Consider the following 57,671-nt stretch of genomic DNA (forward strand, 5'->3'; position numbering starts at 1 on the left):
AATATGGATTTTGTCTGTCAGTGGTTGTGGGCGGTGCCGATGACAGCGCTTGGTGCGATTATATTTGATTGGCCATTCACCATTGTACTGTTGATGATGGTGTCTGAAGAGATGGTGAAAGTCTTTCCTGCGGCGTGGCGAGTATTTGGTAACAAATGGGCAAATAACCTAACAGAGCAGAAAGGATAACAGGACGTCACCGTCCATCCAAAGCCTGCCGCTTCCAATGCGCCGCTTGGCTTGGCTTGGCTGAACGAAGTATTATGATATTAATATCTACTATTTAAGGTTTTAGTATCTATGTTTTTGTATCTAAGGTTATTGAACCCAAATCGTCGTAAGAAGTGCGATCACAGCGGTCGTCGCCAAATACATTAAAGCGATTGTCGCGATGTCTGCTTTTGTTGAGGTTGATGATTTTGACGCTTTCGCTTGCGCCTTGTCTGTATTGAGCATAGAAAGAAGTGCTGAGTTCATGAGATCACCTTACGTCGGTAGTAGTATTGCAGCTGAAGCGAATTCTACTCAAAGTGTGATTCACGTCAAACAATTTTGCAAGAAAACCGTAAAATAAAATGCCGACTCTGGCATATCAGCAGTTCCTGTCTTAATAAGCCTTTTGGTGACATGAAAATTAGTCTAAAAAAACCGCTCATTAAGAGCGGTTAGTTGTCTCATTGGATTTAGAGTGTCTTAAGCAGACTGAGTTTCACGCTCTTTAATCACATTTTTTACTGGATTCGCGTAACTATCCATTAAGTAAGTGTGAGCACCTTCTGGCAATGCATCCAATTTATTTTGTAGCGTCTCTCGCGTTTTGTGAGTGATCGACTCATCATCACATCCAGCCGCCAACATGTTGATTGGGAACAGGGTGTAGTTTTCATGAATTTGACGGTCAATCTCAGCCGCTAATGCATCTGGCGTCTCAAAGTTTTGGTCAATGACATCGCCAAATACAACCTGAATGCGACCTTTGCGTCCAATGATGCCCTGAACAATACTTTCAATATCTTCAAATTCACCTTTTTCGTAGCTGCCATGCTCTGCTTTCTCGAACAACTCATTCGCCTTCGCGGTATCACACGGATCATTCTCATAAGAAATGGACACTGGTACAATTCGTAGCGAGCGAATGTATTCAGCAAAAGGCGTTTTCTGTTTACGCCCTTCAACGTGGAACATTTTAAGAATTGCTGGGTCAGTAAAATCATTCCCGTCTTTAGCTCGACCTTCTTTTTGTGCGATCCAGATTGAGTTCTCGGTATCTAAAGAATGTTTAATGTATGACGATAGCGTTCCGAGTGCCTTCATCATCTCACGCGGCCCTTTCACGGATCGCTTAACAATAAAGCTCTTATTTAAGCGCATAAGTTCAGTCGCACATGGCTTCTTAAGCAGATTATCACCAATAGCAATACGCACTGTTCTGTGTTTACTTTGATGCAAACCATAGTTCACTAGAGCCGGATCCATCGCAATATCACGGTGGTTAGACACAAACAGATAAGCGGTATTTTTATCTAGTTTATCCAAGCCTTTGAACGTGACACCATCGGTGGTCGCCTTCAAGGTTTTCGTGAGGTATTTTTTCACCTCCATCTGAATCGCTTCAACGCTATCAAATTTCGCCCACTTAAACTTTAAGTACACTTTAAGAATAGGACTCATCAATGCCTTAAACCAAGGGGCATGATTAGAAAAACGGTGGTGTAGAATGGCGTCGATGAATTCCGCGTCATTGATCAAGCGATCGAGCGCAGCAGGGATCTCTTCGTCGTTGTACGGACGAATCTCAATATATGGGTCTGTATTGTTAGTCATTATGGCTACATCAAATTAAAAGCTGCACTATTCTACGCTGAGACTCTAAAGACCGCAGCTATCTTAAGTCTATTTCTGTTAAGGTCAGACCACTATTTTCGTGTAATGTTCATTTTCATTCATGCAAAACCGTGATCTAAGGTTGGCTTTGCTAAAAAGTCACGTTAATCTATGGGCAGTTTAGCCAAATTAAGTCAATCATGAACCACGCTATCGAGTTCCAATCCACTCATTACGAGTTTTTAACGATTACCCCGCGCAAAAAAACGCTTCATAATCAGCTGTATCGTATTGAAAGCGGTAAAGTGCTACTGAAGCTTGGTAAAAATGAATACGTGTACAATGCTGGAGAGGCTTTTTGGCTACCGTTTGACTGTTTGTCGAGTTTGACGATATTACCCAACACAAAACTAAGCTTGGCAAAATTCTCTGTACGCCTATCTGATCTCTTTCCTTCACAAGCAGGAAGAGTCACATTAACAAGTCTACTCACCGCCTTGATCAATAAACTCAATGAACAGCTAGATAGTGAAATCAGAAAAGATTTACTTCAAGTAGTACGCCACGAGGTAGTTGCTCTGCACCCACACCTCTCTCAAAGCAAAGAGTGCAAAGAGATCACTGAGTGGCGCCCCAATACGACTAGTATCAGTGGTGAGCTGTCTCTCGTCTTACTAGTAAGAGAAGCTAGAAAACAGAAACTTTCTGGCATTAAACGAGAGATCATATGCGAAAAGCTTTTTGGTGGGAACGAGATGCAGCTCCAGTCACTATCCTTAAGCCTATTAGGTAGTGAAGACTTCTCCGAGTGAGCAGTCTATCGCTCAGCCAAAAATAGAGACTTCGACAGCCAGCTATGTATCTAACCCCCAGCTATGGCGTATTTATAAGTCTCTACGCTGAACAAAAATCAGGTTATGGCACCGCTGTTAAAATTAACGCTCATCAAACAGTAGCCAAACCCACGAATGTTCACCACATCAAACCCTGTATTAGATTCCTTAAGAACATTCCGGCACTTATGAATAGTATGCGTTAAGTTATTATCAGTCACGGGTCGCTGCCAAACGTAGTCTTTAACGCAGTACTTCGATACTACACGATTCTCACCATATCGAGAGAAAACACATAACGTACGTACTGTCAGCATTGACATATTAATGAGTGACTGAGATTCCATCACCTTATCCCCTTCAATGTCTAGTGTAAGTCCAAAATACGTCTGAATTTTATATAGTTGGCTACAACCGCCACAAGAACTAATACCGCATACATGTTCACATTTCACTGAATACTCACCTTAAGATGACAATTAGTTATCATATTATTCATGATAACTAATTGTCAGAGTGCATATCATAGGGGATGGGCTACCTAGTCGTAAGAAAACCCCCACGAACACTACTTTCCGGAATAAGATCCATGATATTGTCCACATTAAATTTATCGAGCACTCGTTTTTTATAAGTAGAGACTGTCTTATCGCTTATATTTAGTCGGCGAGCGACTTCTTTGTTTCTATGCCCCTCAGTCAGTAGTTTTAACACGATGAGCTCTCGTTTTGAAAGTCGTATCTCGTTCGGCTCAGCTTCAACCCGACACTTTTTAAAAACATAACCACTAGCCGCAGCAGCAAAAGCGGCTTCAAGGGTATCAATGGAATCAAGCCTAGAGACCACCCCCTTAATGTTCATCGTTTCAAACAACCTCATGTGAGATGTGGAAGTATTTATGCTGTAGGCAATATTATAGATATGAGGGCGAGACTCAACTAATGAAGACATCACTGACGTTGAAACGGCAAGATCGCTCATCGGATCGAATACAATACAATGAATGGATTTCGATTGAATAAAATCCTCAATGTCTTGCAAGTGCGTCAAGCTATAGACATTTGCGGTAAACGGTTGGTTTTCGATAAGTTTGGTCAGCGATTGTAATAATAAAGGTTGCGATTCAACAACAATAAAATTAGTGGTATTTTCTCGTAACATGACTACCTCGTAGATTAGTTGACTTAAGTAATCCATTACCGAGGCGTCATCGTAAGTAAAAAAAGTTTACCTAGAGGAAAACCTAGTTTTCCGAAAAGGAAATCACCTGAGAATGTAACTAGAGTTTTTTACTAACATAAAAACAGAACGAACATCATACTTATCTAGAATTCGACGCTTGTAGGTACTCACTGTTTTCTCGCTAATATTCATTTTCCGTGCAATTTCTTTATTCGTATGACCATCTAACAGTAATCTAAGCACAGCACTTTCTCGGGTTGAGAGCTTAACTGAACTGCCTCGCTGTGAAGAATTTGATGACATCTGACGAAAGTAAGTATATCCACTGTTGACGGCCTTAATCGCATCTGCAACTCGAGAAACACTTTCTTTTTTGTCCAAATATCCCGATGCGCCAGTACTAATCGCGAGATCCGAGCACAGTTTCTCATCTTTACTGGAGATTATGATCACTTTTCCATCAAAACCAAACCGTTTAGCCTTATGTAGTAGATCAAACCCGTCATCATCACCAAGCTCTATATCTAATATTAAGATATGTATTTTATTTTCTGCCAAGTAAGCCAGCGCTTTTTTGGCACTAAATGATTGCTCCACCGCTGCATCTGAAAAACTGTCTCTTATTACACTTTCTAACGCCGCACATACTAACGGATGATCATCAACGATCAATATATTCATTCATTAAACCTCTATACTTTAGGGTGTGGCTTACCCAACAAGAAACCTTGGCATATATCAAACCCTAAATCATGAGATAGCTTTAATAAATCATGATTTTCTACACCTTCAGCCACGGTTTGAATATTAAGCTCTTTACAAACTGACACGATATTTTTTATTAGTGCGTATGTCTTTTCACTTTCACTTCCTGAAAGAAGCAGTTTTCTTGATATCTTGAGTTCATAAAAAGACAAATTAGCTAGTTTTTGGAACGTCGCATGGTCTTCTCCAAAATCATCAATTGAAAACCTAATTCCAACCAAACTTAGCTTATTAAATGCATATAAAAATGCACTATCTAATAGGTAACTACGACCTTCCGTTATCTCAATAATCACCTTGCTAAAATCAAAATCATAAGACTCCAACAAATCTATAATCGAACTCACCATTCCTGGTGTTGAGAATATATCAGGTGGTGCATTGATAGAAAATGGCACATCGACATCTTCTGACTCCCAATAACGGATTGCCTTTTCTAAGCTAAGTAAAAATAATTGGCAATAAAAACTTGTTGGTAATTCACTCGTAAGAAACCTTGCCGCTGGTATAATGCCTTGAATCGGGTGTTCAAATCGAGAAAGTACTTCATAGCCAACAACCTGCGTTGAATGTAATGCGACCTTTTTCTGATAATAATTCACTATTTGATTTCGGTATAGCGCCGTAAGTAATTCATGTAGCTGAAATTCATCATTTTGGATACCTGGTTTGGTACTCTCGCTCAACATCAATGATTGCAGCATTTCCTCCAAAGTGTCGATACAAAAGGGTTTTTGTAGAAAATTCACATGTTTAAACCCCAACTGATTGGCCATTAGCACAACAGATTGAGAAAAACCCTGTGCAATGGAACTGATCATTAATATAGGAACTGATTTGTCGATGGTGGAAAGTTGCTTAATAAAGTCCAGCCCATCACAAACTGGCATGTCGATATCGCAAATAATGAGCTCAAACAACTCCGTTGCAAGAATTTTTGATGCTATTTCTCCATTACTTGCATGTTGAATGGTTCCTGCTCCCAAATCACTTAAGTAGACACTTGTCACTTCCCTATCAATATTACTGTCATCAATTAATAATATACTGTTATACATCACTATATCCAATCTCTTGTAACCTGTTTGATAAGATTCTAACCAGAATACCTTTACTTTCTATAACCTCTTCAATAGGTTTAGATTCCAAGCATTTGCTTTCTAGTAGTTCGGCGACATCACCGATTTCAAACTCTCCAATCGAATTAGAACCGCCTTTTATTTTATGAGCTATTTTTCTGATGACTTCCTCGTCTATAGCGGATTTAAGTAGAGAAAGGTCACTCGTCATCGTTTCACAGAATATATTCTGTAGCCGCCTTCTTTTATCTGTCGAAAGCGTCGATATATAACTCGCAATTTTATTGTTACTTCTCCCTTTTGATATTTTGTACTTAGAGCGATTATTATAAATAACATCGAATAATTTTTTCACTTCAAATGGCTTCAAAATGACATCATCAAATTCAAGCATCTTAGCCCTAAGTGACTTTGAGTGTTCTGCTGTACAACCCAGTATCGGTTTATACTTAAATGATGACAACGTCTCCCTTACCCATCGAACTAGAGATATTCCATCCATCTTTGGCATATGAACATCAGTGATCAACATGTCATAATCCTCTCCATTTTTTTGTAGTTCATTCTTGGCTTCAATTCCATTCGAAACAATTACCGCATTAATCTCCAGTAAATCCATCTGTTCACTTAACATATATTGATTAATCGGATTGTCCTCCGCGATCAATACTCTAAGTCCAGATAGAGTATGAACACCATCCTTCCTAAAGCCACCCATTGATGTACTTATCTTTTCTTTGCATTTATAGAACAAGTCTGGATAAAAAGGCTCTGTACTTATCTCCCAAATACCAGACTCATTGTTAAAACCCATGCCTGTACGGTCATTGTTTATCAGTATGAAATTTTCTTTATCATCATGCGCTGATATTTCACTCAATGAATCGACGATTTTTATACAGTTATCTTTATCCGCACAAGAAGTAAACCAATTTTTTATAGATGCATTACTCCCAATATAATTGAAGCATATCTTCGTCGTTTTATGTTTATAGCTCTTTATTGGCAAAGATACGGTGACATTCGTTCCTTCTCCTTCTGCTGACTCAATTGAGATATAACCAGACATCAAGGTAATCAATTTCTTGACGATCGCGAGGCCTAAACCTGTCCCCCCATATTGGCGTTCAATCGAGTCATCGGCTTGGCGAAAAGGATCGAAAATTGACTCGAGTTTGTCAGCACTAATTCCTATTCCAGTATCATTAACACTTATTTTAATTTCGTGTTCAGTTAAAGCAACGCTGACTTTGATCTTCCCTTGCTCAGTGAACTTCACCGCATTTGATAAAACGTTGTTAACCACTTGGCCTAGTCTAAGGTCGTCTATCAATATATGCTCTATATTGTTGTTACTCCATTCTGTTTCGAACACCAACCCACGTTCTCTTGCAGATGCCTCATGCAACCGTACTAAGTCGCCAAGCAAATCCGTATAGGACACGTAGTCTTCGACTAGAGTGATCCCTTGGCTATCCAATTTGCTATAATCAAGAATGTCATTAACTAATAATTGTAAATTTTTTGCCGATGACATTAAGCTCTTTATTTTATAATCATCGGCGATATTACTATTCTCAAAAGAAAGCAGTTCAAGTAAGCCTATCATTGAGGCAATCGGCGTCCTTAACTCATGGCTCATCGTCGCTAGAAAACGCTCGCGGCTCTGTACCGCTTGCTCCGCCAATTCGTGTGCTTGTTCTAATGCAGCACGCTGCTCATATTCTGAACTCACATCATCGACAATCGTCAGAATCTTGCTACTATTCGGTATTATTCTCTTAGTGACACGAACTTTATCAATAAACCCAAACGCACATCCTTTGATATTACTTGCTCTAAGGTTATGTATACTATCTTCCTGGCCTGCGATCTGCTGCTGTATATGACAGCCCCCAGTTTTAAGGCATGACGAATAATAGGGACAGTTACTCCCTCCTCTCTCTGATTCACCTTCAAGAATTATTAGGCTCGGCAACTGTGAAATCACGCTGGCCGCCCAATTGGGACTATCTGAAGTTAGCCGCTTTAAGCGCCAGTAATCTTTAAATGTGAATATCATTAACGCCAAACTCGATACTGCTATTGTCCATCCCACGATTGCATACATCTTGATTCCCTCCCTTACCGATGCTCCTAAACTAGGGAAACCTTGCTCAAACAAACGAGTTTTTCCCATTTGATTAAAACCATCACTATTAAAATCATCGGTACCGACTTCAATGCCGACAAATGCATAGCTCACACCAAAGAGGAGAGAAATAGCAAGGACCACTAGCCTAAAAAATGAATCGTATAACTGTCGCATTACATAAAAACCAAACCAGAAATAATATTCCTTAATTCTATCTGTTTACGCTAATTTTCGATGTAAGACTGGATGACCGAACAAGTACGAAATATACTACAGACTGTAATCATAATTATTGAGAGCTACTGAACCCTATGAAACAAGTGGAAAATATTCAATTGCTATATTCATTACTAGAAGTGTTCAAGGCACAAAGCTTGTCTGAAGCTAGCAGAAAACTAGGCAAAACGACCAGTTCAGTGAGTAAAGATCTCTCCAAATTGAGAGAACAGCTCGACGACCCACTGTTTATGCGCTCAAACAATCGCATGTTACCGACTGAATATGTCAGTAATATCATGCCAGATATCGAAAGATTGCTGAACGATATCGGCCATACACTTACCTCTAAAAACACCATTATCAAAGAAAATTACAACAAGCGTATTAAAATTGCGATCGCGCATATTATAATGGAACTCTACGGCGATGAACTCTCAGTTCAGCTTTCTAGCTTATTCCCTAATGCAAAAATTGAATTGGTCACTTGGGATTCTGCCTCTAACCATCAGCTTCAAAATGAGCAGATCGACTTTGGTATCCACTTTAATTTGGTTGATCACCCCGGCAATGTGAGGTATCGCCGTATCATTGCATATGACCTTGCTATCGTTTGCCCTGAAGAGGATAAAGACAAACAAATTGAACTTATATTAAGTGACCGCAACTTTATGTTTCTCAGTATAAAAGACTGGAACGACGTAGAAAAAGTATTGACCAGTATCGCGGCAAAGAATGACATCGACATTCGCTATACGCACTTCGTCGATAATCTCAGCACAGCAATTAAGATAGTTAAACGTGAAGAGCTCGGGTTTATTGTCCCTAAAATAATTGCTGAGTATCATCAACTCCACTATGTTTCCTGGAGTTTGGCGACAAAAGGATTGATAGTCGGACTTTACTACAATGCTCATCAAAATGAGATGCTGACAAACATTATGTATGACACTATATCTAATATATTTAAACCTAAACCGACTAATTAAAGTCTATCTAAAGATGTTGGTCAGATCCAAACCTTCAGCCGAACTTGCCTATTAGTAATAGCTCAATCCTAAACCATTCATTAATGAGTTATATCAGCTTACTTTATTTCGCGGACGAAATAGCTTACTGACGACACTGACTTACTGCTGACTAAGCCAGCCACTAGTTAGCTAGTCGCTAGCTTGTACCCTATAAGTGAGAATTAGTTACATAGAAATTCCACTCCAGTTAAAAACTTGCCCGCATCATAATGAAATGTGGCACCAAAATAACCATTTAGACAACTAATTTCAAAGACCGGGCTACCCTCAGGCATAGTTCCCCCCATAGTCCAGCTTCTGTCCGCACTAGTTTCACTCCATCTAACACTCGAAATATACGACTCCTCCTCTTTGTCTTTCGAACGCATACCAATCTGTATCAAATCAACTTCATGCACAAATATTCGAGTGGGATTAATATAACCCTCGTCTATCCCTGTTAGAAATGCATTATCACCATCATGGGCGTCATAAACTCCTTTCAACAATAACGGATTATCAGTGACATTTCCTGTACTACCAACATTAGATAAACGAATTCCGTCTTCACTAAGTTCCGGAAATGTTACGCTACCGTTACTATCACCAGTACGTCCTAATAAGGGTAATTTTACCTTTACCGCAATAGTTCCTATATCAAACCCACCGTTATGATCTGTGACAATATATGATACTACATGGTCTCCTCCAGAATCAGGAGAAAATGAAAATTTGGTATTAGTTAAGCTGTGCTTATCTACTAAAGCAACCTTAGCTGTATTACTAAATACTGCTAATAGCTGTATTTTATCATCTTTATCTGGGTCCGTTACCATGGAAGCTACGTCAATAGTCTTATCAATAGAGAAAGTTGCAGACTCAACTGAATCCCGATTAGCGACTGGGGCATTATTTGAAGAATCAGATATACTCACATCGATTGTTCCTACCAATAATTTCTTTTCGTCCACTGTACTCGCAAGAGTGTAAATAATACGCACGAAGCCAGCAGTAGAGCTAGAAAAGTAAAACGAAGCATTTTCCGAATCAACACTCGATATAACTCCACCTCCTAACAATGTAAAATCATTAGTAAGTTTATATCCTGTCGGGAAATCAGAGCCTAACTCCGCTTTAATATCAATCTTATATTCTGTGTTTACGTTTGTAATGCTAGTAATGAGGTTAAGAATAATAGTCTCTTCTGTCGCAGCTATAATGGTCGCTCTAGCTAGAGTATCGTCATCCTCTAGACTGCGAACGGTATAGTTATACTCACAAACGGCTTCCCCATCAATTAGAGTGCTAAACCCAGTATCCAATGGAAAACCTTCACTACAACTCACACTCCCATTTTGTAGCTCAACATCGGACACATAATAGCCATGTTTGTCACTACTTACATAATCAGTTAAGTCGATAGTTGCTTCAGAATTGGCAGAAATAATAATCAACCCATCTTGTGCCGAAATACTTACATTGGAAGGCTCACTTTCTACGCCGGTAAGGCTCGCCTCTTGATTACAACCTAATAAGGTAACGAGAAAAAATAACCACCAAAATTTCATTCTTATCGCTCCACATATACATTACATAGTTAACATTTGAAACATCACAAATATAAAAGATTAAATACAAACTATCATACTTAAAAGTAAAATATTAGTTATATACTGGTATCGTAATCTTCTGCTTTGAATGAATCAAATCCAAATCAACACCATCAAATTGAAGTGACTCATTGCTTTCGATTACATCTAATAATGACACACCAAATTTTCTACATATCTTCAAAAGCCAATCACCATCCTTTACTTCATAGACTATATAACTGAAGCTATGTATTTTTTTTGTCTGTACAGACTCCTCGGATAGTGTCATAGAAACATCTGCCAATTCTAGGTAATTATTGTCACCAGCAGTCGGGAACACATTCCATTCAACTCCAAAAAAAAGACCATAACTATCACCCATTTTTTCACCAGCTGGCTCCAAGTAGCTTCTATATCCAATATTCCAGTTAAAACTTTTATTTATGACATTGCGAAGGCCAACCGAGTAAAAAAGTTGAGCGCCCAAAGACGAACCAGCCTCGATATAGAAATGATGATATTCATTGAGATAATGAAAGTATCGCCCGGCTAACAAATAACTATAATTATCATTCAAGTACGGTGATCTGCCTATAGAGTGTCGTAGCTGAAAAACAGGAGTTACATCGTAGTTTACCGATATGAAGCTACTATTAAATGAAACATCACTATTTTTGAACGTATCATCGGATATGTCCAAAGCGGTTGAAATTTTATCCAACTCAGAACCACAAGAAATATTTTGCGCCAATGCCAACATTTCAATAAAAACAATTATAAGTAACCTCATATTATAGGCTCAAACAACAGAGACACACTGTCTGAATACAGGCCTGTAACTAAATTTTCAGTACTTCGGTCTTTATAACCTAGCCTAAGATTTATTTCGACTTGTTCTGAAACTCCAGTATCCACAGATAATATTTGATTGGTCAGAGAACCATCTTCAACAAAATACTCTGCTCGTTCGGTCCAAAATATATAATATGGTATAGACGTATTCTGGGGCCCCTTAAGACTATAATCGTCGGATGGTTGCCCAATAACCGTTAGTTTAATTCCATTATAAAATATTCCTTCTGCTGAAATTTTGCAGTTTAGCGTTCCTGACACTGTGCCATTCGGCTTGTAAATTGGTGTTATTTCAGTATTATCGCAACGTGACACTGAAGTAACCGTTGGATTTTTAACGTCCACTTTTACTTGCATACTCACCGAAAAATTTCGTTTTGTTCTAGCTCCATACAAATAATATTCATAAAAACTGTTGACTACCACACTGCCTACATAAACCCCGTTATCAACACTCTTGAATGCATTCTTTAATGAAGTTTCATCTAATTGAAAAACGGGTCTTACAAAATCAAATGGTTGCAAGGTACTGGTTGTATTTAGCCATTTTTTATAGGTACAGCCTAAACCACTAACTGTAATGATAGAGCTAGATTTCGAACTACTCGCACAAATAGAACCAGAGGTATTATCCGACTCACTATAAGCATTAGATGTAAAGTATTGAATCGCCTTAAACTGAATAGGCAGCAAAACTGTACCACTGGGGCCTACTAGTGAAACGTTTGTAGCAGGCGTGGTTAAAAAGCCACCTGGCGCCCACTGATTTGTCGGTGTGAGCATGGGTTTTTGATACCATAAACTGCTAACATTGCCCCCCTCAACAGAGGCCAGCCCTCTATATGATACTGTGTTTCCCTCTAACTGAATATCTACCGTTTGCGCCATAGCCTTATGATTACACAAAGCCATAAATAGGACAAATAACACCTTAAATTTCAACCTGTGCCCCAAGTTTGAGCTTAAAACTATCACTGTATTTTCCTTCTGCGGTAAATATTTTTACTGTTACGTCATCCGTAGTTTCTACATCTTTAATAGCAAAATTAACTTCACGTGAAGCAATAATATATTGCATAGATTTACAGTCGTCTTTATTCTCGCGATAATCACAAGTATCTACAACAGCTGTAATAAAACTATCTCCTCTATTCTCAATAACCACTCCACTTTTAGAATATCGAGCGATTACAGATAATGGCTTAGCTTCACCTGGAAATAGAACTATAGATGCAAAACCTATAGACACCTGCATCAAGTTATCTGGCCGCACTTCCCCAGAAAAATAAGGCAAAGGCACATAAGCTATTTTAAATATTCGATCATACTTTTTTTCATTTGGGCTACATTGTTTACAATCAAAAATTACGGAAAAATCTTTTTCAAATTTCGGATCCACTATAGCTTTCATTGGTCTAACTTTCACTTTCCAATCCAAAAAGTTATCCCTAGTATAAGGCACCTCCTTCATTTCCTCTTCGTGGCCAAGTGTAACCTCACTAATTCCGACCTGGATAAACTGGCGTTCTGACTCTGTATTAGTCACTGTAAACTTGGCTTTATCTTGATCATCAGCTATTACAAACAAAGAATCAATTTGAATTGAATATACGATAGGGCAGTACACGAAAAAAATATATGTAATACACCTATTTATTAAACGATAAATCATTGTAGCTACTCTCACCTTCATAATATGAATATGCATTTAATTGAGCTAAGACTGATTTTTGCTCTTCAGCTAGCGCCAAGTAAGCGGTAACATAAATCAAATGCTTTGACTCTACAGCTCTTAACTTATAATCTATTTTGTACCGTTCCAATAGCGATTCGACCTCTTCTAGTTGTCCTTGTCGGAAAGTTCCGATCAATACTAAATCATCAGTATTAGCATCACTGTTAGCAAGTGTGCCACCTCTATTTCCTGGTAAACACACTCCTGTATAAGACAGGCCGCCTGTTGATCGCTCATAAAGACATAGGCCTTTATTTGCTACTAATCTATATTGACTCCCCTCCAAAAAATAAACTCTAAATATACCATCAGATGATAACTCCTCTACTTTTACACAGCCATTACCTACGCATTGAAGGTTATTAATTGGATTACCTTCTATATCATCAAGAATCACAACCATGCTATGTCGTAATTTAGAAACAGGTGTAATGTAGAGTAGCGACCCTGGAAATGAATAATATTCATTGTTATCTAAAATGGAAACTTCATAAGGTTTAGAATCATCGTCAAAACTATATATAAATCTGTGATAGTTATTGTTATCGTATATATGAATAGGACTTGAAACATCCGTAATAGTGACATCTCCATCTGAGCGAAGAGTGTTAATCTTCATAGGGTCCTTAGTCAAATCAGGTAAATTTGATGCATCTACAATAGTATAACTACTTGCAGATTTACTTGTGAAATGGACGCCATTTGTACTAAGTACTTGAGTATTAACTAGATCCAATGACAATTTCCTCGCCCCATTATCTCTTGCATAAATATATGAGCTAGCATTAACATAATCATTTTTATAACTAGTAGTGTTGCTAAACTCACCTGAATAGGAAGAGCCCTTCGTTCGGTCCCCAGCTAACTCGAGCGAATTCGTCACGCTCTTCGAAGAAAAGTCATGCCTAACAAATGTCTTATTTCTATTTATTCCATCATCAGAACCATAAAAACTACTACCAAACGTCCAATCCTCATTTAATTTTTTTGTCCATGTAACAATAAACTTATGGTCAAGTTTACTAAATCCCCCTCGTTTCGAGACATCATATGTAGCGCTCACAGTTCCTGACATAATAGGAGTAACTAAGCCGAGGTTCATGCCGAATAAATTCGTTGCGTTGGTATTTTTCCTATTGTATACAGTGTTATTATACACCTGCCCCCAGTAATTATAACCACCAATACGGCCATTAACCCCAAGTGTGATTCCTTCATAGTTAGTAGCGCCCAATGTACTGTACAAAAGAGTATTTGTATATCCCTTCGTATCATCATAACTACTATTATAACTTTGATAGTTGACGTATGTATTTAGGAATCGCGCACTTAACAAGTAATGCTTAGCACCGCTATTAAATCCATTAAACACGTAACTTACGTTCAACGGCAGTTGGTCTAGATATTGGAGCCCAATATTCATTCCGCGGTCGTAATCATTACCTAGCACACCCGCTGACAGTAGCAACCTATCTAGGATTCTGTTGCTATATGTTGCGCTAATTATAATATCACTACCAATTTTTGGTTCTGTAATATCAGTATTACTTGGCTGTTGTAGCTTAAAGGCACTAACTGAAAAATCACTTTCATTTTTTCCGAGTGTAATATTGCTATTATTTATTATCAACCTAGTCTCATCCACTACACGATCGGAACCCGATATTATTGTAAGGTGAATATTGTAAACTCCACTTGGCAACTCTGAGAGAAGTACCGCACCTTGGCCTTGATTAACATTCTTTCCATAGATCAACTTGCCATTTTTAAATATTTCTAATCTACCTGATGAAGGAGCAAAAAAAAGCAACTTTTTACCATTTTTTTTATCTTTTTTTTTGAGGTTGTGGCTAGTACCGAAAGTTATACTATCTCCCTTCATCCGTAATGGTTGCAAAACGAAATCCGTACTATTAAACTCACTGCTATTGTCATTATAACCGACATTTAATCGGAACCCATCAAACTCTAAGTTATATCCTAAATTATTTAGTTCAAAGCGTGTGCTAGAGCGATTATTGATCCTATTGATAGACATATCACCATCTGAATACATATATCCAACGGGCAGCCCTAGTGTCGTATTATTATTTAGAGTTAGCATACTATCTCTAACGCTAATAGAATCACTATAAAGCAGTCGCGTCCTATTTATTAGAGCATTATCTTTTGAAATCGGCGTTTCATAATCAGCTTCATTTATATAGCTATCATTATATACGCTTCTATTTGGAATTATGGTTAACTTATCGTTATCAAAATCAAAAATATACAACACGGTATTTTCATCTGAATTCACCTTACAGTTACTTTTATTAACCTTACATCTCTCTGTAGTGCTCACCCCCCGGTACAGTTGCTTCTTTATTTTATCCACGTATTGAGTGGCAATGTTGGCTTTTTCAAACAATTCTGTGATTTTTTCATCACCATCCGGTGTCAGTTTAAACTCATCGTAACTAACACTAGATTTAACTTGCACACTCTCATTCACACCAAGCACACTCACATTAATGAGACGCGCATCTTCAGAGAAAAAACTCGCAAATTCCTCTGGATAATAATCCACATCACTGGCTCTGACTTCGTACATATTAAATATAATCAAAGTTAATAATACAATACAAACCATAACGATAAATCCAAAAACATCAAATAATCAAGCTAACCTGCATAGCCACATGCCCAAAACAATGTTGAGGCATATAATCTTGAGCTTGATTATAAAAGACAACACCCATAACGTGATTTGTTTGAAATTCATCTTCATCTTTTTTCTCAAGAAATCCAGAAAATTTAATAGTACTTCCCGTATCAAAAATCACATCATCAATATTTAATTCAACACTAGGAGAAACAATAGAACCATCTACTTTCTCGCATATATAGTTCCTAGAAATCATACTAACTGAATATTCACTATCACGATTACTTACTCCAGTAATTACAGAAAAATCAATATCGATATTTTCGAACTTGTTCTCTGCAACTATGTAGTTAATGCTATATAAATACTTATCACTCAGTATCCTTAACGCAGTACCATTTTCATTTAGTACAATATTGGTTGAGAGTGGCAACTGTAAAGGATAAGGGGATGATACTACTGGGGCGACAGCACCTAAAACAATCATACTAACAACCAACAATCGAATCAAAGTCACAAAACACCCCAGCAGAACTTAGCATTAAAATATAATGTGTGATATTTAAACTGGATCAGTGATATTATCGATCAAAATTGCAGCTTGAATAATAACTTCCTTACCACCATCTTTTTCTGGACTTAATCCAGTATCTTGTTTTTTTAATTTCAATCTTGTTACATTATTGGTGGATGTCACCGTCTTTGCACTATTAAGTTCGATATCACCACCATTAGCCTGTAGCATGAAGCCTGTCGTTGCTCCCGCAAATCCCCCACCAATTGCTGCAGTAATATTTGTAAGCGTATAACTGTAACCCAAATTAGCTTTATCGGCAGCTGCGGTCCCATCCCCGTTATAGTCCGATGCATCCCCATCGGCCACAACTTTGAATGACAATTCACTTGAATCATTAACCAAAATATTAGTGCCATTATTTTCAAACGACAACGCTCCCTTACTGAAGTCCAGTGTGCCTGCATTGACTATCTTATACCCTGTACCGTTAACGACGAGTGCAGGAATTGTCCCTGTCCATTGAAAATTTGCACTACCTGCTTTTTGTTCGGTGGCAGCTGCAGCTACCGAATTACTTAAAAGAATAGATGCTCCAAAAATAGTGGCAATTGTTAATTTTTTCATATAATGCTCCTTATTGAGTTCACATATAGTTTACTAACACATACCGATTAATTCTGTAGTATTACTGGTGCACCGCTGTAAGGCGTTTCCTTCATTTTGGATTTATATTTATTAACAGCTGAAATGATTGATTACCGTCTATTTATTTAACGCTTTTATCCTGGAGTAACTCGCATCAACTTGTACGTTGTAATTTCGCAGAATCAAAGAGGCTACTAATAGCTGTTTCCTGTGATGCAACGTTCTTTCTCACAGTGAACGCTTATCGTAGCAAATTTTTGCATTCAGTTTGTATTTAAGCCAAATAACTTTGGACAGCCAACAGCGCTATTATGAACCTGTTCCTTTTTCCTAGAAAGCAGATATAATAACAGGAGGGATTAGGGCATCAGCTTACGATACAAAGGAATGGCTCTATGACATTCCTTTGTATCGTAAGCACCAATTTTAAATGCTTCTATGACAGCTCATCGTGGTTATTTGAATAGATTGGGATATACTTCTGCATCTGTCACGGCCGATAGTGTCAACTCGACTACGATGACTTCATGAGTATCGGCATCAATGACTAGGTTTCGATGGAGCCACATGCAGAAGGTCTTAAGCAAATCTCTACACTCTTAGCTCGGCGACTTATGCTGGTATAGTGCCGCATTTGCTAGTCTGAATATCGAGTGTAATATCTCTACGGTAAAAATAATGAACGTGTAACCACGAAAGCCGCAATGATAGCGATATCACTAAAGAGCGGTGGTCTACCACGTTTGTTTTATTTAAGTTGCTCCCATCCATTGACCGTTTTTCGTCAATCCAAAATATAAGTGAACCTTGATTGAACCGATAGCTATTGCACTCGCTCAAATTAGTAGTTTTATAGTGAGGCTATAACATGAAATCATCGCCCATAAATAACGGTCTCTATTCGGATCATAAGTTCATAATTTAGTTAAGTTCATTATTGCAACAAATCTCGTCGGCTTCGCAAAAATTTCTGTGCTTTTTTACTTTGTGATGGGAAGTGTTTGGATTTACGAATGTTTAATTGCTCGTCACTAACTTAAGTTTAATATCAAGCTCTACGATTTTTCCAATCGGGTTTGAGCTAAAGGAATTCAAATTGCAATAGTGGCAGAGACTTACGCCATGATTGACGCTCTGAGCAAGCTTGCGAGCCTTAATATACTCGAAACTCAACGCATTATATAATAATTCATTATCGGTGATTTTCTTTCTATCTAAATGACGCAACAAAGATACGTATTACCATCGATTGGCCACTAAAACGGCACTTCAACCTGCATCATCATGTCGCCCTGGTAGTCTTCATGCCAACGGTAATCTAACCGTAAGCGGGGCTCTTTGCCTTTCTCACCAAAGCCAACGCCAAAATGCAGCCCTTGTGACATAAGCCACTCCTGCATCGACATTTCATCTTTTTTCCTAGCGATATCAGCAGGGGCCCAAAGCCCTATACCAACAAAGCTACTTTCATAGCGTCCAGTAAGAACAGGCTCGGATTCTTGATTCAGCAACCACTCGTCCCAATAAGAATCTTGTAAGGAATCTAATGGATTTTCAGGCTCGAGCAATCCCCCAAGTGTCACCACTTGAGTACCGATATAACTAAATGGCTTAGTTACTAGAGTACAAAACGACTCTTCCTCTGTCGCTTTAAATACGACCGAGTGCTGGCTTTCGTCTTCACAAAAGGCACGCGCATCTGGCGCACTCACCACTACTAACAAAGCAATACCACACAATGTTGCTTTCATTTTTTATCAAAATCCTTTTTTTTTGTCTTTTTTAATATAGCTGACTTATTGATAAATGTTTAGCGACAGATTCTGTGGTTAAGTGATCCACCTTCAAGCCCTGTTGTAAATGCTCTCGTATTTGTGTTGAACGCACTTTTACTCGCTCCGGACAAGCGAGTACAGACCAACGCTCTACGATCTCCTGCGCGTTATAAAAGCGACTAAAATTGAAGAAATTATCTGGACCTAACACAAATGTTAGTTCAGCAGCTGGGTATTCATCTTGAATGGCATTAAGAACGGCATAGGTGGTCACTGATGCATTGGGTTCAACCAAAGACTCTTCAACGCTAGAACGTATCACATTGGCTTGCTTCATGTCGGCAATAAACAAGTCTACCAACTCACAACGCTTAGCATAATCAAGCATAGTCTTACCCCATGCATGTGAAATACTGGGAACCAAGAGCACCTTATCAAAATGAGCGAGTGATTGAATTACACTCAAATGGCCTAGGCTAGGTGGATTGAATGCACTGCCAAATATTGCAATCTTTGTCATGAATGTCCTGCTTGTTTCACTATCTTCGGTATTTTCTAGGTTACTGTAACTTTTTTTCATGACTTTTCGTAGGTATCATAGAAAGAATTCAACTTGCTTGCAGGAAAAGGAACGCTAATGGAACAACTTATTCGGGATGAAATGCGTGTGCTACCCTCTATCGATCCACAATTCGAAGTAGAGCGCCGCGTTGAGTTTATTAAATCCAAATTACTCAGTTCAGGCTGCAAAGCACTTGTATTAGGAATCAGCGGCGGTGTTGATTCAACCACGTGTGGGCGATTGGCCCAGCTCGCGGTCAATGAGCTAAATGACCACGCGAGGTCTTCGGACTATCAATTCATTGCCGTACGCCTTCCTTACGGTGATCAGCAAGATGAAGATGAAGCCCAACTGGCTCTATCGTTTATTGAACCGACACATTCCGTATCAGTTAATATCAAAGCAGGCGTAGATGGTTTGCACGCTGCATCACATATCGCGCTTGAAGGTACTGGGTTATTACCAACAGACAAAGCTAAAGTCGATTTCGTGAAAGGTAACGTGAAAGCGCGTGCTCGTATGGTGGCTCAATATGAAATCGCCGGCTATGTAGGTGCACTAGTGCTAGGCACCGATCACTCCGCAGAGAACATTACTGGTTTTTATACCAAGTTTGGTGATGGCGCCTGTGATATGGCTCCTTTATTTGGATTGAACAAGCGCCAAGTTCGCGAAGTTGCCGCCTGCTTAGGTGCACCAGAACTGCTTGTTAAAAAGGTACCTACCGCAGATTTAGAAGAGCTTGCTCCGCAAAAAGCAGACGAAGATGCACTTAACCTATCTTACGATCAAATTGACGACTTCTTAGAAGGCAAACCCGTTGACCAAGATGTGTCTGACCGTCTCGTCGCCATTTACAAAGCCACGCAACACAAACGTGAGCCAATTCCAACGATTTACGACTAATCATCGTTTAACGTCACCCACTATCCTATGAAGCCAATGCAGAGTCCCTCATTGGCTTCACTTTTTACTGCAACGCCTCACCGCTATTTTCATCGTGATTTAGCTCAACAAATTAGCCTTCCTTTACCTTACGATATTGCGTAACCGTATTCTTGTGCCATGTTTAAAGTAAGCTAACGTGCACCTTGTCATACTGACGATAAATAACGCGCATTAGCGATTGCTTTGAGCCTTAATTTATCAACACACAAGGGGTAACTATGTTAGGTGAAAACCATTCTCTTCTAAAAGAATTTCCAGATTTTCAAAGTACCATCCTCGAGCTGATGAAAAGCGATGAGTCTTTCGCTTCTACAACAAAAAAATACGATGCGTTAGATAAGGAAATTCGAGTACTAGAACTTAATGGGGCGCCTATCGATGACGCCGCAATGCACCAACTGAAACATGAACGAGCCGTTTTAAAAGATGTGCTGCACAAACATTTGGTCGAACTAGAAAAGTAGACTGACAAATGATGGGTAGAATTACGTAATAATCACCAACTTCATAGAAGATGGCTTAAGACTGGCGCAGTAAAGGGAAGTATCACACTTCCCTTTTTTTAACACTCAAACCCATGACCTAACAGGGTATTCATGTACATTAGCAGCTAGACAGGACAACATCTGTTTGCGGTATCGCGCAACATGCCAGTACTTTCCCTTCCGCTATTTCGCTATCTTGAATCGCTGGTACGTCTGGTTGATGCACCAAACCGCTCTCTACTTTTACCTTACAGGCACCGCAAAACCCAGCTCGGCAAGAATAAGCAATATTGATACCTGCCTCTTCTGCTTGTTCTAATAAATTTTGCTGGTTGCTACCGACAAACTCATCGCCATCAAATGAAATATTCACTGGCTTTTCAGGCTCGGTCGTCGCGCTGCTCACACCGAATGCTTCTTGGTGATAGCTTGTCGCAGGCAACCCCAACGACATGAGTAAAGTTTTGGCAGACTGCATAAAACCGTCTGGTCCACACACAAAAACTTGGCGCGTGGCGATATCGGCAATTGACGCTAAGTGAGCAAGGCTCAAGCGACCTGTCTGCCCTTCCCAGTCTCTACCTGGTTGTGTCAGCGCTACATCAACCTTTAAACTAGGGTGCTTGTTCACCAACTCCGCTAGCTCTTGCTTAAAAGGAATATCCTCGGGTGTTGAACACTGATGATAAAAAACGACGTCATCGATTCGCGCTCTATCACTAAGATCTCTTAGCATAGACATCATCGGCGTGACCCCACTGCCGGCAGACAACAATAATAATGGCTGATGCTCATCGCTTTTTAGATGAAAGTCACCGTTGGGGGTATCGGCAAGCAAAGTATCACCCACTTGAAAGTGGTCAAAGAGCCAGTTCGATACTTCACCACTGTCTAAGCGCTTCACCGATATAGCCAATCGTCCCGGTCGGCTGGGAGATGACGACAAAGTATATAAACGTTTAACCATTGTGCCGTTAATAATAAGTTCGATAGGCAGATGTTGCCCCGCTTTATATTTGGGTAACTCACCCTGCTGCGGCTCTAGCCAAAACGTCTCAAAATTCTTGGCAATATGCTCTCTTTCTACGCAAACAAATGTCTGTTTATTGGCATCAAGATCGGGGTAGGCCTCTTTATCTTTGTATTCCAGCACTTCAATGACGTCATCGACGTGAATCATCCCTTCGTTTTTCGCCACTAAGTTCTGACCAAAGAACACGCCACCACGTTCGTTGGCTCTAAAGCGAGAGAACGTCGTCAACGGCTCCTTGCTGGCCCTGAACTCTCCTTTCTCGACATCAACGGTTGTTAATACGCAACGCTCACACGGTTTAACCGCTTCAAATTCAACTTCGCCAATTTTGATGCGCTTCCAAGCGTCTTCAATGAACGCTTCGTCAGACTGAACCACAAGGTTAGTGCGAAACTGATCCATGCTGTGTTCTTCCGAGCTACGCGCATTTAACGCCGCTAAGGAACCCGTACTAATCACCAGTAAGGGATAGCCGTCAGCAAAGCTAACATTGTGACCAATCTTTTCACGAAGACGGTTGGATTGCTCACCGGTATAAAGCAGCTCCACTCGCTGTCCAAGCACCTGACTAAACCAATCATCCGCGTTATCAGTGGTGGTGTACGCGGTAAACTTGTCGTTCCACACCTGCGCAGGGGCTTCTTGCATTTTAAACTGCGTATACTCGAGCTTAAGTGGCGGTTGCCCTGGATACGTGAATACCATTCCAGAGGGGATAATGCTCGAAGAAACCTTGACCATGTTCGGATGTTTTCTTGCCGTCACCATATTACCATCGGCTAACGCCACCATAAAACGACGGTCAAACGAGAGGCCTTGTAATTCAACCCAAGACGATGACAAAGCAATCCCTCCAACCGACTTGGCAGGGTAAATATTAATTTGAGACAGTTGAGCAGTTTCAGTCACGATTTCTTCCTTTCATCATTATCTTTTATGGCAATCTTATCGCCTTTTCTGGCGCAGTCCCAGAAACTTAGTGAAATCTTACTCAAATTCCACTATCATCCTGTCGCCTAAACGTAAGCGTTTGCATTCACATTTTTCGCTGCGATTTAGGCTCCGTTTCAAGCACAATTTAACCTTGGTGGGAGCCGAAATGACTACATTGACTATTACTCGTCCTGATGACTGGCACGTTCACCTTCGCGATGGCGAAGTACTGAAAGATACCGTTCGCGACATTAGCCGCTACAATGGCCGCGCACTGATCATGCCAAATACCATCCCACCTGTCACCGATACCGAGATGGCGCTTGCCTATAAAGCTCGTATCATGGCCGAGCAGCCATCAGAGCAATTTGAGCCGCTCATGGCACTCTACCTCACTGACAACACTTCTCCTGAAGAAATTCGTAAAGCTAAAGCGGCTGGCGTCGTCGCTGCTAAGCTCTACCCTGCAGGTGCAACCACGAACTCTGATTCTGGCGTAACGTCGGCGAAAAATGTCTACTCTACATTGGAAGCAATGGAAGAAGTGGGCATGTTGCTTTTGGTTCACGGTGAAGTCACGACACATGACATCGACATCTTTGATCGTGAAAAAGAGTTCCTTGAAACTGTTTTAGCGCCTGTTGTTAATGACTTCCCAAACTTGAAAATCGTCCTTGAGCATATCACGACTGCAGACGCCGCTAACTTTGTGAAAAACGCCAACGACAATGTCGCAGCAACGATTACGGCGCACCACCTTCTATACAACCGTAACCACATGCTGGTTGGCGGCATCAAACCACACTTTTATTGCTTACCAATTTTAAAGCGTGGATCACACCAGCAAGCGCTTGTTGAGGCCGCTACGAGTGGTAGCAAGAAATTTTTCCTAGGCACGGACTCTGCGCCGCATGCTAAAGGCATGAAAGAAGCAGCATGTGGTTGTGCTGGTTCTTATACCGCGCACGCGGCTGTCGAGCTTTACACTGAAGTGTTTGAGCAAGAAGGTAAACTAGAAAACCTTGAAGCGTTTGCTAGCCACAATGGCCCAGATTTTTACAATCTGCCACGCAACACAGATACCATCACGCTAGAAAAAGCACCATGGGATGTGCCAGCAACCATGCCATTTGGTCGCGATATTGTGGTACCGATTCGCGCAAATGAACAAATTGTCTGGAAAGTAAAATAAGCACTCAGCATTAGTGCCTGATAACGCCCCTATCTTCGGGGCGTTTCTATTTCAGCCGCAAGGTTTTCCGACATACTAAGTTAAAACGCAATATCCTGAGACGCCACAACCAGCGCCATGAATCACCGAAGAAGGTAACATTCAATGACCGAACAAGTAGCAATCCAAACCCCTTGCCGCGCAGCCTGTAAAAATAATGGTGGGATCTGCAGTGGCTGTCATCGGACCATGAATGAGCTTTCCGGTTGGCGTCATCTCTCCAACGATGATCGCCAACAGAAGATGACTCAGATTTCGGGAGAGCAAGCCACCCACAAGTGTGAGCAATGTGGTGAGCCCGCCTATTGTGAAATCTCTGCTGGCAAAGACAGCTGTTGGTGTTTTGAGATTGACAAACGTGACACTTCGTCACTGCCCACTTCTACACTCTGCTTATGTCGCCAGTGCTTGTCGGCCTTACCCATTAAGTAGCAGGTCTGCCACCATACCTCATGCTCCCACTAGCTAGGCAGCCCCCCATATTGAGTACACTCTTTGGTCTTTTCTGTTGTTGCAACTTTGTTAAATAACAATTAGAGTAAATAATCCACTCTATAAGGTATGGTAACAATGGAAGAGTTATTGAAAGACTACCCGGTCATCACTGAAATATCGGTCGCTTGGGGAGAAATGGATGCGTTAAACCACGTCAATAATGCCGTATATTTCCGCTATTTTGAGACAGCTCGATTAGAGTACTTCAGCCATATCAATCTGATGGAAGACATGGCGATCACGAAAGTGGGACCGGTATTAGGCGACACATATTGTCGTTACAAATTACCCGTCACTTACCCTGATACGTTGCTCATTGGATCGCGAATTACTCACCTTGAAGCCGATCGCTTCACCATGGAATACCAAATTGTGAGTAAGAAAATGAACAAAGTGACCACCACCGGCACTGCGACTATTGTAATGTTTGATTTTGTCACCAATAAAAAAGCGAATATTTCAGACAAACTCATGCAAGCGATTGAAGAAACCTACCCTCACGGAGTAACCACCGTCTAAGTGCGCGTTCACTAAAAGACTCCAAAACACGGTTACTTACGCAATCCTCACCTTACTGCGCTTGCTGTTCTTATAACTCGTCGTTATCCTAACGAAAAGACATAATAAGAGAGCAGCAAGATGCACAACAGTGTCCAATACCCTATTGGTATTCCCGGTCAAAAATGGACAAAGCAAGATGTCCAACAGTGGCGTGAAACCACGTCTGTTAAACGCACGTATCAACACGATGTACTTCCAAAAATAGAGGCGCTAAGAACCACCTTAGATGTCGAGCAGTATGGTGCGTTATCGTACGACACTGAACGCTTTCCCCTTTTTGCCTTAAAAACAAAATCATGGTGCGCAGACAAGCCGACGATTTTAGTGACGGGTGGTGTACACGGATACGAAACCTCCGGTGTGCATGGCGCTCTGCAATTTGCCAAAGACAACGCTCAAGACTACGAAGACGAGTTTAATATCGTCATCGTGCCCTGTGTCAGTCCTTGGGGATACGAAACCATCAACCGCTGGAACCCAAACGCTGTAGATCCAAACCGTTCATTCTATGCTAACTCGCCAGCAGAAGAGTCAGCGAATGTTATGGCACTGGTTGAACAACTGGGTGTGCCAATTCTTGCACACGTCGACCTGCATGAAACAACCGACTCCGATGAGAGTGAATTTAGACCTGCTCTTGCGGCTCGTGACGGCCTAGATTATTTTGAGGACAGTGTCCCCGACGGTTTCTACCTTGTCGGTAATACGGAAAACCCAGCTGAAGCATTCCAGACTGCTATTATTAAGTCAGTTGAAAAAGTGACACACATCGCCCCGCCAGATAACGAGGGCAAAATCATCGGCTCTGCTGTTGTTCAACACGGTGTCATTAACTATCCATTGAAAAAGCTCAGCCTCTGTACTGGAATGACCGATTGTATGTACTCCACCACAACCGAAGTCTACCCTGATAGCCCTAAAGTAAATGAGCAAGAGTGTAACGATGCGCAAGTGGCAGCCATTTTAGGTGCGATTCATTACCTACAAAAGCACGCCTAACTCATAGAAGGGTGCTGCCCAGCACCCTTCTTCCAAGCGCCCAACACTCTCAGTTCTAAAACAAGTCATCCGCAAAGCCAATCACCTAAAAAATACCTCGTATCGATGACAAGTCGCCACCAGCATACCCCTTAGCTTTCGATTGAAATTCACAAATCGACCACTCGCATCACATCAATTTATAAACGCAAGACCAATAATCATGCAAAATAATCCATTGCTATTCTATCTAACCTAAAATAACGGTAGGCTATAGTCATAAAGACTAAAAATAACAAAAACAATTACAAGGAAGTGGAAGCCGCATGACAACTCGTCGTATTTTAGGTGTCATTACAGCGCTTAGCTGTACGCTCATTACACCATTGAGCCAAGCATCTACGCCTACCAGCGTAAAATCACGTGTCGACCGACTCGAAACTCCAGACCGTGTCCGCGAATCGATGATTCTTCCCTACCTGTTTAGTACAGAAACCATGGGATTAAACATTGGTGTCGGTGGGATGGTAAAAGGTTGGCATCAAGACCAAATGACCGTGGGTGGCACCGTTTTTGGTGGTGATGTCAGCCGAGCGGTCGCAGGTGGTGTCTGGAACTATATGATTCCCGGCACTGAACGAGTCTTTTTAAGTGCCTACGGCATGCTTGGGTATTACCCTAAACAAAGAGCTTACACCACCGGGCCTGATCCTTATCCTGTTGGCTCCCCTCTACCGGGCAGTAATGGTTCATCCAATACCCAGTTTTTCGAAGCAGATGGGGCATCAAATTGGTTTGATATTAAAATGGAATACGTGCTGCCAATTGGTGCCAATCGAGAGCACGGCCTAGTCGACTACTCAATAAGAAATGGTCTGCTGGTATCCGAGCCCTCTGGTGGCAAAGAGTGGAACCCAATGACCAGTGGCTCAACCATTTTTGTCGCTCGCCAGTTTAATCGCTATCAATCATTTGAATTTGCTCAAGGAACCAGCGATGGCACCATCCACTCGATGGAATTTGGCATACTTTATGATAACACCGACTTTGCGCCTAACCCTTCTTTTGGTAGCCGACAATACGTCGCTACATCACACGACTGGGGCTGGTTCGACTCAAAACAGCAATGGTCATTCAACGAAGTCGATTTAAGTAAATATTTTTCATTAGGGAAATCGGATTGGGCGTCCCAACGAATTATCGCCATGAATTTTTGGACTGGGCTGTCGCCCACTTGGAATGTAGAAACTGACGGCCAAGGACAACAAAGAGTCAGCGGAGGTGCACCATACAATGAAGGGGCGACACTAGGTGGATTCACGCGCATGCGTGGCTATGATAACAATCGATTCCACGACAAAGCGGTTATTTATGGTACCGCAGAATATCGCTACACCCTGGCTTACAACCCTGCTAAAGATGTTTCTTGGTTAAACTTCTTGCGTATCGACTGGATACAACTCGTTGGGTTTGTTGAAGTAGGACGTGTGGGTGCCGCGTATACCGCCAACGAACTTCTCACAGATCTGAAATACGATGCCGGGGGCTCAGTACGAGCATTGATGGCAGGGCTAGTGGTTCGAGCCGACCTTGCGAAATCACCTGAAAGCACCAACTTCTGGATCATGGTTGATCATCCGTTCTAAATATCGGCCCATTGGATTGATAGTACAGACTAGAGCTGGCTATCAATCCAATTAATAAATGTCCTCACTTTCGGTCGCTCTTCATGTCCAGACAAGCAAACAAGATCATACGTTTGATCCGTATTCATCGCAGGATAAGGGCAAACTAATTCGCCACGTTTGATATGGTCTTGTACAAAGTAGTACCTTCCCATCGCCAACCCAAGAGAGTTTAACGCACCAGTAAGATCTAACCCTCTGTGACTCACACAGTAGAACGAATTAAAAATATCGATATCATACTGATGATGCTTTGCCCAACGCTCCCACACGTTAGAGCCGAGCGCATGTAATAAGTTTACGTCTTTTAGGCCATCCACACCTCTATCAAAGAGATCCCACTGCTGGGCATATTCCGGTGTACAAACGGGGATATACCGCTCGCCGAACAAAGGCTTTACAAAGCAATCCGCTGGTTTTTGATCACCATAGTAGAATGCAATGTCCACCTGATCTTTTTGAAACTGCTGTTGCTCCTCATGCACCAAGATATTCACATTAAAATTGGGATAACGACGCTTAAAGTCTTTCAATCTCGGCACGAGCCATGAAGAAGCAAAATAAGGAGAGCTAGCCACAGTGATCTCGCCACTCATTTCCGTAGATTTAATATCTTCAATTTCACCAAAAATGGTATTCAGCGACTTCGAAAGCGTTTGATAGAATCGCGCTCCCTCGTCCGTTAATCCAAGCTTTCTTGTCCCACGAGTGAATAGATTAAAGCCAAGTGATTTCTCTAGCACTTTAATCCGATGACTGACCGCACCTTGAGTTAAATGAAGCTCTTTTGCCGCGATAGTAAAACTGAGTGTTTTCGCCGTCACATTAAACGTATGCAAATTTCTTAATAAGGTTTGCTCATTAGCCACAGTTTTTACGCCCTACTTATTAAAATTTTTAATCCATCATACTTTAGAATTAGTTTGTTTGCATCGATAAATAAGTTTCAAATAGGAGCCAGTGGATCGATAAACCTCTAATCCAAAGAGGCGCGACAAAACAACATTTTAGGTTTAACAAATTATAAAGATAATGAGGTGTGAATGAATATTCTTGGCTATATGCAAAAAGTTGGTAAAGCGCTGATGGTTCCAGTCGCTACATTGCCAGCTGCGGCGATTTTGATGGGTGTCGGCTACTGGCTAGATCCCACAGGATGGGGCGCTGACAGCGTCCTCGCCGCTTTTCTAATTAAATCAGGCTCTGCCATTATCGATAATATGGCAGTATTGTTTGCCGTCGGTGTCGCATTTGGATTAAGTCGCGACAAAAACGGCTCTGCCGCGCTCTCTGGATTCATTTGTTTCCTAGTCCTTACTACCCTTCTTTCTCCCGATACTATTCAACAGCTTAAAGGGCTTGCCGCTGATGAAGTACCTGCGGCATTTTCTAAAATAAACAACCAGTTTATTGGCATACTCGTCGGTATTGTCTCTGCCGAGATTTATAACCGCTACTCGGGTGTTACGCTGCCTAAAGCTTTAGCATTTTTTAGTGGCAAACGCCTCGTCCCAATCTTAACGTCAATCGCAGGCATGGTGCTGGCCTTTGTTTTACTTTATGTCTGGCCAGTCGTGTATGACGCACTTATCGTTCTAGGCGTTAAATTACAATCAATGGGAGCGATAGGCGCTGGTTTATTCGGCTTCTTCAATCGCCTAATGCTTACTGTCGGCATGCACCACGCGTTATATCCTGTTTTCTGGTTTGATGTCGTGGGCATCAACGATATTCCAAACTTCCTAGGTGGGGCTCAATCCATTGCTAATGGCACTGCAACAGTGGGTGTCACAGGTATGTATCAAGCCGGCTTCTTCCCTATTATGATGTTTGGCCTACCGGGCGCTGCTCTTGCCATTTATCACTGTGCCGACAAAAAGAACAAATCTGCAGTATTTTCAATCATGCTTGCAGCTGCAATGGCGTCGTTTTTCACAGGTATAACCGAGCCATTAGAATTCAGTTTCATGTTTTTAGCACCGGTTCTATATCTGCTACACGCCGTACTCACGGGTATCTCACTTTATATCGCGGCGTCAATGCAATGGATGGCTGGCTTTGGTTTCTCTGCAGGATTCGTGGACTTAGTTCTTTCTAGCCAAAACCCATTGGCAGTCCAATGGTATATGCTCATTGTGCAGGGTCTCGTGTTCTTCGCTATCTACTACTGCGTATTCCGATTCGCTATCGTGAAATTCAACCTAAAAACCCCTGGTCGTGGTGAGGACATGGCGCAAGAGCAACAAGCTGATACCTCTACCGATGACGGTTTAGAAACGCTAACACAGCAGTATATTGAAGCTTTAGGTGGGTCAGACAACATTACAGAAGTCGACAACTGCATTACACGTCTACGACTGTCTGTCAAAGATTCGGCTCTGGCTGACAAAGACCGACTCAAACAACTGGGTGCTGCTGGTGTCATTCCGATTGGGAAAAATGGCATACAAGTCATCGTTGGTCTTGGCAAAGTCGACAAAGTAGCAGAACAAATGAAAGTGGCTTTAGCTCAATAAGCTTACATTCGAGCCACCAGCCGAGTCATCTGATATAGAAAGGTGGCTCACTGCTCCTCATCGATGGAGCAAAATCCAACTCATTTCTCTCTATGCGTAAATCAACTAGACGTATAAAACATGAGAAATAGCGGTGTTATTTATCCTAGTAAAAACGTACCGCTCCCCCTAAAGCGCAGAATCGCCTAGTCACCGATTCTGCGCTTATTTTTGGGATTAACTTCACGATTTATCTTATGTATTTAATCTCGACTATTTTCGTAAAACGCGCGCTAGTTTGTGCAAAACGACTACTGCTACTCTGCAATGAATAAAACTAAGCCACTCTAAAGATCATTGAACATTTAGAAGTGCTAAAAATAATTCAACATTAAACGAGGTACAGCATGTCTAACGCTTTCTACATTCCATCTCTTAATCTCATGGGTGCAGGTTGTCTTACCGAAGCCGTCAATACTATTAAAGCGCACGGTTTTAGCAAAGCATTGGTCGTAACCGACAACGTTTTGAATAAGATCGGCGCCGTCAATAAACTGACCACGCTACTAGACAATGCCAATGTTTCAGCCGTGATCTACGACGCGACAAAGCCCAACCCAACCATTGAAAACGTTAATGATGGTTTGGCACTGTTAAAAGAGAACCAATGTGACTGTGTCATTTCATTTGGCGGCGGCTCGCCACATGATTGTGCAAAAGGCATTGCGCTACTGGCCACCAATGGTGGTGAAATCAAAGACTATGAGGGCGTTGATGTCTCGGCGAAACCACAACTACCGCTCATTTCAATCAATACTACGGCGGGCACAGCATCTGAAATGACACGCTTTTGCATCATTACCGATGAAGCTCGTCATATTAAAATGGCTATTGTTGATAAAAACGTCACTCCGATTGTGTCAGTTAATGATCCGGAGCTTATGCTAGCCAAACCCGCCTCATTAACCGCGGCTACAGGCATGGATGCACTAACACACGCTATTGAAGCGTATGTGTCTGTCGCAGCCACACCCGTCACCGATGCTGTGGCAATCAAAGCCATCGAAATGGTACAAGCCAACCTACGAGAAGCGGTACGTAATGGGGACAACCTAGAAGCGCGCGACAATATGGCTTATGCGCAGTTTATGGCGGGCATGGCATTTAACAATGCGTCACTCGGTTATGTTCACGCTATCGCCCACCAGCTAGGTGGCTTCTACGACCTCCCACATGGAGTATGCAATGCGATTTTGTTGCCACACGTTCAAGACTACAACGCCAAAGTGGTTCCCGCTCGTTTAGCTGATGTTGCACGTGCGATGGGTGTGGACACCGCAGACATGAGCGACGCACAAGCCGCAAATGCGGGGCTCGAAGCCATCCGCCAACTCTCCAAAGATGTCAACATTCCTTCTGGCTTAGAAGAGTTAGGGGTGAGTAAAGATGACTTTGACATATTGGCTCAAAATGCTCTAAAAGATGCCTGTGGATTCACTAACCCGAAACAAGCCAGCCATGATGAGGTTGTAGAAATTCTAGCCGCGGCTTTGTAACAATGATGACTTAACCGTGTTCGACTAATACGAGAAAATTAGTTGCCATCGCTCACAAAAATGCAGGTCAATCGTTTGCCTGCATTTGTCATTTTATAAACCCTTCGCCTTTCCTATTACAGATCAATGTTACACGCCATTGTTGTGCCTAGTATATGAGCTCAGCTGAATAAAGGAGAGAGCCCATCGTCTATGCATAAAATAAGTAACTTCTGTCGAATAGACGAGCGAGAGTACGCGCTTTCTACCGGCAATATGAATGTACTCTATTATGATCTCCCAAAACACTTTCACGATGAATACCGTTCATACGATGCTCCGCGGCTATGCACGATTTTAAAAGGGAGTAAGTCTGTTGTCGTTAACCAGTCGGGTAACTTTCAATATCAAAGCGATCAATCTATTTTGTTGCCACCAAACTCTACGATCTACATGACTATGCCAGAAGAGACGAAAGCGCTGGTCTATGAATTTAATGAGCCCATCATTGAACAAGTCCGCCAACGGGTATCTGATACTCTCGAACTTAACGCCCCTAGCTCACTAAACTCACAGCAATTTGCTGTCAACCCTGTCGATCATCGCATTGAAACTCTGCACACCAGAATGCAAGAGATCCTTCGCTCACAAGATACAAGCATGGAATTTCTTATTGATTTAACGGGCCAAGAGATGGTCTTTGAATTAATGCGTAAAACTAACTGCCAGAACATAATGACGTGCCACGGCAATCACCCCATCAGTAAAGCGATACGTATTATGCGCTCATCCGCTGGGTTGCAAATGAGTTTGTCGCAGATCGCCGAAGAAGTAGGTATGTCGCTTTCAAGTTTTTCACAAAAATTCAAAGCTGTGACACAAGTCAGTCCCAAGCAATATCTAACTCAATTAAGATTACAAGCGGCGTATCGAAACTTAGCATTAATGTCCGTGACCGATGCTGCACTAGAGTCTGGCTACCATAATATTTCCCATTTTATTCGCTTATTTAAAGGCGAATACGGTCTAACGCCTAAGCAATTTCAACAACAAAAGCATTGAAGAACACCATCTAATAGCCCTATAACAGGGCCATTAGCGTCAATAACTCGGTCATGAGTGAAACCGAAATATAGAGTAAACAAAGGTTAGAAATAGTAGTTCGCCTGCAGCCATCCTGTTGTGTCTTTAAGAGAAATGCCTGACTCCGCAGTATGCTCGACCTTAAACCCTACCGAGATTGTTTCTGACAACATATAACCACCACCAATTTCCACTTGCGCCACCCATTCCCTTGCATGATCAATATAAGTGGATTTAGGGTTAGCATACAACCAATGTCCCGCATCAAATGCATACATCCCATATAAACCAGCTTGATAAATGGTGCTGTTGAGTTTGTACGGTAATGTGTTTGTTGTTGGCTGCTCTTTTATATCCGCTGAAGTACGACCTACAGAGAGCATCGGAAACACTAAAACATTATCAGTCACCTGATACTTATAAATCATACCAGCAAGTGCCGTTGTACTTGCCGTATCACCTAGTACATCAACACTGAAGCCTAGTCCATCAGTAACGTGGAAGTATCGCGCTCGATAATTGTAATCCAATTTATCATTGACCGTTTTTTTGTCCGCTAAGCCCACGTCTAACTGAAATATATTGTTTCCTAAGCCAAGCATCCCATTAAGTTGAGTCGCGTCACCCGCTCGAGAAACACCTAACGTCGTAAAAGAAGCCGTAGGATCACCGTAATTAACATCCTCGGTTAACGCATTAAAATGATTGGTTTCTGATTTTTCAGATGCAAAAGTGCCTATCGCTATCGCGCACAAAGCGATAGCCAGAAAATGTTTATGCATGGTAATACCTAATTAAGATAAGTCCTTTTAACTAGGCCATCCGTAGAAAGGGGGAAAAATGCCAAGCAGCGTCACTCTACTTACAAGGTGTAAATGTTGCGGTACCTGAGACTTCAGCCTGCTCAACTAAATCTGCACACGAGACGGTATTAATGCTTGCTAACTCATGAAGATTAATACGAATATCACTATACGTATCCATATTACGCATCTTAAACGAGCCATTTTCTAAGTTGTAGGTATATTGTATCCACGTTGCGTAGGTCTCACCGTTAGCTGGGTCGATAATGTCTTGTGGAACAAGATTTCCTGCATCAAACGTAGACTGCAATTTTCCTTCTGTTTGCGCCCATGTTGCTTGTGGAGAAAAACGGATATGCTCAGAGTTATATAGCCCTCGCAACATCCGTTCAGGTGACGAGATCGTTGAGCCAATCTTATGACCATTTTCTAGAACGGCTAAATCGCCTATTTTCTCAGCGTTAGCATCATGGAATTGTTGCAATGGTGCGTTCGCCATGACTCGCATCTTGTCATTAACCGAACCACGGTGAACCACCATTTTGCCACCGTCATTTAATTCAAACAGGGCGATGTCACCACTTTTATCTTGTACCGAGATATGCAGACCATGTTGAGTACCATGAATTCCATCCGCCCACGCAAACTGGAATTCGTTAGCGTTAAATGCTGACACCGCTTCTTGCACCGTTTTAAAATTCTGTGCCATGAACGCTGCTGCATCTCCCCAGTTGACCGCAGGTGCACCTGTGTCTTTATAGTCCTTGATGAAGGCTTGCGAGTCGTAAAGATAGAGTGTTGATGCTGAAAGCCCTTCACTGTTGATCGCTTCACCTGACGTATCTACAAATACTTCACGTTCTTCCAAATTTAACGTAGGATATTTGACCGTCCAAGATGCAGAGTTACCGTAGGAAGGTACTGCCTTAGTGGTCACCGCGGTACCAACTGGTGTGACAATTGCGACTGTGCCTAGTTTTTCGCCCCAATCCAAGGTTCTAACTTGCGAGACACCATAAGGTGTATCAAGCGTAATCCGAGAACAAGCATTCGCCGTCGTCGTCATAATATTGGTTGTCGCCGCAGCTAAAGCAAGTACGATAATCTTTTTATTCATGAGAATTCCCCTAGTTAATAAGCAAGTTATGACATTGTCACAATCTGCGGATAGGGGGATACTAGGCACAATAACAAGATGCATCAAAACGGTTATTATTCGAAAATCATATAGTTCAAAAATTTAATAATTAAATAATCATGCGGAGCTGTCACCCCAAACTTAACATCGGTTCAACTCACTTGCTTATAAACGTTAGCAACGTAATCAAGGGGAGTCGCCGCGACGATTTTTTTAAAATTGCGATGAAAATGGCTTTGGTCGCTAAACCCAAGATCGATCGCAACATGCGCGATCGACTGTCCCTGTTTTAGGCGAGATTTTGCTTCATTCACTCTTGATACCATCTGCATCGCGTATGGCGTTACACCGTATTCCGAACGAAATGCATGGATAAAGTAGTATTCACTCAATCCAACATGCTCTGCCATCTCGCGAACCGAAACACTCTTATCGTAGCGACTCTGAATGAAACGTAGCGCATTCGTCAACTTACCTTTTACGTTCTTTTCATGAATCACTTGGACGCCACTGCGCTGAAATAGCTCAGCAAAGAACGCGATACTCTCTTGCTCCAACGCTTCTTTAGAGTCTTCATTAAGCAACGTCTCCGCTAAAGATTGAAACTGTGAAAATACCACTTTATCGGTTAAATGTGGCTGAGCGAGGGGTACAAAGTCCTTGCCATCAGAGCCATTCAGCTTCGCTTGAAGTGATGCTAACCATGTAGGGCAAACAAACAGCATTTTATAACTCCAAGAATCACTAGATTTGGGGTTGCATGCATGCACTTCTAGCGGGTTAACGATAACCGTTGACCCACTAGAGATCGATATTTCCCGATCGTTGATAGTAAAAATGCTCTTACCATCATCGACCACGCCCACTGAAAATTCCTGATGTGTATGTTTTTGATAGCATGCGGATGAATCTGTCGAGATCCTCATCTCCATAGGAAAATAGGCGGAACGAACAAACATAGGCCGAGCACTCACTTGGGAGTTAAGTTTCGATTCTGACTTAGGCATACCTATTCCATCCTTGGCGTTATGCAGAAATAATAAGGGTATAGACTACGACAGATGCTAATAATCCACCCATTATTTGATTAAATCTTCGATGATGATCGGGATTTTGTAGGACACGTTTTAACAGCGTACCAAACACAGCCCACGTTGAGATAGAGCTATAGCAAACTAGAAAAAACAACCCACAAAACGCCAACAACTGGCTATATTCCAGCGCTCCCTCTCCAATAAATAACGCTGTCGCGGACAAAGAAACAATCCAAGCCTTTGGGTTTAAACCCTGACACATTGCGCCTTGCAGGAACGTTGGCGCAGCTAGGTGATCAACAAAACCATTATCGGATATCTCTGAGTAGGCGACTTTATAAGACAAATAGAGAAGAAATGCGCTTCCAGAATAACTCAGAATAGATAAGCCCCCAGGCACGGTCTGTATAAACCCCGATAACCCTAATCCAGATAAGAATAACAGTGCGACAAAACCGCTTGTCGCCCCCAGTATATGAGGGACCGATTTGATGTATCCGTGATTCGCCCCTGACACCGTGGCTAAGATATTCACAGGGCCGGGTGAAATAGAAGTGACCAAAGCAAATGTTGCCATGGCCAAATAAGTGGTATTCATGTGTGTCCTCGCTGACTCATTTTCCTAATAGTAAGCGAGGATCCCTCATCTAGATTGTACGATATTGCTGTCTTACTCGTTTTGTAAGGGGAAATAAACCCGCTTTAGCTTGGTGAACAAGCGCCCGATATCTTCCAACATGACATAAAGACATGGCACCAAAATCAACGTCACTATGGTAGCGTACATAACAGCAAAACCTAGCGCCACGGCCATTGGTTTGACAAATGCCGCCTGTAAGCTGGTCTCAAACATAATGGGCAATACACCAAAGAAGGTTGTAATCGAAGTCAAGGTTATTGCTCTAAATCGAGCACAGCCCGCCTCCACTACCGCCTGCTTGGCGCAGTGGCAACGCGATTTTATTTGGTTGACATAATCCGTCATTACCAAAGAATCATTAATCACTACCCCAGCCGCCGCTATCAGTCCAAAGGTCGACATCATGCTCATATCAAGACCGTAAAAATAATGGCCCCAAATGGCCCCCGTTAAACTAAACGGAATGACTGACATAATAATAAATGGCTGTGAATAACTCTTCAGTGGGATCGCCAGCAGCATATAAACCGTAATCATACCGGCAATGAAAAAGACGATCTGCTCTGCCTTTTGCTTTTGCTGTTCCTCGATCGTTCCCCCTAACTCTGTTACGACTTGCGGATACTGAGCTTTCATATCAGGCAGCACATTCTCTTCAATATTCCTAACCGCCTTGTCCGGTTCAATCTGAGCCTCATCAATAGAGCCATAGACATACACGGTTCGATAGCCATTCTCTCGGCGAATTTGGTTAATACCAGGCTTACTATCAATATTCACCACATCTCCTAACATGACCTTTTTTCCAGACGGGGTCGTAATCAGTGCATAGCGCAGTGATGAAAAGGCTTCACGGGTCAACTTAGGGTAACGCACCATAACCCGTACTTCTTCGGTGTTTCGTAATACCCTCTGCGCCTCCCCGCCATAAAAACTGCCACCGACTTGCGCCGCAATACTGGCGAGATCAAGTCCAAGATCGTACGCAACCGGCTTTAAAGAAAGTTGAACTTCTCGGCTGCCCGTATCCATCGAAGAACTAATATCATACAAACCCGTTTGTTGCTGAAGTTCGGCAATCAGTGCTCGACCCGCAGCATTAAGCGTCTCCATATCGGGCCCATAAAGTAGATAACCAAATTCATCTCCTCCCTCGCCTCCAGCAACATTGTCATTAATCACTATCGATTTTAGTCCTACGATGGTTGGCATTTTTTCTCGCCATCGCTTCGATAGTTCAAACGCATCCACCGGACGAATAGCTTCATCAACCAAAGGCATAATAATCATACCTTTTGTGCGACTGGTATTAATGGTCATCATATCCCGCACAGCTCGTTGGCCATACTCTTGCTCTATCTCGTCATTCACTTCTTGAACGATACGTTCAAGCGTTAATAACGCATCAATAGTCTGCTCATCCGAAGCATTACTGTTCATTTCAATAGTGATCATAGGAAAGTCAGACGGGACTTTAGGACTCGGGATCATACGTACATGCCCTGCCGTTAGCATCGCCGCACTGACCACAAGCACAGCGATAAATGCCATCACTACAGACCATCGCCACTCCACACACCAAGACACCGTTCGTTTGTAGGGACCATTAACAAACTCAAAGAAACGGCGATTGAAACGGGCGCGAACACTGTTTTCTTTGACGGGGGTAAACTTAGTGTGCGCCAAATGCGCAGGTAAGATCAGCTTTGACTCAATCAAACTGAAAATCAGACAAAAGATAACCACCACAGATAAACCATAGAAGAATGCTTTTTCCGGTCCCGTTGAAAACAAAAATGGCACAAACACCGCAATCGTGGTCAGTACACCAAACGTGGCTGGAGTCGCGACTTTTTGGGCGCCACGAACGACATTCGTCACGCCACCGCCGCTGGTTTCCACTTCGGTATAGACACTTTCTCCAATAACAATGGCGTCATCAACAACGATCCCTAACACCATAATAAAGGCAAATAATGTAATGATATTAATGCTGACATCAAACAAAGGCATCAGCATCACGGCGCCAAGAAAACACACGGGTAGTCCTATCATGACCCACATCGCCAACCGGAATCGTAAAAATATCGTCAACAATATTGCGACAAGTACCGCCCCTTGGAGCAAGTTTTTCAACATCATGTCCAAACGAGCGTTAAGGTAATACGTCATATCCATTAAGGTATGCAATTGAATACCATGAGGTAGCGTTTCATTCTTAGCATCGATATAACGTTTTACGGTTTCAGCAACAGGCACCATATTCTGCGTTTTCGTCGCTTTGACCGTTAGGTAAATACCATTTTCTCCCGAGTATTTGAAATAGTGCTGCCCTTCGGTAAAAGCGTCTTTAATGTCGGCAATATCCCCAAGAAGAACTTTTGAGCCATTTGCCCCCACTTTTACAGGGATCTGTCTAAATTCAAACCCGTTGTAATACTGATTCTCTATTCGTATCGACACCAAACCTGTGCTGGTACGCACCTGACCCGCTGAAAAATTAGCCGAGTATTTTTGAATCGCTTTGACTACATCGTCCAAAGTCAGATCATAAGTACGAAGTTCATCTGGGTGGATCTCAATACCAATTTCATCGGGTGGCGAGCTCACTTCAACCAACGACACATCACCGAGTTGTAATAACTCCTTTTCTATTTGCAGTGCCATCGTTTTAAGTTCAGGCAACGAGGTGTTACCCGACAACACCATGCCAATAACATCTTGCTTAAACTCTATCTGGGTGACTTTAATCGGCTCCATTGCGTTGGGAAAGCTCGCAATACCATCCACTCGCTGCTTAACCTTATCAAGCACCTCCATCAAGTTCGCTTTGGTGTCTATTTCCAATGTCACCATACCGCCTCCGCGGTAGGCATCGGTGACGGCTTTCTTTATTTCCGTGACGTCCTTCAGCGATTCTTCGACTTTAATCAGAATACTTTCTTCTATCTCCTGAGCTGAGACACCCGGATACGAAGCGCTGACTTGAATATAGTTAATTTCAAAGTTAGGGAACATTTGTCGCTGAATTAGAAAGTAACTCACCGTTCCCATAATCAAAATAAAGCCCATTAACAGATTGGCCGCGACCGAGTTTCTCGCAAACAGAGCGATAATTCCTCGCTGAACATTGTTGCTCATTGAGTCTCTCCCTCTTCGTTTCCATTATCTGCACGTATGACTTGCATACCAATTTGGGGGAACTCTGGAACCGTTAATACGAGCACATCACCCTTGTTAAGCCCAGAATCAATGTAAAAGCTCGACTTTTCTTCACGAAGGACGTGAACAGGCTTAGGGATCAGGCGATCATCAGGATCGACTAACCACACTCGATCATCACTGACCAACTCTTGAGGAATCGCATATAAGTCAGCCACGGTTTTGCCGAAGAAGCGCACTTCAACGTAGGAACCAAAAGGCAACGGTGAGAGTTGTGATTTAAGACCATAAGGGTCCTCTACTCGTATCACCATATTGACCATGCGAGTCGCGCTGTCTACTACGCCGAGATCCCTCATCACCCGTCCTTCTCGGGTCGTTTCAATTCGTCCTTTGGCAATAACGTTCGCTTTGGTACCGATTACATTTTTAGGTAGGAAAGGGGCATCAAAACCAGCGATTGGCACCATGATTTCCGCCGTCTCGATATTATTGATTTCCGCGACTTGTGTACCAGCGGTAATATACTGTCCAACGCCAATATTTCTCGAAACAACAAGCGCATCATAAGGGGATTCGATATCACAATTGGCCAAATCTCGCTTGGCTCGCTTCAACCCTGCTTGCGCTGATTTTACTCGAGCTTCTGCACTCAGAACTTGAGGAATACGCAGATAAAGATCTGACACTTGTGTATTGGCGATGTTCTTAGCTTGCTGCTGCGCGACTTTTGCTTTTGCTCGCTCTTCAATCAACGCGGCCTGTGACTGCGCCAATTCCGCTTCAGCCTGCAATACCGCGGCCTCATAGTTGTCTTTTTCTATGGTAAATAGGACCTCACCACGCTTGACGACGCCGCCTGCTACAAAGCTTGGGTGCCAACTGACCACCTCTCCAGACACCTGTGTTGCTAATGCTGTGCGTTCAAGTGGTACGACTTCGCCAAAACTCGAAATCAAAATCTTATGCGATTTAGGTGCCAGCACTTGCGTTTTAACCGTCACTATCGTTTCTAACGATTTTTGTGGTTCTATTTCTGGCTTTGTTTTCTCAACTACGCCATAACCCACTGCCGCCAAACCGACAATAAATATTGGCACTAACCACTTCAAGCTTCGCTTAAACATAAACACAGGTGTCCTTATCCATTAAATCTTCTATTTCCATTGTACGTAAAATTATCGTCAGAAACTGTAATGAATTATCACAATAATAAACCTTATCCCGACATCACATATTTTCCAACGTTACCCCTTCATGAATGCAATATGAATTTCCCCCTCAGCATTGATTAACCTTACTGATATTACTATTTCGTCATCAACTGCATTGATAACAGCAGTATTAATAACTTCCACAACACGGAATAGGGACCAGGATATGAAACCAATTAGCATCGTCATCATTACGCTAAACGAAGAAAAACGCATCGCTAAACTACTCGGTGATTTATCAAAACAAACATATCAACAATTCGAAGTCATCCTTGTCGATTCAAACAGCGATGACCACACCACACAAGTGGCTGAAAAATTTCGACCAGCATTGCCATCCCTAACGGTGCACACCATGACAGAACGTGGCGTCAGCCGCGGGCGCAACACAGGCGCGAGGCTTGCCAATTATGAAAGACTTTTGTTCCTTGATGCCGATGTTAGGCTCGATAAGCAGTTTTTAGACAAGGCAATCACCAAACTACACAGCGAAAGGCTCGAAGTCGCCGGAGTATATATGGGCGCTCAACAACTAAGTTGGGGCTACAAATCTGGCTACGCGCTATTTAATGCTGGTCTATTTGCTACTCAATACTTCTTCCCTACCGCAGTTGGAGCCTGCATTTTCTCGACTCAAAGAGCCCATAAGGAAAACGGTGGATTTGATGAGGCCATCATCCTTTGTGAAGACTGCCACTACGTTAAAAAGGCGGCAAAGACATGGCGTTTTCGCTTCCTTCCACTGACTTTTCAATTCGATCCTCGTCGCTTAGAACAAGATGGTTTGTTCACAATGGGCCTCACCTACCTAAAAGCGAACGTACGACGCTTTTTGTTTGGCGAAATGCGCAACAACGAAATGAAATACCAATTTGGACATTACCAGTAACGGCCCTATTGATGATGCCAACTGCTGATACCAAACTACTGATACCAACCGCAGATCACCACCGTTGCTTATAAGGATGTAACAAGTACCTATGTTTGAAACTTTTGGCTTATTTCTAGGATCTTTACTAGACGCCACTATTGGTCCTAATTTATTTGTTCCTGGCGAACCTTTTATGATTGCCGCGGGTTATCAGCTCTACAGTGGCGGGTATCTTGCGCTACTAGCAGTATTACTTGGCGGTTTACTAGGAGATCAACTGAGCTACTTTATTGGTCGCCAATATGGATTTAACCTCCAAAAAAGTCTGCTTACATGGCAGCCGAAGGTTAGGCGACCACTTGCACGGTGTCGCTTAATGATGAAACGAAATACGTTTTTAATTTTGGCATTTTCAAGATTACTTGGTCCGGTTGCATGGGTAGTCCCCTTTATGGCCGGATCGAATCATATTGAATGGCGAAAATTCTCACTCTACGCCTCCATAGGCTTATTATTGGGCATCGGACAATTTGTTGTTTGGGGTTACCTATTAGCGGCTGGCATCGACAATATTCCAATATTTAGCGAAGTCAGCGAGTTTCTGTTTGAGCACAAATACACGTTAGGCGTCGCTCTCTTAACGATTGTGATGACCTATGTGGGCTTTAAGAAACAATGGCGATATCTTGGGTTCAAAGCGTTAAGCGGATTTCTTATTGGAATGTTGACCCTCAACTATTCGCATTTCTTTTGGTTTAGCGACGATGCTGTCTCCCCACTCTCAGCGACGAGCATCACTGAGACAGTCACCCTGGATAAACTTAACTACAAAGTCTTTGCTGGCCAGTCTTCCATTTATCCGGCTCAAGCATTAAACATTATTTATTTCGGAGCGTCTCCTACCCCACTAATGCAAAAACTGGGCTGGATACAAAACAAAACCTTCTCTCGTAATGAGCTTGAGTTTTGGGACTACGTCAACCTGCTTCAACGTAAAACGCCCCCGGTATCAGATCTGATATGGAACGGAGAACCTCAGCATTTGGCATTCCAACTCCCCGGAACCTTAACAAAACGCTCGCACATACGGTGGTGGAAAGCGGGCATTGACGCTGCAACGACTCAACCTATCTGGGTTGGTGCACTTAGTTTTGATAACGGTTTGACCATCACGCCTTACGGTGGAATTGTTACGATTCTTCATAGTATTTCACCCGATGTCGACAGTGAAAGAGACAAACTCAAAGCTGATGTGCTCAAAAGTAATGTTAAATGGCACGCAGAAAAGATCGCGCTAACGAGTGCGATCGCAATAGATAGCCGCCATGACTATTTCACCGATGGGGATATTTTAGTTGTATCGCCAAGTGAAGCACTGCATACAACAAAAGGTCATTGAAACATGATGCACCTTTGGAAAGCTATACCGCCGGAATCATAGTTCGGCTCCATACCGCCAATAACAAGGACGCACAGACGGCCCAGACTAATACTGCAGACACAAGCGTTGTAGTCAAACTAAAGAAATAGCTGAAGTGATAAACTGCGATTAGATAAGCGGCATAAGGAAGTAATGAGTACAAACCAAACAACGCGGTACTGCGCAATGCTTCCATATTTCTCTCGCTGGCAACAATGTAATGAGCAATGAGAGCAAAACTAGGAAAAAGCGGCACTAATCCGGCAATAAAAAAACTCTTACTTTTGGAAAGAATGGCAATCAATAAGACTGCCATTGCGCCCATGAGACATTTAAAAAATAGCGATAACACGAACAAGGATCCCTTTGCCATCCATATTGCGAATGAATATTGCGAATGAATAATGCGACAAAAAGTGCCCTGCACAAAACGTTACACATGGAAGAGTCCACGGTATATTACGTCTTCTGACTCTACATCGAAGCATTATAACGTTAGAGATTTTAGCGTAGTCGCGATGTAACAAGGAAACGAGAGGCTCGCAGCAGCTGTTTCCCACCACGTGAGAAAATGGCAAATTACGATTTATTGACAACGATTAGCGGCGACCAGTAACGTGGTGTTTATATTTGAATACTCAGGCATAAACACCACTTGTGGCACCACCAACCCTAAGAAGGTTAAGACTACTGGTTAGCTATTAAAGTACAGACAAACACGACGACCATCGACTTCTCTGATATCAAATGGAATTTCATAGATCGACTCCATGACGCTTTGCTCAACCACTTCATGGACAGTACCCGATTTAATCACCTGCCCCTTTTTCATGGCCACAATATTATCTGAATAACAGGAAGCAAAGTTGATGTCATGGATCACAATAACAACGGCCTTATCGAACTCATGGGCAAGTCGACGCAAGGTGTGCATGATTTCAACCGAATGTTTAATATCAAGATTATTAAGCGGTTCATCAAGAAAAACATAATCGGTGTCTTGTGCAACAACCATCGCAATAAACGCCATCTGGCGCTGACCGCCACTAAGCTGATCGAGATATCGATGTTGAATATCTTCAATACCTAGGTGCCCCAAAGCCTGATCAATAATGTCATTATCGGCCTGAGTAAGTCTTCCTTGCGAGTGCGGAAAACGACCAAATGAAACCAGCTCTCGGATAGTAAAGCGCATATTGATATTGTTTGACTGTCGTAACACCGCTAAGTGCTTAGCCAGCTCTTTGGTTTCCCATTCTGCCAATAATTTATCGCCAATTAAAACCTCGCCAGCATCACTTTGTGTTAAGCGACTTGCCATCGATAACAAGGTGCTTTTTCCTGCACCATTAGGGCCAATAATGGACGTGACTTCACCTTTGGGAAACAGAGCGTCTGCGTCTTGAACCACAAACGTCTTACCGTACTTTTTACTCAGCCCAGTTAACTTAATCACTCTAATACCCTTAATTAATTCTATTTCTTAGCAATAAAAACAAGAAGTAAGAACCACCAACCAAGTTGATAATCACACTGATTGTGGTTTGAAACACCAAGACTTTCTCTACAAACCACTGCCCTGTCACCAGCAATAATATCGCCAGTAAACTGCTCGCTATTATCAGAAAACGATGCTGATATTGATTGAACATTTCTCGCGTTAAGCTCACGGTAATCAGCCCAAAAAACAGCACAGGTCCAACAAGGGCGGTTGAAATCGCAATCATCACCGTGATAAGCATCATGATTCGTTGCGTAAGCTGTTTAGTATTCACGCCCAAACTGGTTGCATTGTCGACACCTAACCACAATACATCGAGCTTCGGCGCGTAGTGCCACAATAGAACCAAGCACAGAGCTAATGGAATCAAACTCCAATACACTAATGTTGCATTGATATTATTAAAGCTGGCAAACATCGAACTTTGAATAGTGGCAAATTCATTAGGATCGACGAGCATCGTTAAAAAACCCGTCACACTGCTAAATAAACTTCCGCACACAATACCAATCAATAACAACGTGAAGACATTGTTATCTTGACGTTTAAAGTAGAAGTGAAACAGCAACAAACTAAAGAAAACCATAATGAGCGTCGACAATAAGAAGTTACTCATTGCATGGATAACCCAAAAACTGCTGCTGCCTAAAATTACAACCATAAGTACCTGAATCATAAGATACAGGCTATCAAAACCCAAAATAGACGGCGTTAAAATACGGTTATTGGTAATGGTCTGAAATACCAACGAAGACGCTGAAATCGCGACGGCAGCCAAAACAATGGCCAAAATTTTCGGCGCACGACGAGACAAGAAGAACTGATAATTATCAGCCGTCAAGCCTTGGCCAATAAACCATGTAATGATGGCTAAACAACCCACCACCAATAAAGCCACTTTATAAGAATCACGCATGGGCTTTGTCTCTCAACACCAAATAGATAAACACGGCACCACCAAAAATACTGATGATCATTGAGATAGGCATTTCATACGGAAATATAATCACCCGACCTAAAATGTCAGATGACAATACCAGTATGACCCCCCAATATGCGGTCCAAGGTAAGATCTTCTTCATGTTGTCACCCATAAATAGTGACACTATGTTTGGTACAATCAGCCCTAGAAAAGGAATAACGCCGACGATCATCACCACAGTAGAGGCGCTCACAGCCACTAGGATTACGCCAAGAAAGACAATTTTCTGATAATCCAAGCCGATATTTTTTGCAAAACTTTCACCCACACTTGCTGCACTAAATTGGCTGGCATAATAATAAGCAAGTAAGCACGCTGGAATGGCTAAGTACAATATTTCGTAGCTACCTTGCAAAACACTGGCGAAATTGGCGACCGTCCAAGATGACATGGTTTGGACCAAGTCATATTTATAGGCAATAAAAGTCGTCAGCGCGGAAACCACATTGCCGTACATAATACCAATCAGCGGAACAAGAACCGCATTCTTAAACTGCAGCCTTTGCAAAAATCGTACGAAAAGCAAGGTACCTGCGACTGAGAAGGTAAAGATCACGCCTAAATGAGCCCATTGAGAGGCTCCACCAAGGAAGATTAGACCAACAACGTAGCCTAATAGTGCACAATCAATCGTACCCGTAGTGGATGGTGACGCGAATCTGTTTTGCACAATCTGCTGCATAATAAGACCAGCAACACTTAACCCTGCACCTGCTAACATAATGGCGATTAAACGCGGAATTCGACTCACCACGTAGATGGAATAGGCGTGTTCGTCGCCACGAAAGACATCTGCGAGCGAGACATTCGCGGCGCCAATTAGCAGTGACGACACTGCTAGAGCGCCTAATAATACAAGCGCGAAGAGATACTTATGAATAGCCATGAAACAACATTAGACTCAGAAAATTGGATTAAACCCAAAAAACAATATGGCTTGAACGCCATTTTACCGTAGGTAGGGCGAGTCTATAGACTCGCCCTAGTGTTCGAAGGTTTGAAAGTTAAAGGGCGCTAGTGATATCAGAGATCATCGTCTGCGTTGCTGTCACACCACCACCAGAGAGATACCAAGCATTAGGGTCAATGAACACCACTTTTTTAGCTTTGGCCGCTGGCGTTGAGTTAACGAGTGGGTTATTGAACATTTCCTTCGCTTTACCAACACTTCGACCAATCGCTTGCTCTCGGTCTAGAATAAAAATAACTTCTGGCTTCGCATCAGAAATATATTCAAATGAAATTAAGTTGCCATGGGAACCTTCAACAGGCGCAACATTTTGGCTGTTTGACTCAGCAAAGTTAAAGTCGTCAAAAATGATAGAGAATCGGCTACCTTTATTAAACATGGCGACGTTATTACCATTATTCATGAGCATTAATGCGTTCAATTGCTCTTCCTTGACTTGATCTGCAGCAGTCGTGAGCTGCGATTGTGTCTCTTCGATCAGTGTTTCCACTTCCTTTTCTTTATCGAATAATTGTCCGAGCATACGCCAGTTTGCCTGCGTATCTTGCCAGTACTGCCCGTTATCCACATAGAACATGACCGTCGGTGCGATCTCGTTTAACTCATCGTAGATTCTCAACATACGGTTTTCAGCAATAATAACGTCTGGCTTCAAGGTATAAATAGTTTCAAAATCAGGTTCACTTACTGAGCCAGTATTGCTTGTGGAATTTTTATACTGACTGAGATAAGACGGTAATAGTCCATGCGGAGCACCAATTGGCTGTACACCAATACGATCTAATACATCTAGGCTACCATTGCCCAGTACTACCACGCGTTTTGGTGTTTCTTTGAATTCAACACTTCCTTTGTAGTGATCAATCGTGACTGCAAAGGCGTGACCAACAAACATCGAACACGCGGCAACAGCGATGGTTGCACGCTTGATAAAACCGAAAACCTGATTCATTCCCTAATACCCTATATATCTTGTGGTTATATTAAACAAGCTCATTATCACCTCAATATAAATAGGAATCAATATCATTCTTATGATTAATTGCATTTTTATTGTCATTGATCATATTTGTATTTCACCGTTCACTGTCAGGCTTTACTAACAATCGTTGCTAAAACCGTCTCAATGTGAGGAATAAACGAGCAAGTTTCCGCTCTATCCACTCATAAAGCTTGAGAAGGCTCAAATTGGTGTTACATTCACTTACATAATGTAAATTTAAGGATGCATATGGCTGGTTTAAGTCTTCTCACACTCCTCGACGATATTACGGCAGTGCTCGACGATGTCGCGTTGCTATCAAAAGTAGCGGCAAAAAAGACCGCAGGTGTACTCGGTGATGATTTAGCACTCAATGCCCATCAAGTTTCTGGTGTGGCGGCAGAGCGAGAAATCCCCGTGGTCTGGGCTGTCGCCAAAGGCTCCTTTAAAAACAAATGTATATTGGTTCCTGCAGCGCTCATCATTAGCTTTATCGCGCCTTGGTTAATCAATCCCCTTCTGCTTTTAGGTGGTCTATTTCTCTGCTACGAGGGGGCAGAAAAAATCATTGAAAAACTTTTTCATAGCAAACACGAAAACGCCGAAGACGTCCCCACTCTCGACAGTGAGTCCATAGAAGAATACGAACAGAAGAAGATAGCCGGAGCAATCCGTACCGACTTCATCCTATCAGCTGAGATCATTGTCATCGCGTTGGGAACGGTACAGGGTCAGTCCACGACAATACAGATCTCAGTGGTGTCATTAATCGCTGTGTTAATGACAATTGGTGTTTATGGGTTAGTCGCAGGAATCGTAAAGCTCGATGACTTGGGCTTCTATTTAGATAGAAAGGGACAAGGGAAAGGTATTGTATCTTGGCTAGGAAGAGGCTTAATTGCTTTTGCCCCTAAGCTTATGAGAGTCCTAACCATTGTTGGTACTGCCGCCATGTTCTTAGTCGGAGGGGGGATTGTCGTGCATAATGTTCCGGCCGTACACCACCTAATAGAACCTATTATCATGGAGTTGCCTAATATCTCTTTTGCTAAAGCCACCATCCCTGTATTGCTAAATGGCGCTGTTGGCATCGTCGCCGGTGTGCTCGTTGTTGCCGTGATCGAAGCGATCACCAAAATTCGTGCTGCGGTGTCATCTTCATAATCACTCTTCTTAACAGTACTACAGACATAACGAACGGCCGTCATGATTCGCACCGTTCGCTATGTCGTTACATAGTCCTCTTTTCCCTGCCAATGAACACAATCAGACAAGAAAAAGTTGAATATGCGACATCCAGTCACAAAACCAGCCTAAGTTCGCTAGACACCATCCCACCTGTTGCATAATGTGTATTGATCGTCGTTATTGTTAGGAATTATGAATGGAATCGTCTACGCTACGCCGCCCTTTTTTAGTTTGGGTTCTTTTATGCGGCTCTACCTTAGTCGGATGTAGTGATTCCGAAGCCGTTTCACCAACTGAAATTAAGCCTAAGTTAGCCGTGGAGTCTTTACAACTTGTACAAGCGGAGCACTACAACGTCAAACGCGAGTATGTTGGAATAATTAAAGCTGCCCAAAAGGCAAATTTAGGGTTTGAGCTTGCGGGTAAAGTATCTGAAATTTACGTTGATGTTGGCGATCGCGTCGAAAAGGGACAATCGCTCCTAACACTGGATATCGAATTACTCAAAACAGAAGCTAATCAACTTAAAGCTCAAGATAAAGAGCTCAATGCGCGCCTAGATTTGGTCAAAGCCAACCTCAAACGTCAACAAGCCTTAAAAGCCAATGGCTTTAGTGCAGAGGCCGAAATGGACGCACTAGATAGCGAAGTTAGCGTATTAAACTCAAGCCTACTCGGGCTGAAAGCCTCACGAAATGCAAACCGATTACGCCAGCAAAAATCAACTATCCGAGCCCCCTTTTCAGGTATCATCAGCCACCGTTTTGTCACCGTTGGTGATGTAGTCAATGTTGGAAAACCAACATTAACCGTGTTATCTAATCAGGCCAAAGAAGCCGCGATCGGTATTCCAGCTAAGCAGCTAAACAAGGTATCTGCTCTGGCTTCCCCACAAATTAGAGTCGGGCAAAACACGTATTCTGCAACACTTATCAATCCAGGCGCTATTGTTGACATCCATTCTCGAAGTGTTGGGTTGCGCTATGTATTACCCCACAACCTTGGTTTACTAGAAGGGCAACTGGCTTACCTAAATTTTGACGAAAAGTACGATAAGACGGGTTTTTGGGTACCTATTTCAGCCCTAACCGATGGCATGCGTGGTGTCTGGAATGTGTACATCGTCAACGATAACCAAACAATAGAAAGCCGCACCATACAGGTGTTATTTGCCGACCAAAATAAGGCCTACGTTCAAGGCGCTATTCATGCTGGAGAACGCATTGTCGCCAGTGGTTTACACAGAATCGTACCTGGTCAACAGGTTAACACTCCACAATAGCAGGCACTTATCATGCATTTCGTTAAGGCCATCGCCAACACTCGACTACTGATATTGATTACAGCATTATTATTGGTTAGTGGTTACGCTGCCTATTCAACCTTGCCTCGAGCAGAAGACCCTATCATCAGTAACCGCTTTGCGACTGTGACCACCGTACTGTCCGGCGCCAGCGCTGAGCGCATAGAAACACTGGTCACTGAAGTCGTTGAGAACAAGCTACGAGAGCTCAATCAAATTAAGGTGCTCACTTCCACCTCCCGCCCCGGTGTATCAATTGTGACCGTTGAACTCAATGATGACATCACCGAGCCAGAACCAGTTTGGTCACAAACAAGAGACAAACTCGCGGATCTCCCCTCTTTATTGCCCGATGGTAGCAACACGCCCAAATTTGATAGCGACCATACCTATGCCTTTACCAGTATTATTGCACTAACTTGGAAGGATACTAGCGATGCCGATCTGTTAATCTTAGGTCGCTATGCAAAAGAGCTAGCTTCGCGGTTACGTAACCTCTCTGGTACAGAGTTTGTTGACGAATACGCACAACCCAAAGAGGAAATTCTCGTCAGCCTCGATACCTCCTCTGCCGCCGCGCTGGGGCGATCTAGTAGCAATGTTCTTGAATCTTTGCATGGTGCCGACGCTAAAAACCCTGCTGGCGAACTGCTCAGCCTAAACCATCGCTTTGGGCTAGAAATTGCGTCCGAGTTAGACTCGCTCAACCGCGTAAGGCAAGTCCCCATTAACGTCGATGGTAAAGGGCACATGATTCGTCTTGAGGATATTGCCACCGTTAGCCGAATGCCGAGTTTACCAGCAACCGAACTGGCCTATATTGATGGAAAAGTGGGTGTCATCGTAGCCGCTCGCATGCAACAGGAGCTGAGAGTTGACCGTTGGTCGGCAAGCATGGAAACGCTGGTCGAACAATTTCAACGTGATATTCCTAGTAACATTCACGTTGATATTATTTTTGACCAACAAGGCTATACCGATGCCAGAATGGGCGATCTTCGAAACAGTCTACTTCTTGGCTTTGCTCTAATTTTAATCGTGCTACTACTCACGCTAGGAGTAAGAGCTGCTATTTTGGTTGCCATTGCCTTGCCGTTAACTTCCATGTTGACGCTAACGTTAATGAAAATAACTGGCTTACCGATTAATCAAATGTCAGTGACTGGACTCATTGTTGCTTTAGGCATCATGGTCGATAACGCAGTGGTGATGGTCGACACTATTCAGCATAATCGAGTGTTAGGCCAATCTAAATCCAACGCCACACGCGCTGCGCTCAAGCACCTATGGCTTCCTTTACTTGGCTCTACGCTGACCACGGTTCTTGCGTTTATGCCTATAATTTTAATGCCGGGTGCAACGGGTGAGTTCGTCAGTGGCATCGGCATTACCGTTTGTTTTTCCCTCATTGGTTCTTACCTTATTTCACATACTCTCATTGCTGGTTTCGCCACTCGTTTTTTACCTGCTCACTATGAAGGCTCTCACTGGTACCATACCGGGCTTTCGATTCCAGTCATGTCAAAATGGTTCGAGGCTAGTGTTCGATCCGCCATTCGATTTCCGATGTTCGCCATCGCTTTGGTGTTGGGCGTCGCAATCACCGGTTTTTGGAGTACTACGCAATTAACTGAACAGTTTTTTCCTCCCTCCGACCGAGATATGTTCGAAGTTCAAATTTTCCTTCCTCCACAAGCGAGCATTGTTCAAACGAGCAATACGGCAATGCGTGTTGATGACATCATCCGTACCTACCCTAGTGTTGAGCACACTAACTGGATGATTGGCGCCAATTTTCCATCGTTTTACTACAATTTGCAGGCCAACCAACAAAACGCTCCATACTTCGCGCAAGCCATGATCAAAACTAAAGACTTCGCTGATGCAAACCGTATTATTCCCTTGATCCAAAATGCCTTAAATCATCAAGTTCCTCAGGCACAGATTTTAGTTCGCAAACTTGAACAAGGTCCTCCATTTAAGGCGCCAATTGAACTCAGAGTATTTGGAAACAACTTAGATACACTGAAATCTATTGGCCAGGACATTCGCCTTATTATGTCAAATACCCAGCATGTTACTCACACCAGAGAAACGCTACAGCCCGGGTTGCCTAAAGTGAAGCTTATGGTTAACGAAGAGGCCTCACAACTAAATGGCATTACATTAAATAAATTCGCTCGTTTACTTCAAACAACACTCATTGGCCGTAACAGTGGCACCGTTTTAGAAGGTGGGGAATCCATTCCTATTCGAGTTCGCGTTTCCGACGATGAACGGGAAAACATTACCCATTTAGGTAATCTACGATTACCTATTGCCTCGGAGAACTATTCAACGGGTATAAGTGTCTCTACCCTTGCAGAAATGGAACTGACCACCAGCAGAGGGGCGATAACTCGCCGTGGTGGACAACGGGTCAACACTATTGAAGGCTATATAGAGTCAGGTGTATTACCTCAAGCGGTACTTATTGAGTTCAAACAAGCGCTGCAAAACTACACGCTACCTCCCGGCTACCATATTGAATTTGGGGGGGAATCTGCTGGCAGAAATGAATCCATTAATAACTTAATATCAAACGTATTTGTCGTGGTGACTTTAATGGTATTGGTTGTGGTCATGTCGTTTAATTCATTTCGGATCAGCAGTATCATTTTCACGGTCGCAGGTCTGTCCGCGGGTTTAGGCATCTTATCCGTGTACTTATTCAATTACCCATTTGGTTTTACCGTGATCATTGGCCTACTCGGTGTCATCGGTCTTGCGATCAATGCTGCCATTGTCATATTGGCTGAATTAAAAGCGCGCCCCGAGACCAGTACTGGCGATAATGATGCTATCGTCGACGCCGTCATGTCATGCACTCGCCATATTACCTCAACAACCATTACCACCGTTGGCGGTTTCATCCCATTAATCATTGCAGGTGGCGGGTTCTGGCCGCCATTTGCGATTGCGATTGCTGGCGGTACCGTATTAACAACGATTATTTCATTCTATTTTGTCCCAGCAGCCTACCGGTTGCTGTGTGGTAAGCACCCTAAACACCTCAGCTCTACACAAGTGACTGGAGGCTGATTATGCACTTCACATAATCGCTAAATGAGCGCCATGACCCTGACTTGCTTTTATCACAAAGTGAGGACGGGTCATTCAATTTGCATCGCGCTATTGACTTAAATCGCAACAAGTCACGCATCATATGTTTCTTCTTTACCCACTCAACAACACACGATATATAAAACGACCTCATAATTTCTTTTCTTATCACCACACGTCACACTCGCCGATATTTTCTTTGTCAACAAAGCGCCACACACCCAATATAATTCAATTACTTACATGAATTATCGCTAGGGTCATTGACGCTCATTTTCCTTAGCAGTTTTCAAAATATTTCGATAGCGATTTTTTGTCGTCATGGTCATTTTTATTCGTTTTACTCTTTGATACTCAAGCCTCATAGTCGCGGTGATTTCTTAATCACTCCCCCTTTTCTTTTTACCAACCAATGAGGATCCTGCCTTGGAAAACACTCACGATTTCGCAGTTAAAGCTGGCTTTAAAGTACCGGTAATTGCGCTATCACTATATGCCGTTGCATCAGGTTATCTAATGAGCCTGATCCCACTAATGCTTAACGAATATGGTATTGATGCCAGTCAAGCAAGTTGGTTGGCGAGTGTATTTTATGCAGGATTACTTGTAGGCGCGGTGGCTATTGAACCCGCAGTAAAATACGTCGGGCACCGTATCGCTTTTGTTGCATGCCTTGCCGTTTTCGTACTGACTATTATTGCTTTACCTCTATTACCTGTAGCCAGCGTCTGGTTAATCGCTCGTTTTATCGCTGGTATTGCGGTCGCGGGCGTGTTTGTTATCGTTGAGTCTTGGTTGTTAACCGGAGACGAAACAAGCCGAGCGAAACGTCTTGGCTTATACATGGGTTCACTGTATGGCGGTTCAGCATTAGGGCAGCTTGGTATTGGTCTGATTGGCGTTGAAGGCATTATGCCTTTCATCGTTATTTTAACCATGCTTAGTGCAGCCATTATGGTGTTGCTCTTCATCCCAACACAGCAGCCACAAAGTGCACATTCAACGCCATTAACATGGAAGCAAATGAGCAAATTAAGCCACGCAGCCATCATTGGATGTATTGTGTCAGGTTTAACACTCGGTTCGATTTACGGTCTTATGCCGGTAGAGTTATCGCACCGCAATGTGTCTCAAGGGCACCTTAGTGCTCTAATGGCGTTAGTGATCTTGGGCGGCATGGCAGTACAACCTATTGTGCCAAGACTTATTCATAAAGTGGGCCGTACGCCACTGATGGGTATGTTTTGCTTGGTCGGTGTATTTGCAATCGGTTTAGTAATTTTAAGCAGTGACCTTAGCGTACTGGCGGTCAGTTTATTTTTGATCGGTTTTTCATGCTTCGCACTGTATCCGATTGCGATCAACCTAGGTTGTGACAAACTGGATGAAAACAATATTGTATCTGCAACGCAGGTGATGTTGTTTTGCTACAGTGTTGGCTCAGTCGCGGGACCGGTTATTGCTGACTGGTTTATGAATGGTACCCAAGGTCTAATGGCCTACTTGCTTGCGACTATGATGGCAACAGCCATTTACATGATCATTGCGAGCATTACGACCAAGAAGCACATGGTGGCTGGAGAGTAATCTCTTCACCTGACCATGTCTCCGGCTACTCGCCTCTCCAATTGCTAGTTTCTCTAGCGACTATTGCAGACAAGCCATCGAGTCTAACTCGATGGCTTAATTTTTAAGCTCGTTTTGTTGTAATCAAGCCTGTCATCGGTGCAATCGCCTCACTATCCGGGAACACATTCAGCAACGTAGCACTGTCCGCCAAATAATGATCAGCAAGTACGCCTTTTATGACCGCTCTAACATCCGTCGTAGGGGCTAAATCTCTGCCTTCGAACAATTTATCATCGGCTAATCCCGGCCAATCAGAAACTACTTGTCCCTTCTTGATCGCACCACCTGCCAATAACATGACATTTGCCGTGCCATGATCTGTGCCTTTGGTACCATTTTCACGTGCCGTTCGCCCAAACTCACTTGCACACATCACTACCGTTGATGACCACTTTTCACCTAAAGCGGATTTCAGTGCCAGCAATCCTTCATCCAATTTTTTCAGCTGGTTTGCTAGTCGTCCCTGAGTGGTTCCCTGCGCTGAGTGTGTATCCCAACCGCCAAGCTCTAGCACCGCAATATTGGGCCCTTGTGGTGAGTTAATAAACTTACCCGCCTGCGTCATCAAGTTAGCAAATTGCTTGCTTTGACTTCCTGTCCCTAGCATTTTCTCTAACTTCATGGCTTCCGAAAAATTCGAGCCAAGCTCGGGGTCGGATTGGAACAGATCGGCTAAGATCAGCGCCTGCTCTTCTTCCGCTTTTAGTTTGTGAGGATACCAACTGCTCACTTTCATCTCACCTTGAGCAATTAATGGCAACCCAGAATCAATCGCAATCGCTAAGTTACTCTTCTCACTCATCAAAAATCGATTCAGCCACCCTTCTCGCTCCAATGGGTTTAGTGTGCCATTTTCGAGTACCTTCTGACCATCAAAATGCGATCGGCTGCGATACCCAGTGGCACAAGCATGAACAAACATCGCCTCATCATTTTGATACCACTCAAAAACATTTTTGAGCGCCGGGTTCAACCCATAACCACCATCTAACCCGTGCAGTTCATTGGCGTTAAAAGCTAGGTTCGGTCTAAGCACCGAGTACGCTGTATCAAATGTCGGGACCACCACATTCAATCCATCCATCGCGCCTCTTAGTGTCACCCATACGAAAACATTCGGGCTTGCAGTTGCGGCGAATGCGAGATTAGGTAGGCAAGTCACTAGCGACGTTGCACCAATACCTTTCAAGAAATTTCTACGTGACGTCATTGTTCACCTACCTATACTGAAACTGAGGACTCATCCACAGCACCACCAACTTGGACACGGCATCTTGCGCTTTCTCAATCGCCACAAGGGTGTGCTCATCAACATTCTTGCCATACAGCCTTTGAAGAATATTATCGATATAATCTTGCGGACGCTGTTTATTGCGCTTTACTTGTCGAACCGCAAGTTGTGCGACTTGATTCGCTACCTGCCACCGCTGAGTCAACCCCGAAGCGCTATTATAGTCAGCATCTTGATCCGACCACCCTGCAGGTGACCCCGCCATGAAAGGCTCTTGTCCAAGCTGTCTTAGCATATAATGCATTTGCTTTTGATTAGGCTCAAAATCTGCGCTACGTAACACAGCGAAATACCACTCTTGCGGCGTTCTAAACCTTAAGTACTTAGGCTCAGTTGCTAATGGGCTAGCCATTAACATCTCGTAAACTGGCATCAACTGACCTTTTTTTTCCAGCCATACGTTCGCCAACGCCTCAACTAAGTCTTCATGACCAGCGCCGTAAAAGTGCTGTACTAACTTTCCACACACATGCCGCGCAGTCTCTGGACGCAATGCTAAGTCCGCTAAACACGCGATGCCCTGCGCTTCGCCCTCTTGCGAGTAAACTGTGTTTAATACTTGTATTGCCCCCGGTTCATGCAAGGCTGGTCTAAAAATATAGCCGGCCTCTTTTGATCCCATGGTTACTGTCCAGCCCGTAATACCCTGCGCAAGTTCTATGACATCCGTTTGTGTATAACCGCCACTCACTCCTAGGGTGTGTAATTCAAGTATCTCCCGTGCAAGGTTTTCATTCAGTCCTTTATTGCGTTTTTTGCCCGCTTTTGAATTCGGTCCAATTGATTGATGGTTATCCAGAAACATCAGCATGGTCGGGTGCTGACAGACGGCAATCAACATAGAACTAAAGTCAGACTTCCAAGCCGTACGAATAACATCATTTTCTACGCCAGACGCAATAGGTCGCACACGTCTCGTATCGGCTGAAATAGCAAAGTGATTGCTCCAGAACTGAATGAGCCGTTCTTGAAATCCATAAGGTGAATATAACGATTGAAGATTGCGAGCATGAACAAGGGTCCGATAACTCTCTTGAAAGAAAGCATTATTGGTTTTAGAGAACGTCTGTTTTTCTTCCGGAGTCTTGGCATCCTTACGTCGACGATTTAGCTCCCCCATATGAGCGAGCATTTCAGAGGTAGATGGTAGCTGGGCGATCGAGTCATGAGTATAAATGTCGACCTGCAGCTGCTTTGCCAGCGAAAGAGGTGCACTGGCATCTCCAACCCGTATACCTAATCCAAATCGTTGTGGAGCGGTCACCGCCCGAATCTGTGCACTGTCCATGGTACTTCTCACCTTGTTGTCACCTTTCCTAGTTATATTTTAGACCGAAAGAATAAATAGCAGCGCCGTTAGTGGTTAATTTAAAATACAACCCATACAAATATTCAATCAAACAACTCTGCAGCATACTCGTGATATATAATTGTTTTTATACTCTTTTTCGTCAGAACTGCGTTTTCTTTTGCCTTTGTTGTTAAATTTGATACCTAGCCCAAAAAAACGGTATTTCCCGCAGAAGAAATGATGCGAATATGTTGCTGAATTGTTATCTTTTGCATATAGAAAAACGGAGGAGAAACGAAATGGATGATCTACAATTTTAT

General features: G+C 42.7%; 51 protein-coding genes and 1 pseudogene (2 of these 52 cut by a window edge). 20 read left to right on the forward strand and 32 right to left on the reverse strand.

The genetic code is table 11. The features are described 5' to 3' along the window. Nucleotides 1–189, forward strand: partial view of an MATE family efflux transporter gene (locus L4D74_RS07445; RefSeq protein ID WP_428751488.1) — the end only. 1,176 nt of this gene lie to the left of the window's left edge; only the last 189 of its 1,365 coding nucleotides appear in the window; the start codon falls outside the window, past its left edge; it ends in the stop codon at nucleotides 187–189. Nucleotides 190–318: 129 nt separating this feature from the next. Here L4D74_RS07445 and L4D74_RS07450 read toward each other — a convergent pair whose 3' ends face one another. Next, entirely contained in the window at nucleotides 319–477 is a 159-nt protein-coding gene (locus L4D74_RS07450; RefSeq protein ID WP_265674994.1) for a hypothetical protein, read from the reverse strand. A 216-nt stretch (nucleotides 478–693) separates the two neighbouring features. Further along, complete coding sequence (locus tag L4D74_RS07455) at nucleotides 694–1,824, reverse strand: 1-acyl-sn-glycerol-3-phosphate acyltransferase (RefSeq protein WP_428751490.1); 1,131 nt, start codon at nucleotides 1,822–1,824, stop codon at nucleotides 694–696. Nucleotides 1,825–2,024: 200 nt separating this feature from the next. On the opposite strand from L4D74_RS07455, the gene L4D74_RS07460 reads away from it, so the two are divergent. Beyond that, complete coding sequence (locus L4D74_RS07460; protein ID WP_428751491.1) at nucleotides 2,025–2,636, forward strand: AraC family transcriptional regulator; 612 nt, start codon at nucleotides 2,025–2,027, stop codon at nucleotides 2,634–2,636. A 98-nt stretch (nucleotides 2,637–2,734) separates the two neighbouring features. Here L4D74_RS07460 and L4D74_RS07465 read toward each other — a convergent pair whose 3' ends face one another. The 5 genes from L4D74_RS07465 to L4D74_RS07485 all read right to left on the reverse strand — a co-directional run bounded on the left by L4D74_RS07465 (nucleotide 2,735) and on the right by L4D74_RS07485 (nucleotide 7,991). Next, on the reverse strand, nucleotides 2,735–3,112 hold the full coding sequence (locus L4D74_RS07465; RefSeq protein ID WP_428751492.1) for a helix-turn-helix domain-containing protein: 378 nt from the start codon (nucleotides 3,110–3,112) through the stop codon (nucleotides 2,735–2,737). 82 nt (nucleotides 3,113–3,194) lie between these two features. Beyond that, nucleotides 3,195–3,818, reverse strand: coding sequence for a response regulator transcription factor (locus L4D74_RS07470; RefSeq protein WP_428751493.1), 624 nt, complete (start codon nucleotides 3,816–3,818; stop codon nucleotides 3,195–3,197). 102 nt (nucleotides 3,819–3,920) lie between these two features. Then, nucleotides 3,921–4,520 carry a response regulator gene (locus L4D74_RS07475; protein WP_428751494.1) on the reverse strand — a complete coding sequence of 200 codons (600 nt, stop codon included), beginning with the start codon at nucleotides 4,518–4,520 and terminating at the stop codon, nucleotides 3,921–3,923. 11 nt (nucleotides 4,521–4,531) lie between these two features. Beyond that, a complete protein-coding gene (locus tag L4D74_RS07480) occupies nucleotides 4,532–5,662 on the reverse strand; it encodes an EAL domain-containing response regulator (protein ID WP_428751495.1) in 1,131 nt (376 codons plus the stop codon). Next, nucleotides 5,655–7,991: a hybrid sensor histidine kinase/response regulator gene (locus L4D74_RS07485; RefSeq protein WP_428751496.1), complete on the reverse strand. Its 2,337-nt coding sequence runs from the start codon at nucleotides 7,989–7,991 to the stop codon at nucleotides 5,655–5,657. Before L4D74_RS07485 ends, L4D74_RS07480 begins: the two co-directional genes overlap by 8 nt. Nucleotides 7,992–8,128: 137 nt before the next feature. Between L4D74_RS07485 and L4D74_RS07490 the strand changes: the two genes are divergently transcribed. Then, nucleotides 8,129–9,022 (forward strand): LysR family transcriptional regulator, encoded by an 894-nt coding sequence (locus L4D74_RS07490; protein ID WP_428751497.1) that lies wholly within the window; start codon nucleotides 8,129–8,131, stop codon nucleotides 9,020–9,022. A 203-nt stretch (nucleotides 9,023–9,225) separates the two neighbouring features. Here L4D74_RS07490 and L4D74_RS07495 read toward each other — a convergent pair whose 3' ends face one another. The 10 genes and pseudogenes from L4D74_RS07495 to L4D74_RS07540 form a co-directional block, all read right to left on the reverse strand. Then, nucleotides 9,226–10,611, reverse strand: a complete 1,386-nt coding sequence (locus tag L4D74_RS07495; protein WP_428751498.1) for an Ig-like domain-containing protein — start codon at nucleotides 10,609–10,611, stop codon at nucleotides 9,226–9,228. Between the two features lie 94 nt (nucleotides 10,612–10,705). Further along, on the reverse strand, nucleotides 10,706–11,425 hold the full coding sequence (locus L4D74_RS07500) for a LysM peptidoglycan-binding domain-containing protein (RefSeq protein ID WP_428751499.1): 720 nt from the start codon (nucleotides 11,423–11,425) through the stop codon (nucleotides 10,706–10,708). Then, nucleotides 11,422–12,462 (reverse strand): hypothetical protein, encoded by a 1,041-nt coding sequence (locus L4D74_RS07505; protein ID WP_428751500.1) that lies wholly within the window; start codon nucleotides 12,460–12,462, stop codon nucleotides 11,422–11,424. The genes L4D74_RS07500 and L4D74_RS07505 overlap by 4 nt, the downstream gene beginning before the upstream one ends. Next, nucleotides 12,419–13,159: a hypothetical protein gene (locus L4D74_RS07510; protein ID WP_428751501.1), complete on the reverse strand. Its 741-nt coding sequence runs from the start codon at nucleotides 13,157–13,159 to the stop codon at nucleotides 12,419–12,421. Before L4D74_RS07510 ends, L4D74_RS07505 begins: the two co-directional genes overlap by 44 nt. Further along, nucleotides 13,137–15,854, reverse strand: a complete 2,718-nt coding sequence (locus L4D74_RS07515; RefSeq protein WP_428751502.1) for a TcfC E-set like domain-containing protein — start codon at nucleotides 15,852–15,854, stop codon at nucleotides 13,137–13,139. Before L4D74_RS07515 ends, L4D74_RS07510 begins: the two co-directional genes overlap by 23 nt. A 19-nt stretch (nucleotides 15,855–15,873) precedes the next feature. Further along, nucleotides 15,874–16,356: a hypothetical protein gene (locus L4D74_RS07520; protein WP_428751503.1), complete on the reverse strand. Its 483-nt coding sequence runs from the start codon at nucleotides 16,354–16,356 to the stop codon at nucleotides 15,874–15,876. 75 nt (nucleotides 16,357–16,431) lie between these two features. Continuing rightward, on the reverse strand, nucleotides 16,432–17,010 hold the full coding sequence (locus L4D74_RS07525) for a hypothetical protein (RefSeq protein WP_428751504.1): 579 nt from the start codon (nucleotides 17,008–17,010) through the stop codon (nucleotides 16,432–16,434). 138 nt (nucleotides 17,011–17,148) lie between these two features. Further along, a pseudogene (locus L4D74_RS07530) lies at nucleotides 17,149–17,871 on the reverse strand (transposase). 416 nt (nucleotides 17,872–18,287) lie between these two features. Continuing rightward, on the reverse strand, nucleotides 18,288–18,782 hold the full coding sequence (locus L4D74_RS07535) for a hypothetical protein (RefSeq protein ID WP_428751505.1): 495 nt from the start codon (nucleotides 18,780–18,782) through the stop codon (nucleotides 18,288–18,290). A 31-nt stretch (nucleotides 18,783–18,813) separates the two neighbouring features. After that, the gene (locus L4D74_RS07540) at nucleotides 18,814–19,326 is read right to left on the reverse strand and encodes a nicotinate-nicotinamide nucleotide adenylyltransferase (RefSeq protein WP_428751506.1); all 513 of its coding nucleotides are present in this window, start codon (nucleotides 19,324–19,326) and stop codon (nucleotides 18,814–18,816) included. 117 nt (nucleotides 19,327–19,443) lie between these two features. Between L4D74_RS07540 and nadE the strand changes: the two genes are divergently transcribed. After that, on the forward strand, nucleotides 19,444–20,274 hold the full coding sequence (gene nadE, locus L4D74_RS07545; protein ID WP_428751507.1) for an NAD(+) synthase: 831 nt from the start codon (nucleotides 19,444–19,446) through the stop codon (nucleotides 20,272–20,274). Between the two features lie 260 nt (nucleotides 20,275–20,534). Beyond that, nucleotides 20,535–20,780, forward strand: coding sequence for an HP1242/YdcH family protein (locus L4D74_RS07550; protein WP_265677527.1), 246 nt, complete (start codon nucleotides 20,535–20,537; stop codon nucleotides 20,778–20,780). 139 nt (nucleotides 20,781–20,919) lie between these two features. Here L4D74_RS07550 and L4D74_RS07555 read toward each other — a convergent pair whose 3' ends face one another. After that, on the reverse strand, nucleotides 20,920–22,743 hold the full coding sequence (locus L4D74_RS07555) for an MOSC N-terminal beta barrel domain-containing protein (protein WP_428751508.1): 1,824 nt from the start codon (nucleotides 22,741–22,743) through the stop codon (nucleotides 20,920–20,922). 190 nt (nucleotides 22,744–22,933) lie between these two features. On the opposite strand from L4D74_RS07555, the gene pyrC reads away from it, so the two are divergent. The 5 genes from pyrC to L4D74_RS07580 all read left to right on the forward strand — a co-directional run bounded on the left by pyrC (nucleotide 22,934) and on the right by L4D74_RS07580 (nucleotide 27,678). Next, complete coding sequence (gene pyrC / locus L4D74_RS07560; RefSeq protein WP_265677523.1) at nucleotides 22,934–23,959, forward strand: dihydroorotase; 1,026 nt, start codon at nucleotides 22,934–22,936, stop codon at nucleotides 23,957–23,959. Nucleotides 23,960–24,121: 162 nt separating this feature from the next. Continuing rightward, nucleotides 24,122–24,430: a DUF1289 domain-containing protein gene (locus L4D74_RS07565; protein WP_265677543.1), complete on the forward strand. Its 309-nt coding sequence runs from the start codon at nucleotides 24,122–24,124 to the stop codon at nucleotides 24,428–24,430. A 138-nt stretch (nucleotides 24,431–24,568) separates the two neighbouring features. After that, a complete protein-coding gene (locus tag L4D74_RS07570; RefSeq protein WP_265677522.1) occupies nucleotides 24,569–25,012 on the forward strand; it encodes an acyl-CoA thioesterase in 444 nt (147 codons plus the stop codon). A gap of 120 nt (nucleotides 25,013–25,132) precedes the next feature. Next, nucleotides 25,133–26,053 (forward strand): M14 family metallopeptidase, encoded by a 921-nt coding sequence (locus L4D74_RS07575; RefSeq protein WP_428751511.1) that lies wholly within the window; start codon nucleotides 25,133–25,135, stop codon nucleotides 26,051–26,053. Between the two features lie 305 nt (nucleotides 26,054–26,358). Then, nucleotides 26,359–27,678 carry a BamA/TamA family outer membrane protein gene (locus tag L4D74_RS07580; RefSeq protein ID WP_265677519.1) on the forward strand — a complete coding sequence of 440 codons (1,320 nt, stop codon included), beginning with the start codon at nucleotides 26,359–26,361 and terminating at the stop codon, nucleotides 27,676–27,678. Between the two features lie 29 nt (nucleotides 27,679–27,707). Here L4D74_RS07580 and L4D74_RS07585 read toward each other — a convergent pair whose 3' ends face one another. Further along, a complete protein-coding gene (locus L4D74_RS07585) occupies nucleotides 27,708–28,586 on the reverse strand; it encodes a LysR substrate-binding domain-containing protein (RefSeq protein ID WP_265677517.1) in 879 nt (292 codons plus the stop codon). A gap of 174 nt (nucleotides 28,587–28,760) precedes the next feature. Here L4D74_RS07585 and nagE point away from each other — a divergent pair, with 174 nt between their 5' ends. From nagE to L4D74_RS07600, 3 genes are all read left to right on the forward strand, one after another. Further along, complete coding sequence (nagE, locus tag L4D74_RS07590) at nucleotides 28,761–30,233, forward strand: N-acetylglucosamine-specific PTS transporter subunit IIBC (protein WP_428751512.1); 1,473 nt, start codon at nucleotides 28,761–28,763, stop codon at nucleotides 30,231–30,233. A 386-nt stretch (nucleotides 30,234–30,619) separates the two neighbouring features. Then, the gene (gene yiaY / locus L4D74_RS07595; RefSeq protein WP_428751514.1) at nucleotides 30,620–31,768 is read left to right on the forward strand and encodes an L-threonine dehydrogenase; all 1,149 of its coding nucleotides are present in this window, start codon (nucleotides 30,620–30,622) and stop codon (nucleotides 31,766–31,768) included. A 192-nt stretch (nucleotides 31,769–31,960) separates the two neighbouring features. Further along, nucleotides 31,961–32,809 carry a helix-turn-helix domain-containing protein gene (locus L4D74_RS07600; protein WP_428751516.1) on the forward strand — a complete coding sequence of 283 codons (849 nt, stop codon included), beginning with the start codon at nucleotides 31,961–31,963 and terminating at the stop codon, nucleotides 32,807–32,809. A gap of 86 nt (nucleotides 32,810–32,895) precedes the next feature. Here L4D74_RS07600 and L4D74_RS07605 read toward each other — a convergent pair whose 3' ends face one another. The 6 genes from L4D74_RS07605 to L4D74_RS07630 form a co-directional block, all read right to left on the reverse strand. Next, nucleotides 32,896–33,612: a hypothetical protein gene (locus tag L4D74_RS07605; protein WP_428751517.1), complete on the reverse strand. Its 717-nt coding sequence runs from the start codon at nucleotides 33,610–33,612 to the stop codon at nucleotides 32,896–32,898. 76 nt (nucleotides 33,613–33,688) lie between these two features. Further along, nucleotides 33,689–34,750: a linear amide C-N hydrolase gene (locus tag L4D74_RS07610; RefSeq protein ID WP_428751518.1), complete on the reverse strand. Its 1,062-nt coding sequence runs from the start codon at nucleotides 34,748–34,750 to the stop codon at nucleotides 33,689–33,691. 173 nt (nucleotides 34,751–34,923) lie between these two features. After that, a complete protein-coding gene (locus L4D74_RS07615) occupies nucleotides 34,924–35,778 on the reverse strand; it encodes an AraC family transcriptional regulator (RefSeq protein WP_265677501.1) in 855 nt (284 codons plus the stop codon). A 19-nt stretch (nucleotides 35,779–35,797) separates the two neighbouring features. Next, on the reverse strand, nucleotides 35,798–36,403 hold the full coding sequence (locus tag L4D74_RS07620; protein WP_428751519.1) for a LysE family translocator: 606 nt from the start codon (nucleotides 36,401–36,403) through the stop codon (nucleotides 35,798–35,800). 72 nt (nucleotides 36,404–36,475) lie between these two features. Further along, nucleotides 36,476–39,586: an efflux RND transporter permease subunit gene (locus L4D74_RS07625; protein WP_265677498.1), complete on the reverse strand. Its 3,111-nt coding sequence runs from the start codon at nucleotides 39,584–39,586 to the stop codon at nucleotides 36,476–36,478. Beyond that, the gene (locus L4D74_RS07630; RefSeq protein ID WP_428751520.1) at nucleotides 39,583–40,734 is read right to left on the reverse strand and encodes an efflux RND transporter periplasmic adaptor subunit; all 1,152 of its coding nucleotides are present in this window, start codon (nucleotides 40,732–40,734) and stop codon (nucleotides 39,583–39,585) included. Before L4D74_RS07630 ends, L4D74_RS07625 begins: the two co-directional genes overlap by 4 nt. 220 nt (nucleotides 40,735–40,954) lie before the next feature. On the opposite strand from L4D74_RS07630, the gene L4D74_RS07635 reads away from it, so the two are divergent. Beyond that, a complete protein-coding gene (locus L4D74_RS07635) occupies nucleotides 40,955–41,710 on the forward strand; it encodes a glycosyltransferase family 2 protein (protein WP_489686466.1) in 756 nt (251 codons plus the stop codon). Nucleotides 41,711–41,801: 91 nt separating this feature from the next. Further along, nucleotides 41,802–43,091 (forward strand): LssY C-terminal domain-containing protein, encoded by a 1,290-nt coding sequence (locus L4D74_RS07640; RefSeq protein WP_428751522.1) that lies wholly within the window; start codon nucleotides 41,802–41,804, stop codon nucleotides 43,089–43,091. Between the two features lie 22 nt (nucleotides 43,092–43,113). Here L4D74_RS07640 and L4D74_RS07645 read toward each other — a convergent pair whose 3' ends face one another. The 5 genes from L4D74_RS07645 to L4D74_RS07665 all read right to left on the reverse strand — a co-directional run bounded on the left by L4D74_RS07645 (nucleotide 43,114) and on the right by L4D74_RS07665 (nucleotide 47,517). Next, the gene (locus L4D74_RS07645) at nucleotides 43,114–43,464 is read right to left on the reverse strand and encodes a GlpM family protein (protein ID WP_428751523.1); all 351 of its coding nucleotides are present in this window, start codon (nucleotides 43,462–43,464) and stop codon (nucleotides 43,114–43,116) included. A 342-nt stretch (nucleotides 43,465–43,806) separates the two neighbouring features. Next, a complete protein-coding gene (locus L4D74_RS07650) occupies nucleotides 43,807–44,568 on the reverse strand; it encodes an iron ABC transporter ATP-binding protein (protein ID WP_428751524.1) in 762 nt (253 codons plus the stop codon). A 10-nt stretch (nucleotides 44,569–44,578) separates the two neighbouring features. Continuing rightward, on the reverse strand, nucleotides 44,579–45,529 hold the full coding sequence (locus L4D74_RS07655) for an iron chelate uptake ABC transporter family permease subunit (RefSeq protein ID WP_428751525.1): 951 nt from the start codon (nucleotides 45,527–45,529) through the stop codon (nucleotides 44,579–44,581). Continuing rightward, complete coding sequence (locus L4D74_RS07660) at nucleotides 45,522–46,481, reverse strand: ABC transporter permease (protein WP_428751526.1); 960 nt, start codon at nucleotides 46,479–46,481, stop codon at nucleotides 45,522–45,524. The genes L4D74_RS07655 and L4D74_RS07660 overlap by 8 nt, the downstream gene beginning before the upstream one ends. A 118-nt stretch (nucleotides 46,482–46,599) precedes the next feature. Then, entirely contained in the window at nucleotides 46,600–47,517 is a 918-nt protein-coding gene (locus L4D74_RS07665; protein WP_428751527.1) for a siderophore ABC transporter substrate-binding protein, read from the reverse strand. 279 nt (nucleotides 47,518–47,796) lie between these two features. Between L4D74_RS07665 and L4D74_RS07670 the strand changes: the two genes are divergently transcribed. The 4 genes from L4D74_RS07670 to L4D74_RS07685 all read left to right on the forward strand — a co-directional run bounded on the left by L4D74_RS07670 (nucleotide 47,797) and on the right by L4D74_RS07685 (nucleotide 54,727). Next, nucleotides 47,797–48,711 (forward strand): DUF808 domain-containing protein, encoded by a 915-nt coding sequence (locus L4D74_RS07670; RefSeq protein WP_428751528.1) that lies wholly within the window; start codon nucleotides 47,797–47,799, stop codon nucleotides 48,709–48,711. A 220-nt stretch (nucleotides 48,712–48,931) separates the two neighbouring features. Then, nucleotides 48,932–50,017 (forward strand): efflux RND transporter periplasmic adaptor subunit, encoded by a 1,086-nt coding sequence (locus tag L4D74_RS07675; RefSeq protein WP_428751529.1) that lies wholly within the window; start codon nucleotides 48,932–48,934, stop codon nucleotides 50,015–50,017. Nucleotides 50,018–50,029: 12 nt separating this feature from the next. Further along, nucleotides 50,030–53,119 (forward strand): efflux RND transporter permease subunit, encoded by a 3,090-nt coding sequence (locus L4D74_RS07680; protein WP_428751530.1) that lies wholly within the window; start codon nucleotides 50,030–50,032, stop codon nucleotides 53,117–53,119. A 447-nt stretch (nucleotides 53,120–53,566) separates the two neighbouring features. Beyond that, nucleotides 53,567–54,727: an MFS transporter gene (locus tag L4D74_RS07685; RefSeq protein WP_428751531.1), complete on the forward strand. Its 1,161-nt coding sequence runs from the start codon at nucleotides 53,567–53,569 to the stop codon at nucleotides 54,725–54,727. A gap of 103 nt (nucleotides 54,728–54,830) precedes the next feature. Here the strand turns inward: L4D74_RS07685 and L4D74_RS07690 are convergent, their stop codons facing one another. Together L4D74_RS07690 and L4D74_RS07695 are read right to left on the reverse strand one after the other, a co-directional pair. Then, nucleotides 54,831–55,979 carry a DUF1501 domain-containing protein gene (locus L4D74_RS07690; RefSeq protein WP_428751532.1) on the reverse strand — a complete coding sequence of 383 codons (1,149 nt, stop codon included), beginning with the start codon at nucleotides 55,977–55,979 and terminating at the stop codon, nucleotides 54,831–54,833. A gap of 7 nt (nucleotides 55,980–55,986) precedes the next feature. Then, complete coding sequence (locus L4D74_RS07695) at nucleotides 55,987–57,348, reverse strand: DUF1800 domain-containing protein (protein WP_428751534.1); 1,362 nt, start codon at nucleotides 57,346–57,348, stop codon at nucleotides 55,987–55,989. 302 nt (nucleotides 57,349–57,650) lie between these two features. On the opposite strand from L4D74_RS07695, the gene L4D74_RS07700 reads away from it, so the two are divergent. Further along, nucleotides 57,651–57,671 carry the 5' portion of a hypothetical protein gene (locus tag L4D74_RS07700; RefSeq protein ID WP_428751535.1) on the forward strand. Its footprint extends 141 nt past the window's final position, so 21 of the gene's 162 nt are visible here — the first part of the coding sequence; it begins with the start codon at nucleotides 57,651–57,653; its stop codon lies off the right edge, out of view.

Source organism: Vibrio cionasavignyae (assembly GCF_050337155.1).
Lineage (GTDB): Bacteria > Pseudomonadota > Gammaproteobacteria > Enterobacterales > Vibrionaceae > Vibrio > Vibrio nomapromontoriensis.

What these genes read in the sequence shown, in the direction of transcription:
- L4D74_RS07450 (WP_265674994.1), bottom strand. Translation starts at nt 477, where the DNA reads ATGAACTCAGCACTTCTTTCTATGCTCAATACAGACAAGGCGCAAGCG.
- L4D74_RS07455 (WP_428751490.1), bottom strand. Translation starts at nt 1,824, where the DNA reads ATGACTAACAATACAGACCCATATATTGAGATTCGTCCGTACAACGAC.
- L4D74_RS07460 (WP_428751491.1), top strand. Translation starts at nt 2,025, where the DNA reads ATGAACCACGCTATCGAGTTCCAATCCACTCATTACGAGTTTTTAACG.
- L4D74_RS07470 (WP_428751493.1), bottom strand. Translation starts at nt 3,818, where the DNA reads ATGTTACGAGAAAATACCACTAATTTTATTGTTGTTGAATCGCAACCT.
- L4D74_RS07475 (WP_428751494.1), bottom strand. Translation starts at nt 4,520, where the DNA reads ATGAATATATTGATCGTTGATGATCATCCGTTAGTATGTGCGGCGTTA.
- L4D74_RS07480 (WP_428751495.1), bottom strand. Translation starts at nt 5,662, where the DNA reads ATGTATAACAGTATATTATTAATTGATGACAGTAATATTGATAGGGAA.
- L4D74_RS07485 (WP_428751496.1), bottom strand. Translation starts at nt 7,991, where the DNA reads ATGCGACAGTTATACGATTCATTTTTTAGGCTAGTGGTCCTTGCTATT.
- L4D74_RS07490 (WP_428751497.1), top strand. Translation starts at nt 8,129, where the DNA reads ATGAAACAAGTGGAAAATATTCAATTGCTATATTCATTACTAGAAGTG.
- L4D74_RS07495 (WP_428751498.1), bottom strand. Translation starts at nt 10,611, where the DNA reads ATGAAATTTTGGTGGTTATTTTTTCTCGTTACCTTATTAGGTTGTAAT.
- L4D74_RS07500 (WP_428751499.1), bottom strand. Translation starts at nt 11,425, where the DNA reads ATGAGGTTACTTATAATTGTTTTTATTGAAATGTTGGCATTGGCGCAA.
- L4D74_RS07510 (WP_428751501.1), bottom strand. Translation starts at nt 13,159, where the DNA reads ATGATTTATCGTTTAATAAATAGGTGTATTACATATATTTTTTTCGTG.
- L4D74_RS07515 (WP_428751502.1), bottom strand. Translation starts at nt 15,854, where the DNA reads ATGGTTTGTATTGTATTATTAACTTTGATTATATTTAATATGTACGAA.
- L4D74_RS07520 (WP_428751503.1), bottom strand. Translation starts at nt 16,356, where the DNA reads ATGATTGTTTTAGGTGCTGTCGCCCCAGTAGTATCATCCCCTTATCCT.
- L4D74_RS07525 (WP_428751504.1), bottom strand. Translation starts at nt 17,010, where the DNA reads ATGAAAAAATTAACAATTGCCACTATTTTTGGAGCATCTATTCTTTTA.
- L4D74_RS07535 (WP_428751505.1), bottom strand. Translation starts at nt 18,782, where the DNA reads ATGAAAGCAACATTGTGTGGTATTGCTTTGTTAGTAGTGGTGAGTGCG.
- L4D74_RS07540 (WP_428751506.1), bottom strand. Translation starts at nt 19,326, where the DNA reads ATGACAAAGATTGCAATATTTGGCAGTGCATTCAATCCACCTAGCCTA.
- nadE (WP_428751507.1), top strand. Translation starts at nt 19,444, where the DNA reads ATGGAACAACTTATTCGGGATGAAATGCGTGTGCTACCCTCTATCGAT.
- L4D74_RS07550 (WP_265677527.1), top strand. Translation starts at nt 20,535, where the DNA reads ATGTTAGGTGAAAACCATTCTCTTCTAAAAGAATTTCCAGATTTTCAA.
- pyrC (WP_265677523.1), top strand. Translation starts at nt 22,934, where the DNA reads ATGACTACATTGACTATTACTCGTCCTGATGACTGGCACGTTCACCTT.
- L4D74_RS07570 (WP_265677522.1), top strand. Translation starts at nt 24,569, where the DNA reads ATGGAAGAGTTATTGAAAGACTACCCGGTCATCACTGAAATATCGGTC.
- L4D74_RS07575 (WP_428751511.1), top strand. Translation starts at nt 25,133, where the DNA reads ATGCACAACAGTGTCCAATACCCTATTGGTATTCCCGGTCAAAAATGG.
- L4D74_RS07580 (WP_265677519.1), top strand. Translation starts at nt 26,359, where the DNA reads ATGACAACTCGTCGTATTTTAGGTGTCATTACAGCGCTTAGCTGTACG.
- nagE (WP_428751512.1), top strand. Translation starts at nt 28,761, where the DNA reads ATGAATATTCTTGGCTATATGCAAAAAGTTGGTAAAGCGCTGATGGTT.
- yiaY (WP_428751514.1), top strand. Translation starts at nt 30,620, where the DNA reads ATGTCTAACGCTTTCTACATTCCATCTCTTAATCTCATGGGTGCAGGT.
- L4D74_RS07600 (WP_428751516.1), top strand. Translation starts at nt 31,961, where the DNA reads ATGCATAAAATAAGTAACTTCTGTCGAATAGACGAGCGAGAGTACGCG.
- L4D74_RS07605 (WP_428751517.1), bottom strand. Translation starts at nt 33,612, where the DNA reads ATGCATAAACATTTTCTGGCTATCGCTTTGTGCGCGATAGCGATAGGC.
- L4D74_RS07610 (WP_428751518.1), bottom strand. Translation starts at nt 34,750, where the DNA reads ATGAATAAAAAGATTATCGTACTTGCTTTAGCTGCGGCGACAACCAAT.
- L4D74_RS07615 (WP_265677501.1), bottom strand. Translation starts at nt 35,778, where the DNA reads ATGCCTAAGTCAGAATCGAAACTTAACTCCCAAGTGAGTGCTCGGCCT.
- L4D74_RS07620 (WP_428751519.1), bottom strand. Translation starts at nt 36,403, where the DNA reads ATGAATACCACTTATTTGGCCATGGCAACATTTGCTTTGGTCACTTCT.
- L4D74_RS07625 (WP_265677498.1), bottom strand. Translation starts at nt 39,586, where the DNA reads ATGAGCAACAATGTTCAGCGAGGAATTATCGCTCTGTTTGCGAGAAAC.
- L4D74_RS07630 (WP_428751520.1), bottom strand. Translation starts at nt 40,734, where the DNA reads ATGTTTAAGCGAAGCTTGAAGTGGTTAGTGCCAATATTTATTGTCGGT.
- L4D74_RS07640 (WP_428751522.1), top strand. Translation starts at nt 41,802, where the DNA reads ATGTTTGAAACTTTTGGCTTATTTCTAGGATCTTTACTAGACGCCACT.
- L4D74_RS07655 (WP_428751525.1), bottom strand. Translation starts at nt 45,529, where the DNA reads ATGCGTGATTCTTATAAAGTGGCTTTATTGGTGGTGGGTTGTTTAGCC.
- L4D74_RS07660 (WP_428751526.1), bottom strand. Translation starts at nt 46,481, where the DNA reads ATGGCTATTCATAAGTATCTCTTCGCGCTTGTATTATTAGGCGCTCTA.
- L4D74_RS07665 (WP_428751527.1), bottom strand. Translation starts at nt 47,517, where the DNA reads ATGAATCAGGTTTTCGGTTTTATCAAGCGTGCAACCATCGCTGTTGCC.
- L4D74_RS07670 (WP_428751528.1), top strand. Translation starts at nt 47,797, where the DNA reads ATGGCTGGTTTAAGTCTTCTCACACTCCTCGACGATATTACGGCAGTG.
- L4D74_RS07675 (WP_428751529.1), top strand. Translation starts at nt 48,932, where the DNA reads ATGGAATCGTCTACGCTACGCCGCCCTTTTTTAGTTTGGGTTCTTTTA.
- L4D74_RS07680 (WP_428751530.1), top strand. Translation starts at nt 50,030, where the DNA reads ATGCATTTCGTTAAGGCCATCGCCAACACTCGACTACTGATATTGATT.
- L4D74_RS07690 (WP_428751532.1), bottom strand. Translation starts at nt 55,979, where the DNA reads ATGACGTCACGTAGAAATTTCTTGAAAGGTATTGGTGCAACGTCGCTA.
- L4D74_RS07695 (WP_428751534.1), bottom strand. Translation starts at nt 57,348, where the DNA reads ATGGACAGTGCACAGATTCGGGCGGTGACCGCTCCACAACGATTTGGA.